Here is a 57,671-nt window from a genome sequence, read left to right on the forward strand (position 1 = left end):
CGACACAGCACCGCCACCGCTTTCCTGAAGCCTGCACTTTCCCGTCCCAATCTGCATGTTCGTACCCATGCCCATGCCACACGAATTTTGATCAAAAATGACCAAGCGGAAGGCGTAGAGTTTATCAACAAAGGAGGCGGTTTAGAATCAATTTTCGCAAAAAAGGAAGTCATCCTCAGTGCAGGGGCTTTCCAGTCTCCGCAGCTTCTGATGCTTTCAGGAATTGGAGACACTCAGGAATTAAAAAATCATGGAATTGAAGCAAAAGTGAATTTGCCCGGAGTGGGCAAAAATCTTCAGGATCATCTGTTTTTCACTTGCTCAGCTTTGAGCAAAGAGCAAAATGGGTTAAATCATTCCTTACCGCCATGGAAACAAGTATTGGGAACCATGGAATTTTTCCTCAAAGGCACAGGACCTCTCAGTGGTGGACCTTTGGAGGCTGCAGCATTTTTCCACACGGAAGGCAAGGCGGGCGTGGACTTTCAGTTTCATTTTGTGCCTATACAAATCGGTCCCGATTACACTGCAGATTTTCATGATATTGACACATTTCCTCGACTAGATGGGTTTAGTATTTTACCTAGCTTGATTCAGCCGAAAAGCGTGGGATATCTTGGTTTAAAATCCGCAAACCCTCTAGAAGCACCCCTGATTCAGCCCAATTTTCTCTCGCATGAAGAGGATTGGAAAACCATGATTAAAGGCACTAAAAAAGCACTAGAAGTATTAGGGGCAAGTTCTTTTGATCCTTTCAGAAAAGCCATCATCACTCCTCCTGTTCAAAGCGAAGAAGGAATAATTTCCCACATCAAAAAATCTGTAGAAACCATCTACCATCCGGTGGGGACCTGCAAAATGGGGTCGGATCAAATGGCTGTGGTAAATTCCCAATTACAAGTTCACGGCATCGGGAAACTTCGGGTGGCTGATGCCTCCATTATGCCTAAAATTATTTCAGGAAACACCAATGCGGCTTGTATCATGATTGGGGAAAAAGCAGCGGATTTGATTTTATCCTCAAATGAAAATAGCTAGACAAGATTTTTTAGCTTGTAAAATGAAACGACTAGCACTTTTAATTTTTATCGGGCTTTGTGCTTTCGAGAAAAGCCTCGCCCAGGAAAGACCGAATATTATCCTAATCAATATCGACGATATGGGCTGGAAGGATCTCGGGGTTTTTGGTTCGGACTATTACGAAACCCCGTTTCTGGATAGTCTAGCCAAGGAAGGCTTGATATTCAAACAGGCCTATGCTGCCGCCTCAAATTGCGCCCCAAGTCGCGCAAGTATGCTCACAGGACTTTGGAATACCCGCCATCAAATGTATACCGTTTCCTCCTCCGAGCGGGGTGATGCCAAAGACCGCAAAATCATCCCTATCAAAAACACCTTGTTCCTTGACAAGAAATTTGAAACCTTCCCTCAGATTCTACAAAAAATAGGCTACGAAACCATCCATGCAGGCAAATGGCACATCAGTCCGGACCCTAGAGATTTTGGCTTTAAGGAATCTATCGGCGGAGGGCCAGAGGGGGCACCAAGAAACTTTTATCCTCCGTACGGAATTCGAAATTGGGAAGGTCCGGAAGAAGACTACCTAACGGATGCGATTATGACCAAAACCATAGCCCGCATGAATTCCGTCCAAGCCCCATTTTTCCTGTACTATTCCCCATATGCTGTTCATACCCCTATACAAGGCAAACCAGGACTAGCAAAAAAATATGTGAATAAGTTCTCTTCATTAGGCCAAAATAATGCTGATTATGCGTCCATGATCGAGAATCTCGATCGTAATATTGCTCTCCTTTTTAAATCCTTACAAGAAAAAAATCAACTTCAAAACACACTAATCATTTTCACTACAGATCATGGCGGGCTTAAAGGAATCACCAGCCAACCTCCACTCCGATCGGGTAAGGGAAGCTATTACGAGGGAGGAATTAGGGTTCCCTTCTTTATGGTCTGGCAGGATAAAATAAAACCAGGGGTAAACGAAACCTCCGTCATTACTCAAATGGACCTTTTCCCAACACTTATGGATCTTTTAGGCGAAAAAAGTACAGCCGAGCTTGACGGTGAAAGCCTGATTCCACTCATTTTTGAAAATCAAACTCTCCCTCCACGTTCCCTCTATTGGCATTTTCCAATTTATCTTCAAGCCTACGCTGTCGAAGATGATGGGATTCGTGATCCCCTGTTCCGAACCCGGCCAGGTTCGGTGATCAGACAAGGCGATTGGAAGCTGCACTATTACTTCGAAGATCAAGACGTGGAGTTATTTAATTTAAAAGATGATATAGCTGAACAGACCGATCTGTCGAATCAGCACCCCGAAAAAGTGAAAGAACTCATGAGCCTTCTTCAAGCCTGGTGGGCGAAAACAGAGGCTCCTATTCCCAGTCAACCTAACCCAGAATTCAAATCAAACTAGACTTATCCACATTTCCCATTCATAACTAAACCCATGCGATATCTCTTCTTACTCTCAGGATTAATTTTCAGCCTTTCTGCTTATTCTCAAGAAATAATGCCTCCTCAGCTTCCCTGGGATGGAAAAAGCCAATCTTTAATTGTGGATAAGTCCAATACTTGGGTAACTCCATTCGAACTTTCGGATGGTCTCGAATCCCCCACCTACGAAGAAACCAAGGCCTGGCTGGAGAAGTTGGCGCAAAGTTGGGATAAAATGGAAATGATTTCTGCTGGTAAAAGTGAACAAGGAAGAGACATTCATTTGATCATTGTTTCAGAGGATGGAGAATTCAGTTCGGAAGAGTTATCCACATCGAAAAAACCGCTAATCTTTGTTCAAGCGGGTATTCATGCCGGAGAGATCGACGGAAAAGATGCCGGAATGATGCTGCTTCGTGACATGGCTTTTGGAAACAAAAAAGACCTACTCGATGCTGCCAATATCCTCTTTATCCCAATACTTAATGTAGACGGCCACGAAAGAAGAAGTGAATACGGAAGAGTTAATCAACGAGGCCCTAAAGAAATGGGTTGGCGTACCAATGCTCAAAACCTAAATCTAAACCGAGACTTCACCAAACTGGAAACTGCGGGAGTCCAAGCAGTAGCCGAAATCATCAACAAATACGATCCAGATCTGTATATCGATGTACATGTGACGGATGGGGCGGATTATCAATACGACATTACCTATGGTTTTGTAGAAACTGGCGGCTATTCTCCAGCTATTTCCGCATGGTTATCCACAGCCTTCAAGCCCGAGGTGGATGAGGCTTTGCAAGGCATGGGACATATTCCTGGGCCTCTCCTTTTTGCCGCAAATGGGGAGGACTTTAGTGCTGGAAATGTAGCTTTTTCCTTTAGTCCACGGTTTTCCCATACTTATAGCGATATCCGACATATGGCTTCTATTTTGATTGAAAACCATTCACTCAAGCCATTTAAGCAGCGGGTGCTGGGAACGTACGTGTTTTTAGAGCAAGCAATTCGTTCCTTGGGAACTCACTTCGAAAGCCTTCAAAAAGCCGTAGAAGAGGACCAAGATCAGCCTAAAGAATCCATTGTGGTCAAATATAAATTTCGGGATACACCAGCCGACTCCATGAAATTTTTGGGCGTAGCCTCCACCAAGGTGACTTCAGAAATTACGGGAGCCGATTATGTCAAATGGGAGGGACAACCCATTGAGCAACTCGTGCCGAGTATCTTGATGGACGAGCCTGAAAGCTCTGTTCCTGTACCAAAGGCCTATTGGATCTCAGCCGAATGGACCGAAGTCATCGCCAAAATCAAGGCGCACGGCATAGCAGTGGAGGAATTGGCTGAAGCCAAAGAGATTCGATTAGAATACTCCAAACTGACCGAATACAGTATGGGCAATCAACCTTACGAAGGAGAAATGCGTATTCGATCCTTTAAAAAGGAAGAGGAGTATCGCTCCGCAAAAATGCCTGCGGGATCTATCCGCATAGCCACCGATCAAGCTTTGGGTGAATTGGTCGTGATTCTTGGCGAGCCCGAATCTGTAGACAGTTTTTTCCAATGGGGATATTTCAATTCGGTGCTATCGCAAACCGAATATATGGAGCGATACATTATGGAGCCTTTGATTGCTAAAATGCTGACAGAAGACGCTTCGCTCAAAGCTGAATTTGAAGCAAAGAAAACTGCCGAACCCGATTTTGCTAAAAACCCCAGAGCAATTTATCAATGGTTTTATGACAAAACACCCTATTTCGATCAAAACTGGAAAGTGATCCCCGTAGGGAGAGAGTGGTAAGGAAAGGCTGAAGGATCAGGTGAGAAAGGTGAAAATGGGAAAGAACAAGACTACCAGAAACAACTTTTTTGATTTCGCCTATCTATTTCACCTATCCATGACCTTCAAAATACCCTATAAGCTGATAGGCTGTTAGTACGATACCTGCTATGACTAAATAGATATTTGCGGCTTTGTAAAAAGAGTCGTAACTCTTTTTACCCCTCCAGAGATTGATTACAAATATGATAGGAATAAGTGCTGCAATCTGTCCTAGCTCTACTCCTACATTAAAGCTGATAATCTTCGCAAGAATATCTGATTCGCCCATGGCAAAGGACTGTAAACGAGTGGAAAGTCCCAGCCCATGTATCAGACCAAAGAGAAAAACCATCCCAAGAAGATTGGGAGAAGAAGTTTTAAAAACCTTTTCAAATCCACCAAGATTTTCAAAGCCTTTATACAAGACGCTGAGGCCAATAACTGCATCAATCAGATGCTCATCCGCCTTGATTCCCAAGTAAGTCGCTCCGATCAGGGTGATACTATGCCCTATGGTAAAGACTGTGATGAATTTGACGATGTCTTTGAAATCTTTTAGAAAAAAGATTACCCCTCCCAAGAACAATAGGTGATCGTAGCCTGTCAGCATGTGCTTGGCCCCAACCCACACATAGGATAATAGGCCGCCACCATCCAGAATCTCTTGGTCAGCATCGCTCACATCATGCGCCCAAAGGAGCATTGGAAGCAAGCAGAAAAGCGGCAATAGAAAATATCGTAGCTTTTTGATTGTCTTATTTTTTACGATTAAACCAAAAGAACAGAATCCCCACCAGGATAAAACTTCCTATCCAAAAAACATAAGACGGTATACCCTCTTCTTCATGGGAATGCGCTTCATCCTCATGTTCATGTGGATGACCTTCTCCTATGGCAAAAGTGAGTGTGGCCCAATTCGACTCATGCGTTAGCCCCTCTTCCGAAATCTGCTCCATATAAATGGTCCGCAGATACCAAACACCCGTAGAGCTTAAAGGAACGGAGACGATCCCTTCAGAATCCGTGCGCAAAGACATGATTCCAGTGTGCTCATGCTCTTCCCCTCCCTCTTCATCATGAGAATGAGTGGTTCCATCGTCATGTGTATGTTCTTCTGTTTCTTCGTGAGAGTGGGTGGTCCCATCATCATGTGTATGTACTTCGGGTTCATCATGGGTATGAGTGGTTCCATCATCATGAGTATGTTCTTCGGGTTCATCGTGGGAATGAGTAGTTCCATCATCATGAGTATGCTCCCCGGCTTCCGCTTCATGGCTATGTTCTGCTCCGCTACCGTCATTCCCTACATAAACCAGTTGATTTGCCAATGGCTGACCTCCCCAAAGTAATTTCACCTGAAGCTCATGGCCCGGATGAATATCATATGGATTCTCCAATGGGACAAATTCTATAGGATAACCCAACACCGTATTCCAATCATCTGATAAACTCTCACCAACTTGAAAAATCGTCTTTACATGCTTAGAGTAACGCTCTAAAGCTGCCTTATCCATGGCATTATTTTCCTTTCTCCACTCCAGCTCATCCAAAACACCATCATGCTCCAGGTAGCTATTGAAAGCCTCTCCATCCATTTCAATATTTCGAGTAGCTGTAGAGACACCGGCCACATAAGTTCCCTCCTCACCCGTATTGAATCGAAGGTAGGTGATGCTATCCTTTTCAAACCACTGCGAAGAATCCGCCTTGCTGCGCTGTCCATTCATCACAAGGCTTACGTCCAGCATACGATTCCTGTCTATGACATTTTCACTTCTTTCGAAGGTTCCATTAAGTAATTGAATGGTAGAATCAGTGTTTGGCTGAAGAAAGAAAGTGTCCAGCTTCAAAAACATATCATGGCTGCATAGCACTATCGCCAGTAATAGCACTGGAATAACTCTTTTCATACGTCTGAGGAATTGGTTGATTAAGTGATTGGGTAAAAATAATAAAATGAATGAGTTAAGAAACAATCAAACTCCATCATTATTGATTCCGGCTAAATGTATGTTGATTCAAATAAGTATATCCACATCAAAATCTGATTAGGGGTTTTACATAGAAACTTACCAGCCCCCTCCAAGTGCCTTGTACAGCTCAGCATAACTGCTCAGAAGCTGCTGCTTGGTACCAGCTAGATTGAGTTTGGAGTCGAAAGCCTGTCTTTGTGATTCTAAATATTCTAAGTAACTGGTAACACCTTGATTGTATCGTTCTTCGGATAAAAACTGTGCACGAACCGCAGCCTTCACATGCGCCTCACGAGCTATCATTTCGGTTTGGAGTGATTGGATATTCACAAGCAAATTTTCCACTTCTCTAAAAGCATCCAAGACTGTCCGCTCATAGTTCAAAACAGCCTGTCTGGTTCTACTTTCCTCAATATCCACTTGACGCTGCAATGCTCCCCAATTGAATAGAGGGCCAAGAATTGACCCACCTAAATTCCAAGTGGCACCACCCGCTCCTAGACTACTGAATTGCGTACCTGCCACTCCCAGCAGGCCGGTCAATGATACATTCGGAAGTCGATTGGCTTTCGCAGCACCTACCAATGCATTGGATGCAATTAAATCTTGCTCCGCGAAAAGTATATCGGGCCTACGTGCCAAAAGCTGGCTTGGAAGGCCTTCGGGGATTTCTATTGCGATGGATTGATCAATGAGCTCAGTTCCAATTTCTATTTCCCTAGGCAGTTCCCCCACCAAGACGCTCAACAGATGCTCCGTCTGTGAGATCAATCGCTCCCAAACCGGAATACTTCCTGCTGCAATGGCACTCTGGATTTGTGCTTGATTTAGGTCTATTTCTGCAATGATTCCTTTCTTGAATCGCTCTTCGATAATTCGCTCCATACTGTCCCGGAGCGCCAGTGTTTCCCGAGAAATTTCTAACCGTAATCGGTACTCCAACAACTGAAAATATGAACTTGCCACCGTACTCACCAAACTCAATTTGGTCGCACGAAAACCCTCCTCACTTGCAATGATATTTGCTCTGGCAGCTTCATTGAGTCGTCGATACTTTCCCCAGAAATCCAATTCCCAATTCACCGCACCAAAGCCCGTGAATAAATTAGTAGTATTCCCTGCATTCCCTAGAATGAAATTTCCTCTCTCAGCACCGGCCGAATAGCCAATATTTGGAAGCATTTGCGAACGCTGAATCACCAAGGCGCTTTGAGCTTGTTGGATAATTTCGGCAGCGATCATTAGATCCTGATTATTGTCTATGGCCTTTTGTACCAAAGTGTCTAAAACGGGATCATTGAAAATCTCTACCCAGCGAATATTTACCAAGGAGTCAACTTTCAAGGTATCAACATTTACAATTTCAAACTCCTGTTGGTAGGTAGAATCCGTAAACCGATACTGATCCGCAATCTCCACTTCTACACCTTGATAGTTCTGACCCGATTTACAGGAAAAGAGCACTACTGCTCCAAAAATGATAAAGAATAGCTTTCTCATGATTTCTGGGCGTTTAATTGAGCATCTCTTTTTTCTTCATACTTCGCCAGCTTTCCGATCAGGATAAACAGCATGGGATAAAGGAATACACCCATCAAAGTGGCTACTCCGATTCCTCCGAGTAAGGCCATTCCCATCACTTTCCTCGCTTCGGCTCCAGAGCCAGATGCCAAAATCAAGGGAAGCACACCCAAAATAAAAGAAAACACAGTCATCAAAATGGGCCTAAAACGAAGTTTTGCGGATTCTACTGCCGCTTCAAAAAGGCTGAGCCCTTCATCAAACTTCATTTTGGCAAACTCTACGATCAGAATCGCATTTTTTGCCGCCATCGCAATCAACATAACTAGCGAGATCTGAGCGAAAATATTATTCAAATATGCTTCATCCATTAACCTCGCGAGGTACAAAAAGAGGAAGGCCCCAAAAAGCGCAAAAGGCGTCCCCAACAAAATCGCGAAAGGCATAGACCAACTTTCGTATTGGGCCGCCAGAATCAAAAACACAAAGAACAGCGAAAAGGCAAATACGACTCCGGCTTGGCCTGAGGAAGTCTTCTCTTGATAACTCATGGCATTCCAGCTATAAGTCATATCCTCAGGAAGTATTTCGTTGGCAACCTCTTCCAAGGCATCCAGAGCTTGAGCCGAGGAATATCCAGGTGCGGGAGATCCAGTCACTTCTGCTGATCTATACAGATTGAATCGATTGGTATAATCCGGACCAGCGGTCTTCTTCACATCCACAAAAGTGGAGACCGGTACCGATTCTCCCTGATTATTTTTGACGTAGAAAAGATCCAAACCATTTTCATTTTGCCTGTATTCGGGTTCGGCTTGAATATACGCCTTGTACAATCGTCCAAATCGATTAAAATCATTGACATAGGCTCCTCCCAAAAATGCTGCGAAAGTATTGTACACGTCACCGAGCCTCACACCGGTTTTTAGAATTTTATCCTGATTGATCTCCATAAATCGCTGGGGCACCACAGCCTGATAGGTAGTAAATGCCGAAGCAATCTCAGGACGCTCTTGGGCGGCTTGGATAAAGGCATATGTATTTTGAGCCAAATAAGCAGGATCCTGTCCCTTTTTATCCTGAATCATGATACTGAAGCCTGATCCATTCCCTAACCCTGGGATTGCCGGTGGCCCTAAAGCAAAGGCTCGACCTTCCTGAATTTCCTTAGCCAAAATTCCATTCAAGCGTTGCATAAATTCCTTTGCCGTCACTTCACGTTCTCCCCAATCCTTCAAAGTGATAAACATAAAGCCCGAGTTCGGAATAAAAGAACCCGCCAAAAGACTAAAACCAGAAAGTGCAGTGGCATATTCCGTCTCTGGCTGAGCCATTACAATTTCCTCTATCTTCTTCATCGTAACATCTGTCCGCTGCACGGAAGCTGCATTCGGAAGTTGTAAGTTTACATAGACATATCCTTGATCTTCCTCGGGTAAGAATCCTCCCGGAACCTGACTACCCAAAATCCCAGCCGCCACTAAGGTAATGATCACATAAAACACTCCTCGTTTTAATTTACCCGCCACCACTCTAGTAACCGAAGTATAGCTCTCTGTACTTCTGTCAAACCATGTATTAAACTTGCCAAAAAAGCGGCCAAGCCAACCTTGAGATTCACCCGAAGATGGCTTCAGAAGTATAGAGCAAAGCGCTGGACTCAATGAAAGGGCATTGACAGAAGAAAACAAAACCGATACAGCGATCGTAATCGCGAACTGCTGGTAAAGCTTCCCGGTAATCCCAGCCATCGCTGCCACTGGAACAAAGACCGCCACCATCACCAAGGTCGTAGCAATCACAGGCGCAGTCACCTCTCGCATCGCAACCGAGGTGGCTGTCTTGGGACTCATCCCTTTCTGCATATTGACCTGAACAGCCTCAACTACTACGATGGCATCATCCACAACAATACCGATAGCAAGTACCAATCCTAAAAGTGATAAGGTATTGATGGAGAAACCCAACATGGGAAAAACCATGAAGGCCGCAATCAGGGAAACCGGAATCGCCAAAGTTGGAATCAAAGTCGCCCTCCAATCTTGGATAAAGATAAATACCACAAAAATCACCAAAACCAAGGCGATAATTAGGGTCTCAATAATCTCTGAGATTCCTGCTCTAATAGGAGCAGTCGAGTCGAGTGACACTTCGTATTCGATTCCTTTCGGAAAGCTTAAGGCCAGCTCATCCATGGTAGTTCGAATCGTCTCAGCAAGCTCAACGGCGTTGGATCCAGGAGCTTGATAGAGAGCGATAATCGCGCATTCATTTTTATTCAGTCGAGTAAAAGCATTGTAAGCCTCGACACCCAGCTCCACTCGCGCTACGTCGCGAATGAGAACTTGGCTTCCATCAGATTCGGATCGGATCACCACATTACCAAACTCTTCTTCTGACACCAAGCGATCCGGAAGGCGAACGGTGTATGTAAATTCTGTTCCAGCAGGTGCGGGCTCAGCACCAAATTTCCCACCTGGGGCAATTACATTTTGCTCTCGGATTGCATCTATGATTTCCGTAATCGTAATTCCGAGTTTGGCAAGCCGATCAGGCTTTACCCAAATACGCATAGAATAATCACTGGCTCCCAACACATCCACTCGCCCGATCCCGCGGGTCCGAGCCAACTGATCTTTTACATTGATAATCCCATAATTACCCAAAAACTCCTGATCAAACGTGCCATCTGGAGAAGTTAGCGTAACCAGCATCAGGATATTCGGCATGGATTTTTGCGTTTTGACACCAATCCTTTTGACCTCCTCAGGCAACTTCGGGGTAGCTGCTGCGGCCCGAGTCTGGGTAAATACCGTATTCATATCTGGGTCCGTACCCAGATCAAAAGTGACATCCAGCGCTAGTGAGCCATCGTTGGCATTGGTCGAACGCATGTAGAGCATATTCTCTACCCCGTTGATTTCTTGTTCCAAAGGTGAAGCAACCGACTGCTCCACACTGACGGCATTTGCACCCGTGAAAGCTGTACTCACTCGGACCACGGGTGGCGTGATATCCGGATACTGCTCAATCGCCAGACCAAGGATGGAAATCCCGCCAATGATTACCATGAATAAGGCAATCACGATAGCGACAATGGGTCGCTTGACAAAGAAAATTTGCTTAGAATCGTCTATTTCGCTCATTTTCTTAGTCTTTGTATTGAGACTCAAATACTACTTCCTCTGGAGCGATCACCTGTCCAGCAGCTACTTTCTGAATGGCTTCCAAAACGACTTGATCTCCGGCACTCAACCCTTCGCCTACCAAGAAATAGTCACGATAGGCACCTGAAATTTGGATATTTTGCTGTACGATCTCATTGCCATCACCAACTTTAAAAACGAAAAAAGTGCCTTGAAATTCGCTTACGGCACGCTGAGGAACAAGCACGCCATTCTCCACCGTACTCATTGGTACACGAATCCGTGCAAACTGCCCAGGCCGAATCAATCGGTCTGGATTTGGGAAGGTAGTCTGAATTAAAATGGTACCAGACGTAGCATCTATCTGCCGGTTGATGAAATCAACGTATCCAACCTGATCAAAAGTCTGACCATCGGAAAGAACCAATTTTAAGGGTTTCTTGACTTCCTCATCATAGCTATGCTGCTCTTGGTATTCTCGAAAAAGAGTTAGATAATCATTTTCAGAAAGTGAAAACTCCACTCGAACGGAATCAATTAATGAAACTGTATTTAAAATGACTGGATTAGGATCGCGGCCGACAAACTCTCCGATTTTGGCATTGGTTTTACCAATCAATCCATTGATAGGAGATTTGATTTGTGTATAGCTCAGTTTGATGCCTTCAAAGCGAACTCTTGCTTCAGCGGCGCTGACCATTGCTAGAGCCGCGTCTCTTTTGGCCACCGCGGCATCCAAATCTTTCTGTGAAATGGCATTCATCTCTGCCAATGGCTTATATCGCGCCAAATCGTTCTCAGCCTGCGTAAGATTAACTTGTGCAGAAGCTAGTTCACTATTCGCCTGATTTACCCCTTCCTGAAAAGGATCCGAATCGACGGTATATAGAAGATCTCCTTTTTTTACCAATCGACCCTCCTGAAAATGAATCCCCTCTAAATATCCTTCTGCTCTTGCTCGGATAGGAATATCCACTTTCCCATAAATCTGGGCAACAAAATCCTTTTCCAAAGAAACCGATTGTGATGACAGCTTAACTACCTTGATCGGTATCGGGGGGGCCTCCTTCACCTCCTGCTCAGGCTTACACCCTAAAGCAAAGAATAAGAAAAGTACATAACTGAGTTTCTTCATAGCATATTCTATCAGGTACTGTTTTTTACACTAAATCCTTTATCGGGAAAGATAAAGTGCAAAATATTCAAAATATGCTTCATATCCACAGTGGAACTAGCGAAGACAATAACCCTGCGTAATAATTTCGGTAGCTCCTAGATGAAACTCAGTAGCCAATATCTACAGTTCGGTCAGTATTTTTTTCATGATAGCAGAATCCAGAGCACTTTTGATTCAAATGAACCGTGCAATGTATCTCCGAATTCTCCTTTTCTTCTGCTACTTTTTCCTGATCCAACAGGTGGCTTGGGGACAAACTACTTTGAAAGGTCGAGTGCTTGACGATAAAGGTCTTGCGCTTCCTGGAGCCAATATCCTGATCAAAGGAAGCTATGATGGTACCACAAGTGATGTAGATGGAAGATTTGAGTTTCAAACAAAAAAAGAAGGTTTTCAGATTTTAGTCTTTCAATTGATGGGCTTCAAGAAGGTAGAAACAACCATCGAATGTCTTGGAGAGGAAATCACCTTAGAAGAAATTGAACTGAAAGAGGAGATCACTCAAATGAATGCGGTCACCATTTCGGCTGGTGCTCTTGAAGCCTCTGATGAAAACAAGGCCGTTGTGTTACGTCCGCTGGATATTGTAACCACACCATCAGCTATGGGCGATATCACTGGAGCTTTGCAAACCCTACCAGGAACAGCCACTGTAGGAAATGATGGAAGGCTTTTCGTACGTGGTGGAGATGCCAGTGAAGTGGGAATCTATGTGGATGGTCTATTTGTAGGGAATGCTTACGGGTCGACCACCGGTAACGTACCTACACGGACACGTTTCAACCCTAACCTTTTCAAGGGCACCTTTTTCAGTACTGGTGGGTACACGGCAGAATTTGGTCAGGCCCTTTCCTCCACATTGGCCTTAAATACAAAAGATCTCTCGTTGCGAAACCAAGGAGACCTGAGCATCATGTCTGTGGGCGGTGGATATTCACATACCTTAGCCAACGAAAAACAAAGCATCACCGCTAGCGCCAACTATTTCGACCTGGGACCTTACCAAAAGTTGATTAACCAAAATTTCGACTTTGAGCGCCCCGCTTATGGCTGGGATTTGGAAGCTGCAGGTCAAAAGAGCCTTAAAAAAGGTGGCCTGATCAAAGCCTTGGTTCGAACTGAAGCCGGAGGACTGAGCCTGTGGCAACCACAGCCCGGTATAGATGGCAGAGGAGTCCTGCTCGACTTGAACAATTCCTATACTTACGCCCAAACCAATTGGAAGAATGCATTTGCCAAGGGATGGACACTTTTCGGTGGCGCATCCTACTCTCACAATGTGGATAACTTAGGATTTGACAGCTTAAAAATCAAAAATACAGCCAATACACTTCATGCCAAAACCTATTCAGTGAAAGATTTTTCGGATCGGGTCTCCATGAAGCTAGGTGTTGAATACTTTCAACAAAACTACAGCGAAGCACTTCCTGAGATGGACCTGACTCGCAACTTTGAGGATCAGAGAATATTCGCCTTTACAGAATGGGACTGGTATTTGAGCTCTAAATTAGTATTCAGAGCTGGTTTGAGAGCTGGGCGGAGTAGCCTAAATGAGCAGACTTGGCTCGATCCAAGATTCTCTTTTGCCTACCAACTTTCAGAGACAAGTAAGGTATCGCTAGCAGCAGGTTTCTTTAGCCAAATGCCTGTGGATAACTATCGGGTTTTGAATCCTGAATTACAGAATTCCACTTCAAATCATCTGATCGCAAACTACTTTTACCAAAAGGAGGGAATCACATTCAGAGCAGAGGCTTTCTACAAATCTTATAACCAACTGGTCACTTTAGAAGGGGATCCGATGAATCCAAGTTTTCTAGAAAATGGAGGCGAAGGCTACGCTCAAGGATTCGATATTTTCTTCCGCGATCAAAAATCATTCAAGAACACAGACTATTGGGTGACCTATAGCTTTGTGGATAGTGAGCGGCAATTCGATCAATTTGAAGCTCGAGTTCAGCCTTCTTACGCTCCAAGACATAATTTCTCTTTGGTAGTAAAACATTTCATCAAACCATTGAAGTCGCAACCTGGAATCTCTTTTTCGATGAATGATGGGTTCACCTACACCGATCCCAACCAGCCGGGACAAATGAATGCTAAAACGAAGTCTTTTCAGAGCTTGAGCCTTTCCTGGAGTTACTTACCAAAGCCAAATCTGATCATTCATTTTGCCTGCACCAATGTACTGGGCAGAGATAATGTATTTGGCTATAACTTCAGTCAAACTCCAAATGGAGATGGTGTTTTTACATCGCTCCCATCTGGCCAAGTGGCGCCAAGATTCTTGTTCGTCGGGGTTTTCCTTACCCTATCAAAAGACAAAACAGCAAATCAATTAAACAACCTCTAAATCAATACAATTATGAAAACTCACACATTAACCCTCATTTTAGCTCTTTTTAGGATTAGCTTTTCATTCGCCTCTGACTATGAGGAAGCGATGAAAACCCAACTTTCGGAAATGAAAAATATTCAATCAGACGCTGAAGCTCAGCAGGTGAAAAATGGATTTTTGAGAATAGCACAAGCGAATATGACCGAATGGCTACCCATGTATTACGCTGCGCTCGTACAGACGGAAGCAGCTCTACGCTTCGAAGTGGATAAGGACGCATACTTTGAGGAAGCGAAGGAATATTTGAAAATTATCAAAGATGCAGGTGCTGCCAACTCTGAGATTACAGCCTTAGAAGGTTATATCTTGATGGGCATCGTCGCAGTGGACCCAGGATCGAGAGGCCAAAGCTTAAGCCCACAAGTTTTACAACTTTTTGGAAAGGCCATCGGACAAGACCGCAATAATCCTCGTGCCGTATATCTCATGGCCCAAATGGAAGGTGGAATGGCCAAATTCTTTGGTCAAGGACCAGAAAAAGCATGTGGAATGGTTAAAATGAGCCTAGACTTGTTCGAAAAAGAAGCCGAAAAAATTGACGAAAACTACCTCTTACCTTCTTGGGGATGGGATAATGCGAAAAAAATGTATGCAGAATGTAACTAAACCAACTTAATTGTTTACAATTTAAAAAAGAGCCGTATTCTAAAATTAGTAGAGTATTGGCTCTTTTTTGATAAATTCAAATCCATGTCTAGTAGCTCCCGTCCACATGCCATCAATTCCGAGCACGCCCTTTGGGTAAGTGTCCCAAAATTTATCGGGATAAATTTCTTAATGGCATTGATTATAACGATTACTTTTTGCCCTTCCTGCATTACCTCTTTGGAAGGTATTGGTGAGCTTCTAGATGAATTTATTTTTGTTTTTCTATTCTCATCAGTTCTAAGTTATGGAGGAAGCCAAGTGGATTATTTCTTCGACAAGAGATTATCCTGGGTGGAAAAGCCTGTGCAGCGACTGGTATTCACCATTGTTAGCTATATGGCCTATACCTTCATTGCTTCCTATATTCTTGTTTTTGGAATTTCCTTTTTTATGGGTCAGTTCACACTTGACGATATTCCCTGGGGACCAATCGTACAGGGTACTCTCAACCCGATGAAATTTGCCTTTATCTTTATGGCCATTTTCACGACCAGATCCTGGCTAATGGAGTGGCGAAAATCAGCAATCGAAGCTGAGCAACTTCGAACAGAAAAAATCTCCAGCCAGTATCAAACCCTCAAAAATCAGCTCAACCCTCACTTTCTGTTCAATTCGCTGAATGTTCTTTCCAACCTCGTCTATGAGGATGCCGACAAGTCCGCTGCCTTTATCCAAAAGCTCTCAAAAATCTATCGCTATGTGTTAGAAGTACAGCAGGAAGAGCTCATACCTTTAACACAGGAATTGGATTTTGCGCGAAATTATCTGGAGCTTCAAAAACTGCGATTTGAAGAAAATCTGGCCTTCAATATCAAGGTGGATGAAAAGCAAGACGCATACTTGCCACCACTTTCGCTACAGCTCCTACTCGAAAATGCCATCAAACACAATGAAGCCAGTAAATCCAACCCACTATTTATCCAGATTTTTCAAGACGGAAATGACCTAGTCATAGCAAATACCTACCAGCCTAAAAGGCAGCAAGTGGAAGAGTCTGCTGGAATAGGACTCAAAAATATTGAGCTTCGCTATGAATTTTTAGGAAAGCGACTTCCTTTGATCATTCATTCCGATGACGAATTTGTTGTACGACTTCCATTAATTGAGCTGAACTGATGCAAATCCTGATCATCGAAGACGAAAATCCAGCAGCGGCCAGACTCAAAAGGCTGATTGAGCCTCATTTTCCAGGTGCACAAATTCATGGAAATCTAGATACGGTAAAGTCCTCTATGGATTGGCTGAGAACAAACCCTGCCCCTGATTTGATTTTTTGCGATATACAGCTTGCAGACGGAATAAGCTTTGAGATTTTCAAAGAAATCCCGGTTAGTTCCCCAGTTATTTTCACCACCGCCTTTGATCAATATGCCATACAGGCTTTTAAAGTCAATTCGGTGGATTATCTTCTCAAGCCCCTTGATCCTGAAGCGGTGGAGCAAGCAATCAACAAATTCAAAAGCACTCGATCTCAAACGGAGTTGGATTTGTCGCAGATCCAAGCACTTTTAGCACCACCGCCTAAAGCTTATAAAAGCCGATTTCTAGTCAAATTTGGAGAAAAGATCCAAAGCATCCCCGTAGAAGATGTGGCATTTTTCTTTAGTGAGTCCAAAGTCACCTATCTTCAAACTCATGGTGGCAAACGCTTTATTCTCGACTCCACCATGGAACAAACCGAGGGCATGGTGGATCCGAAACTTTTTTTTAGACTCAATCGGAAATTTCTCGCTACGATCACATCCATTTCAGACATTATCACCTACTCCAATAGTCGCCTAAAAGTGATCTTGACCAATTGCCAAAATCAGGATATCTTAATCAGTCGGGACAAGGTCGCAGACTTTAAGGATTGGCTTGATCAATAGATTTTAATTAACCCGAAGAATTTGCAATCTTAGCTTTCATGGAGCCGAACTCAGATGTAGATAAAAAACAAGACGAACTTACCTGGTTAGAAAATCTGCAGCGAAATAGTTGGGAGCCAGAAGTAATTATTTCAGGTATCATTCTGGCATTTCTTTTTGCTTTCCCGTCAAAGATTTACGCCTTTTCTGCAATGCTGGTTCAGGAAGTAGGCATGGCTTTTCTCGGGGCCATGTTGGTGCTTCTTTACCTTAGCGCAGTGATTAGTGTTTTCAAGATTTTCTTCGTGGTCCATTTGGTACTACGATTTATCTGGGCGGGACTTCTTGGTTTGAGCTATGCTTTTCCCAAGGGCGTGATCAAAGAGAATCTTTTTAAGATATCTAGAGACTACAATTATCGGAAACCAGCTGATATGGTTTTAGAAATGGAGCGCACTTGCAGCATGACATTTGCCTATCCCATTTCTCTGGTTTTTGTGATTTTGGTCTTCACCACCTATTTAGGAATACTCCTTTTTCTTTATGTCATCCTGGATGTAAATTTTTTCATTATTTATCTCACTTTCATGCTCAGCGTCATAGGATTTTACCTTCTCATGATTTTAGGGAAAAAATCCAGAATCAAAGAGAGATATGGAGGAAGCATCATGGCATCAGTAAGTGCTGTTTATCAAAGTAATATGGGCAAATGGTTCAGTATCTGGTATGGGTTCGGGATTTTTGTGCTCTCCACCCCCCTGATTTACAGCGATGTGCGTGATTTTTCACTCTTTTTTAATGAGACTAATTTGTTGGAGAATGAATTGAAATGGCCTAGTAAAGACCTTTCATACATGGAATATCATGATGAATCTCGCAGGTATCCTCGTGTATTTTTGGCGAGTGAATTTGTAGATGGGGATTTGTTAAGATTAAGTATCGCCAGATACCAAGGCGATGAAAAATTTATTGAGGATCTGAAAAGTAATTTCAAAACTGAACTGGACTCCCTAAACTGGCATAAGCTGGAAGATACACCAGATATCTATAGATTTATTGTCAATGATGAAGTTCTAGAAGCTGGCCCTTGGCGTCGGAATAGAATTAACGTGACTGATCAGAAAGTATTTGAAACAGTCATTCCGATCGGACACTTACCCGCAGGTACCTTTACCTTGAAGGTAGAAAAACTAATGGTAAACTATAATTTATTCTCTAATAAGCCTGAAGAGATTCGCCTTCGGAAACAATGGGATGAAATTGATTTTATCAAAAAGTAGATTTCTCACCTTTTTATAAAAATCATGAGAAAAACTTTAGTCTTATCCCTGATTTTGATTCTCGCATTTTTTTCTTGTGAAAATTCGTCACAAAAAGAAATGCCTGTTTTGGAGCTTAGCGATCTAGTAAGCGATACGCTCTACCTTGAAAAAAGCCCCTTGACCAAAGAGCTAGGCTATGACTTCAGTTATTTCGAAGGTGATAAAGAGGCCCAAGTACTTAAAACTTTTATTGCAGAGACCTTGTATGAATATAGCTTTCCGGAAGGAAGGCTACTCCGTACCCAAAAGTATGAAAGCGAAGGGCCAGATGGAATCGGAGCCTTTGTCCAAGCCTTTTTCATCGAAGAAGATGTCATTTGGTTTATTTCAAATCTAGAGCTGATTAAAGCTGATCTCTTTGGAAAGGTCTTGCAAAGACGTGAACTTCCTGAGGCAGAGGAGTCGCGCCAATCTGCAAACTATAGCACACGAATGGGAGCGAACATGTATAGAGATGGAGCCACACTTTTGATTCCTGATGTCCCTTTTGTGCTCAACGAAACAGTCATTCAGTATGAAGATTGGATTCTAAAATATGATACAGATTTTTCAACCTACTCCTATCTTTCATTTACTTGGCCTAAAGAATACCAAGGACTGCTGAATGATGCGAATTTTAGTAGATACAGGAATAGCTATTCCCCAGATACAAAAGAAATGCTGATCTCCTTACCGGCTAGTGATTCACTACTTGTAATCGGAAAAGGGGGAAATTTCAAGGTATTTGCTGGAGTGAGTGAACCCATGAATTTTCTAAAGGGGGAGGTCACTCAAGAGGGTGAATGGATTGTTTTCAACTCAAACAACAATACTAGCCAATACGGTGGGATTTTTTGGGCAGAACAAGAGGAGGTATACCTGCGGATGGTGGAAGTGATTCGTGATACCGAGCAAAACCGAGATGATGGTTTATTTCCCCTCACCAAAATGGTGGTTTTGGACAAATCACTAGTAAAAATTGGCGAGGTAATCATGCCATTTGCTACTGGAGGATTTAATACACCCAGTGGCTTTTACTTATGGGTAGGCTACCCAAAGTCAGAGGATCAAGTGGGATATGTAAGGCTTGATTTCTCAAAGTTCAGGGATTGAGAGATTCCTCGAAGCATAAAAAAAAGCGAGACTATTCAGTCTCGCTTTTTACTTTAAGTTCTATTTCGTCGCCAGATTCATCCAAGAATCTGTATTCCGTCACTGGCAGTGAAGAATCTTTGATCAGGTTTACCCATTTGAAATATTTGAAAAACCACTTCACTCGCTGACTAATCAAGCCATTGGTGAAGTATGCATGTAAGTAGGGATGCAGCCCTATGTGAATTTTGCTCACATTTTGGATAGTAGCCATGTGCTCTAGATCACTTTCCAGCTTATCCGCCACAAGAATGGAGGCTTGGATTTTGCCGGTACCGTTGCAAGAAGGGCATGTCTCACGAGTCACAATGTTGACTTCTGGACGTACCCTTTGTCGGGTAATCTGCATCAGCCCAAATTTACTGAGGGGCAGTACAGTGTGTTTGGATCTATCACTACTCATTTCTTCTTTCATCGCCTCGTAAACCGCTTTCTTATTTTCGGCTTTTTTCATATCGATAAAATCGATAACGATGATGCCTCCCATATCACGGAGACGAAGCTGTCGAGCCATTTCTTTAGCGGCAACCAAATTGGTCTTTAGCGCTGTTGACTCTTGATCATTTTCTTGGTTGGACTTATTTCCACTATTGACGTCTACGACGTGAAGTGCTTCGGTATGCTCAATAATGAGATAGCCACCCGCGGGGAGGCTTACCGTCTGTCCAAACAGGCTTTTGATCTGCTTTTCTATTCCAAAACTTTCAAATAGTTTAGCCTTACCGTTGTAAAGCTTGACAATTTTTTCTTTTTCAGGAGCTATGCTTCTGATGTAGGATTTAATCTGATCATACGTTGATTCTTCTTCTACGGTGATTCCATCGAATGATTCGTTGAGCAGGTCTCTCACTAGTGAGGAAGCCATACTCATCTCTCCTATTATCTTGTCGCGACTTTTCGCCTTGTTCAACTTTCTCATTCCTTCCTCCCATGTTTCGGTGAGGTTGCGAAGGTCCCGATCCAACTCAGTGACCGATTGTCCATCGGCTACAGTTCGGATGATTACTCCGAAGTTGGCTGGTTTGATTGAGTTGATAAGTCTCAGTAGTCTTTTGCGCTCGTCGCTGCTCCGGATTTTTTTGGATACGTTGACCGAATCCGAAAATGGAACTAGCACGAGATAGCGACCAGGAAGAGAGAGCTCGCATGAGAGTCGAGGACCTTTCGAAGAGATAGGCTCTTTGACGACCTGAACCAGAATTTGGTTGTTTTTAGACAGGATGTTGGAAATCTTCCCCACCTTGTCTATTTCAGGTTCGTTTTGGAAACCCTTCAGATTGACTCCTTGGTAGTTGTTGTTGCGCACCATTTTGGTGAACTTTCCAAGGCTATTGAAATTTGATCCTAGATCCTGATAGTGGAGAAAGGCGTCTTTCTCATATCCTACGTCAATGAATGCGGCATTAAGCCCATTGACGATCTTGCGGACTGTTCCTAGGTAAATATCTCCAACCTTGAATTGATTGTCCATTCCTTCGGAATGCAACTCAACCAACCTCTTGTCTCGAAGAAGGGCTATACGACTCCCGTTTTGAGCAGAATCAATTAATAATTCCGTACTCAAATCGTGTATAGTTTACTATGTAAATGAACGTTTGGCCCGGTTCAGGGCATTTTACAGCAAAGAATTACTTCTTCTTGTGTCTGTTTTTTCTAAGTCTCTTCTTACGCTTGTGCGTAGCGATCTTATGTCTTTTTCTTTTCTTACCGCAAGGCATAGTCTTTGAATTTATGTGTTACAAATTTATTTACAATTGATCGAGATAGCCTTGAATACTGCCTAAGATCATCTCGTCTTGGGTCATTTTCTTTACTTCCTCAAACTGAGCTTTCGCTTTGTTTTTTTGACCTGCTTCAAAATAGCTCACCCCAAGATAAAACTGCCCCTGCAGATTATTCGGGTGATATTTGACCAGTTCTTCAAACCGCTCACTAGCCCGCTTGTATTGACCAGACTGCATGGAGAGAATCCCCATATTAAATAGCCCATCTTCATTTTGTGGATCTTCTTCCAAGATTTCCCGAAGCATGGTAATACCCTGCATAGGATTGGAAGAGGACACATATGTCATGGCCACTTTGGTCTTCAAGTCAAGTCGGGCAGGATCGTTATCCAAAACTTGATTCAAATAGTCCCGTGCTTGCTCTGCAGTACTGGAAACTTTCTCCGGATCTAAAGCGAAGGTGAAGGCTTCATAATACGATTCGCCTGCTTGCTCCACATCACTGAGATTTTCGGTCTCTTTGGCAATGAAGCCATAATAGTATGCTGCACTGTCAAATTTTCCTAGCTCCTTATACATCAACGCAAGATCTCTGGCCGAGGCCACTTTTTCTTCAGAAGAAGTGGATTCATTCAGTTTTTGTTGATTTTGTGCTCTGCTAGCCGCTTGCTCGGGGGTAAGCTCGGCCTCATGCATCTCCACCATGCCATCGGCGGAAGTGGGTGTAGTCTCATCCGTCAATCCGCTAATTTCTTCTTCATTATCCACAACCATTTTGGGGAGTGAATAGAGTCCGACGATAGCGACTACGCCAATGACTACTACGATGAGTTGAGACCTCTTCATGTCAAATTACGCTCAGGCTTAATCCTGTGGCGCTAATTCTTTAATCTTCTTGCTTGTTTTGATCTTCTCAACGAATACTTTAGAAGGCTTAAAAGCAGGAATGTAATGCTCATCAATCACGATGGCAGTATTTTTTGAAATGTTTCGAGCAATTTTCTTCGCTCTTTTCTTGTTGATGAAGCTTCCGAAGCCTCTAACGTAAATGTTTTCACCTTCTGCCATGGATTCTTTTACCACTTTGAAGAATGCTTCAACTGTCTGAGTTACATCGTCCTTTTGGATACCTGTCTTGTCAGAAATCTTAGTGATTACCTCTGCTTTTGTCACTGTAATGTATATTTAGAATTTATAAAATAAGCTTAACAACCTATTAACCAAGTGTTTTTGGGACTGCAAATGTACGAGAACGATTGCAATTAAAAAACATATTGAGAAAAATTACCTTGTTTTGTATTCCTGAGTTTGGAACAGAATGAAGCACAAATACCTTGACAATCAAGCCTTTTCACAGCACATCATTCGCTGGTATCGTGACAATCCAAGAGATTTACCTTGGAGAGAAACCCAAAATCCATATCATATTTGGCTCTCTGAGATCATTCTTCAGCAGACCCGAGTGGCCCAAGGCATGCCTTATTATTATAAGTTTGTGGAGGCTTATCCAGAACTTAAAAATTTGGCTCTGGCCCCAGAAGAAGAAGTTCTCCGCCTATGGCAAGGACTAGGTTACTACAGCCGAGCACGAAACCTCCACTTTTGTGCTAAACAAATCTGGTTTGAGTTGGATGGTAAATTTCCAGAAAGCTATGCCGAGCTGTTGAAATTGAAAGGTGTGGGAAGCTATACCGCCTCTGCGATCTCCAGTTTTGCATTTGGAGAGGCACAGGCCGTAGTGGACGGAAATGTATTCCGGGTTTTAGCCCGAATTTTTGGGATTGAATCAGACATTGCCACAGGCAAAGCAAAAAAGGAATTTGAAGCCTTGGCAAACGAGCTGATCCCAAAAGATAACCCTGCCGAATTCAACCAAGCCATGATGGATTTTGGCTCTCGCCAATGTGTACCCAAAAATCCCGATTGTGAAAACTGTCCTTTGAAAAGAAATTGCTTCGCTTTTAATAATGACTTGGTACAAAAGCTTCCAGTCAAGATCAACAAAACCAAAGTAAAAGAACGTCAGATCCACTATCATGTATTAACCTGCGGAAATGACTGGGTGTGGAAAAAGAGAAAATCCGGTGATATCTGGGAAGGCCTTTTTGATTTTCCCTCCAGAGAAGGGGCTGATGAGAGCCTAGACGATGCATTGGCTCAACTTAACCCTGAGAAGATCAATTCTGAAGGCAAGGAATACAGACATTTGCTGTCGCATCAAAAATTAAATGTCAGGTTTTCTGAATGGAAATTACCAACTTCCTCCTACGCAAAACTCCAAAAAATCTGCGAAGAGCAGGATTTTGCACTAGTGGCGGAAGAAGAAATTGAGCGACTTGCCAAGCCTAAGTTGATCGTGAATTATTTGAAGGATCAAGGGATTTGATTAAATTTAAACTAATCTTCGTAACTCAGCCAGCATCCATTTTTGCTTGCTTGACTGGACGTAGGAAGGTATGAAATACCGATTTAAAAGACTAGTCTTTTTTCAGCCTAATAATAAAAGAGCATACTTATCATAGATTGACAGGTATTCGGCTAAAACATTTGAAAGCATAACAAACCAAAGTATCAATGGCAGGAGTAAATAAAGTAATCCTTCTCGGAAATCTCGGGGCAGACCCGGAAGTCAAGTATCTCGAAGGAGACAACGTGGTGGCAAACCTTCGACTCGCAACCACAGAATCGTATAAAGACAGAAATGGCAACAAGGTCGAGCAGACCGAATGGCATGATCTGGAACTATGGGGTGGACAGGCCAAAGTAGCTGAGCAATACCTCAAAAAAGGCATGCAAATCTACGTAGAGGGGAAAATCAAAACCGATAGCTGGCAAGATGATCAAGGTCAAAATCGGAAGAGAGTGAGAATCCGGGTACTGAGCTTTACCATGCTTGGAGGAAGGCAAGACAGCGGAAGTGCTCCACCAGCAATGGATCAAGGAGCCCCACAAGCAGCTGCCTCCAAACCTCAACCAGCATCTACTCCAGCTCCAGACCTTTCTGGAGATGATGATGATTTACCCTTCTAATACTTTACCATTCCCCCAGGAACTTATCTTGGGGGAATTTTCATTAATTTTGTAATTCTTTCTGAGAATTATTTATGGACGACCCCTACCCGAGTTACCACCTGATCGCACAAATCGCCGAGCTCACGCCGAGCTACTTGATCTTTAATGGCCTGCTTTTCGTCCTTTTACTCCTGGGATCCGCACTAGTTTCGGGTTCCGAAGTGGCATTTTTTTCCCTGACCAACGACGACCTTTTCCAGCTCAATGAGGAGGATTCTAAAGAATCTCAAAAAGTACTCAAGCTGGTTGAAAGCCCCAAGAGCTTACTTAGTACTATTCTCATTCTCAATAATCTGATCAACATTGCCATAGTCACACTGACGACCTTTGTGTCTTGGACCATTTTTGGGCTCGACGCAAAAGGAATTGTGATTATCTTGGTTCAAACGGTGGGGATCACCTTTGCCATTGTCTTTTTTGGAGAAATAGTACCAAAGGTGTACGCAAACAAGGCTCGAGTCAGCTTTAGCAAAACTATGGCTCCGAGTATCGCATTTTTCAATAGCCTCTTAAAGCCTGTCTCTTTTCTCTTGATGTCTATTGGAAATCTGATCGAAAGCAAAATTGAGAAAAGGTCTTATTCTCTTTCAGTGAATGAGCTGAACCAAGCGCTAGAAATCACCACAGAAGATGCGGGAGAGGACGAAAAGGATATCCTGAGGGGAATAGTAAACTTCGGGACACTGACCGTAAAGCAGGTGATGAAAAGCCGAATGGATCTCACTGCAGTGGATGTGGAAATGGACTTCCATGAATTAATGGATCGAATCAATAAAAGTGGCTTCTCACGAATCCCTGTTTACGAAGAAACAATAGACAATATTCAAGGGATACTCTATATCAAAGATCTCCTTCCCTATATCGAGCGAGATGAGGATTTCGCATGGAAAGAGCTGATACGTAAAAGCTTTTTTGTACCAGAAAACAAAAAAGTGGACACGCTTCTCAAAGATTTTCAATCCAAGCGCGTACACATGGCTATCGTCGTTGACGAATATGGCGGGACATCAGGATTAGTCACATTGGAAGATCTGATTGAGGAAATCATCGGTGAAATCAATGATGAATTTGACGATACTGAAGACGTCTATTTCAAAGAAATCGACCCAAACACCTTTATTTTTGAGGGTAAGGTCTCTTTGAATGATTTTTGCAAAAAACTTGACCTTGACGGGCAAATTTTTGATGAGGTCAAGGGAGAAAGTGAGTCCTTGGGTGGTTTGTTGCTTGAGATCAACTCCAAACTACCTAGACATGGAACCAAGATCAAATTCCAAGATATGATCTTCACCGTGCTCGCAGTGGATTCTAGAAAAATCAAAAAGGTTAAAGTCCAATTAATCGGGAGTAATCTCAAGGATCATCATCCTTTTTCAGATTAATCCAGCTTTTGGCTAAACCCAACAATCAATTTTTCCAAAAAAAATTTACTGAAGCCTATTTCTGGTTTTATTTCAGATTATTTCAAGAATCTGGGCTTTTTTTAAACCACTTTTTTGAGAAAATCAGAATTATCCTCAAAATGAGCTAACTATTAAAACCAAACAGCAATTAACAAATTCATAATTTTTTTAGAATCTGTAAATATTATTTTAGAAATCAGCCCTGTTTGTTGCCGTAATTTTAAAGAAAGGAAATTTTTCCGTATTTTTTGAAAAATTTCAACCTATTAAATTTATTAAATAATGCAGAAAGGATTATACAGATCCGCTTTTGAGCACGACTCCTGTGGCATCGGGGCTGTGGTCGATTTGAACGCCGAGGCGACGCATGAGACCATCCATGATGCACTCTTCATGCTGAGCAATATGGAGCACCGAGGCGGTCGAGGCAGTGATCCTAAAACAGGGGATGGAGCAGGAATTCTAATCCAGATACCCCACCATTTTTTCAAAAAAGTAACTGCCCGATCAGAAATCGAACTCCCTGAAGAAGGTACTTATGGTGTGGGAATGACTTTTTTCCCAAAGAACAAGCAGCTTTTCAAAAGCTCAAAGAAATTACTAAACAAAATCCTCAAAGAACTGGATTTTGAGCTTATCGGCTACCGTACTGTGCCCGTGGATGTGACTGTACCGGGATCAGGGGCTTTGGACGTAATGCCAAATATTGAGCAACTATTCGTTCGTCACAAAGACGGCCTTACCGGCATCGCTCTCGAAAGAAAGCTTTACGTCCTGAGAAACTATGCCACTGCCGAGATCAATTCAAAAATTCCTGGAGTCAATCACTCCTTCTACTTTGCCAGCTTAAGTAGCAAGACGATCATTTATAAGGGTCAATTGCGAACAGATCAGGTTTTGGATTTCTACAAAGACCTTCAAAACCCACAGATCGAATCTGCCTTTGCCATCGTGCACTCTAGGTTTTCTACCAATACATTTCCAAACTGGCGATTGGCACAGCCTTTCAGATTCCTATCACACAATGGTGAAATCAACACCATTAGAGGTAATCTGAATAAAATGAAGTCAAAGGAAACACTCATGAGCTCCAAGTACTTTTCAGAAGATGAGTTATCGAAGCTTTTGCCAATTACCAATAAGCTGAACTCTGACTCCGCTAATCTCGATGCCATGGTGGAATTATTGACTCTAAGCGGACGGACGCTGCCCCACGCCATGATGATGCTCGTGCCAGAAGCCTGGCAGGACAATAGTGTGATGGATCGCAAGCGAAAAGCTTTTTATAAGTACCACGCCTCACTTGTCGAGCCCTGGGATGGACCAGCAGCACTACTTTTCACAGACGGCAAATCTGTGGGTGCGACGCTCGACAGAAATGGTCTCCGACCGCTTCGATATTTCATCACAAAGGACAAGAGATTGGTACTTTCGTCAGAAGCTGGTGCATTACCCATTCGCGAAGCTACGATTGTAGAAAAAGGAAGAATCAGTCCAGGTAAAATGCTTTGGGCGGATCTTGAAAAAGGAGTGGTGCGTTTTGATGACGAAATCAAAGAAGAAGTCTGCAGCAAATCACCTTATGAGGAGTGGGTACGTGATCAGCGAATCAAGCTGAGACTCGAGCCTTCACCAAAAACACTGAAGCATCCCTACTCCACGGAAAATATTACCAAATGCCAAACGGTATTTGGATATACCAGTGAAGAAGTCAAACTGATTCTTGAACCCATGGGATCCACCGGTTACGAACCGATTGGCTCAATGGGTGCGGATACTCCTTTAGCCGTACTTTCGAAGCAAAGCCAACATATTTCGAATTACTTCAAACAGCTCTTTGCACAGGTGAGTAATCCGCCGATTGATCCCATCCGGGAGCGCTTAGTGATGTCCTTGTTTACTAGGTTGGGTGAAGGTCATAATATCCTAGACGAAACGCCAAAGCATACCAAGCAGATCCATATTTCTCAGCCCGTGTTCTTGAATGAAGACTTGGAAAAAGTAGAGCAAATGGAGCATCTTGGCTATCGCTCCAAAAAACTTCTTGCACATTTCGCGGCTGACCATCAGCCGGGAAGATTGCTGGAAGCTCTTGATCGTCTCTGCAAAGAAGCTACAGATGCCATTCATGAAGGAAAAAATATCCTCATCATTTCGGATAGATACAGTGATCTATCCAATGCACCCATTCCATCCTTGTTAGCAATTGGAGCCGTGCATCATCATCTTGTAAAGCATAAACTTAGAACTCGCGCTGGACTAGTCTTGGAATCAGGAGATATCCGAGAGACACACCATTTTGCCACGGCCATTGGTTATGGAGCTTCTGCTATCAATCCTTATTTAGCCCTAGAATCTCTCCTCAAGGCATTTGAAGAAGGTCGATTCCCGAAGGTGAAAAGTCAAGAAGAACTTTTCGAAAACTATCAAACTGCTATTGGAAAAGGGCTTTTGAAGGTTCTTTCGAAAATGGGAATTAGTACCCTTCAGTCCTATCAAGGCGCCCAGATTTTTGAGGCGCTGGGATTAGGCCCAGAGGTAATCGACCGTTGTTTCAAAGGGACCATTTCAAGAATTAGTGGAATATCCTTTGACGATCTTGCTGAGGAAGTCTTGGTAAGACATAGAGCTGCTTACCATGCGGAGTCACCGGTCCTTGAGACAGGAGGCGTTTACCAATGGAAGCGTAGGGGTGAAAAGCATCTTTTCAACCCTGAGACGATCCATTTACTACAAAAATCCACCCGATTGGGAGACTTTGAGTTATACAAGAAATTTGCTCATCGGGTCAATAAGCAGACAAAAGATGCTTTGACATTGAGGGGTCTTTTTGAATTCAAAAAACGAATTAGCATCCCCTTGGATGAGGTAGAACCTGCAAGCCAAATCATGAAACGTTTTGCTACAGGAGCCATGTCTTTTGGGTCTATTTCTCACGAAGCACATTCCACTTTGGCCATCGCCATGAACCGAATTGGCGCTAAAAGTAATTCAGGAGAGGGGGGAGAAGATGAAATCAGATTTGCCAGAAAAGAAAATGGAGACTGGGAGCGCTCAGCGATCAAGCAAGTGGCATCCGGTAGATTTGGTGTCACGAGCAATTACCTCACGAATGCCGCGGAATTACAAATTAAAATGGCACAAGGCGCAAAACCTGGAGAAGGAGGGCAATTGCCAGGTCATAAAGTAGACGACTGGATCGGAAGGGTAAGGCATTCTACTCCCGGAGTAGGATTGATTTCTCCACCGCCGCACCATGATATTTACTCGATCGAGGATCTTGCACAGCTCATTTATGATCTGAAAAATGCCAACCGCGAAGCAAGAGTTAATGTAAAGTTGGTTTCTCAAGCAGGCGTTGGTACTGTGGCAGCCGGAGTGGCAAAGGCCATGGCCGATGTGATTCTTATCTCTGGCGCTGATGGAGGGACTGGAGCATCTCCGCTGAGCTCGATTCGCCATGCCGGACTACCCTGGGAGCTCGGACTCTCAGAAGCACATCAGACTTTGGTAAAAAATAACCTCAGAAGTCGTGTGGTCCTTCAAACCGATGGACAGCTTCGAACAGGTCGTGATCTGGCTATCGCCACACTTCTTGGTGCTGAGGAATGGGGTATCTCTACCGCTGCTTTGGTGGTTGAAGGATGTATTATGATGAGAAAGTGTCATCTAAACACTTGCCCTGTAGGTATCGCTACACAGAACCCTGAGCTCAGAAAACTCTTTACCGGAGACCCAGACCATGTGGTGAATTATTTCAATTTCCTTGTTGAGGACCTACGGCAAATCATGGCATCACTCGGTTTCCGTACCGTTGACGAAATGGTCGGACAAAGCGATATTCTTCAATCCACTGGACATTTGAATCACTGGAAATGGAATAAAGTGGACCTGAGTCCAATTTTCCACAAAGTGGAAGTACCAGATCATGTGGGTATTCACAAGCAAATTGATCAGGAGTTTGAGCTGAAAAAAGTCCTTGATAGAAAGTTGATTGAAGCGGCACTTCCAGCTTTGGAACAAGCTACGTTTGTAGAAGCAACCTTCCCGATTAAAAATACAGATCGAACGGTTGGCGCCATGCTTTCCAACGAAATATCCAAGGTCTATGGTAGCCCAGGGCTCCCTGAGGACACTTTACACTTTACATTTCATGGTTCGGCCGGACAGACGTTTGGTGGCTTCCTGACCAAAGGAGTCAAGTTTGAGCTTGAAGGTGAGGCCAATGACTATTTTGGCAAAGGCCTTTCCGGAGGAAAACTGATCGTTTATCCCAGCAGGAATGCTCGATTTGTCCATGAGGACAATATCATCATCGGAAACGTAGCCTTCTATGGAGGCACTTCGGGTGAGGCTTTTATAAACGGCAAAGGAGGAGAACGTTTTTGCGTACGAAACTCTGGTGTGAATGCGGTAATCGAAGGAATTGGTGATCATGGATGCGAGTACATGACTGGAGGACTTATCGTGAATTTGGGTGAAATAGGCAGAAATTTCGCCGCAGGTATGAGTGGAGGCATCGCCTATGTTCTCAAGGATTATGTCGCAGAAATCAACCCAGAATTGGTTGACATCGATCTGTTGGAAGATGAGGATTACATCACTATCAAGTCCTACCTTAAAAAGCACGTAGCTTATACCAGCTCTGAATTAGGAGCCAAATTCCTTTCTAATTGGGAGGAAGCCAAAGAATCATTTATCAAGGTAATTCCTCGAGACTATAAGGCTGTTTTGAAAAAAAGAGCTCAAGAGGAATCAAAAACATTAGTGTAAGATGGGAGCAAAAGAAGGATTTTTACAATTCAAAAGAGAAACCCCAATCACCCGAGATCCAAGGGAGCGGGTGGGGGACTATAAGGAAATATATGAACCAATGAGTCCAGAAGGACTCAATCATCAGGCAGCGAGATGCATGGATTGCGGCGTTCCGTTTTGTCATTCGGGTTGTCCATTAGGGAATGTCATCCCTGAATTCAATGATGCGGTCTATGAGCAGGACTGGAAAAGTGCAATTGAAATTTTGAGGAGCACCAACAATTTTCCTGAGTTTACCGGTAGAATTTGTCCTGCACCCTGCGAGGCCAGCTGCGTTCTGGGAATCAACAAAGATCCAGTGGCCATAGAACTGATCGAAAAAAGCATTGCAGAAAAAGCCTACGAGCTGGATCTAATCAAAGCAAAAATTCCGACCAAGAGAACTGGCAAGCGTGTGGCCGTCATCGGATCAGGGCCTGCGGGACTTGCGGCAGCTGATCAGTTAAATCAAGCAGGGCACGAAGTCACCGTTTTTGAAAAAGACAGCAAGCCGGGCGGACTGCTTCGATACGGCATTCCAGATTTTAAGCTTGAAAAATGGGTGATTGATCGGCGGTTAGAATTGATGGTAGAGGAAGGAGTGATCTTCTCTTGTGATACAGACGTGGGCTTTAATATCAAAGCTGAAAACATCCTTTCCAATTTCCACGCGGTGGTTTTGGCAACAGGCGCGGCTCAACCCAGAGCACTAAACATTCCAGGCCACGATCTTAAAGGAGTTCATTTTGCTATGGATTTCCTCGGCAAACAAAACCAAGTGATCTCTGGCGAAATAGCATCAAATCCTATCTCTGCCAAGGATAAGCATGTTATTGTAATCGGGGGAGGTGACACAGGAAGCGACTGCATTGGCACTTCCAATCGACATGGGGCTGCGAGCATCACTCAACTGGAGCTTTTGCCTAAACCTCCTCAGCAGCGAAAAACAACCAATCCATGGCCGGAATGGCCTATGACCCTAAAAACCTCCAGCTCACATGAAGAAGGTGCCGAGCGTATGTTCTCTATTTTGACCAAGGAGTTTGTAGGAAATGAAGCGGGAGAGGTCACTGGCTTGAAACTGACCGATATCGAGTGGGTTTCGAAGGATGGAAAGATGATTTTTGAAGAAATTGAAGGCACCGAGCGGGTAATCCCTTGCGACTTGGCCTTTCTAGCTATTGGTTATACTGGCCCGGCAGAAAATGGTCTTTTGGAAGCTTTTGGTGTAAAAATCCTAGAAAACAAACTCCCCAAATCAAAGAATTACAAAAGTAGTGCGGAAGGGGTATTTCTTGCTGGTGATATGCGAAGAGGACAATCTTTAGTCGTTTGGGCGATTTCAGAAGGTCGAGAAGCCGCCGTTCACGTGGATGAGTATCTCATGGGTAGCTCAAATTTGCCCCAAAAAGATGAGTCCTTCTTTCACGTTTTAGACGAGAAAGAGTCCGTCGATTAAATGTTTTAAAACAAAAAACCTCGCTGTCAGCAGCGAGGTTTTTTTACTATTTGCTATTCTGTCCGGAGTGTTCCCCTCTTCCGCCACGCTGGCCTCGGCCTCTTCTTCTATCACCTTCTCGGCGTTCCTTTTTGGCTGCTTCCCACTTTTCCGCTTGCTCAGGAGTGAGTATAGCCTTGATCTTTTCTTCTTGAGCTTGCATTGCTTCTTTTCTAGCCTCACCCTGCTGGCGCTGTTCGGCTCTTTGCGCTTCTTGTTGTTTGGCAAACTCTAAGTTTAAATTAAGGATTTGCTCCTTTTGTGCATCGGAAAGTCCTAAATGCTCTGCCATTCGTTCGGTAGATCGTTTGGCTCTATCTTCTGCAGAGGGTCTCTCCCCTCCACCTCTTTGCTGTGCAAAAACAGATAAGGCCATCATCATAGTTAGGCCTAAAGTCATCATAATTTTTTTCATCTTTTTGTGGGTTAGTTATGATTCTTAGACACAACTCAGTCAACTTGGTTTAATCCACAAGTAGCGAAAAAATGTTAAGGAAGCTTAAATACTACTTCTGCTCGATTAGCTCCTTCCGCTCAGCTTCGCGTACATACCTTGGCTTGATCAAAAGGCGAAGGCTAGGGTCAAAGCTCAGGTAATTCCAAGACCAATTAAAAAAGACAAAGAGCCGATTCTTCACTCCCAAAATGGCCATCAAATGGACAAACAACCAGGTAAGCCAAGCCAATAGTCCTTGGAACTTTATAAAAGGCAGGTCCACGACTGCAAGTTTTTTACCCACCGTAGCCATAGAGCCAAGATCCTTGTAGTGGAAGGGCTGCATTGGGCGTCCTTTCAGAATATGTTCAAAGTTTTTGGCTAGATTTTCTGCTTGCTGCAAAGCGACTTGAGCTACTTGGGGATGCCCTTTAGGATAATTTTCCTCCGTAAGCAAGCTGATATCACCAAGGGCAAAAATATCCTTGCAGTCAATTATTTGCGAAAACTCATCCACCAAGATCCGGCCATTTCGAGAATATTGAGCATCAGAAAGTCCCTCAATTCGGTTCGGTTTGATTCCTGCGGCCCAGAGCAAGGTTTGTGTTTCTAAGAAAACATCTCCATCCAAAGTGACGATCTGCCCGTCGTAATCTTTCACTCGAGCATTGAGCATGACTTCCACGCCTAAGTCCTGAAGATATTTAAGCGCGTGAGATTTGGCTTCCGGAGACATTGGACCTAGAAGCTCGGGGCCTCCCTCGATCAATACCACTTTCATATTATCAAAGGAAAGCTCGGGGTAGTCCTTTGGCAAAACGGTATTTCGCAGCTCCGCCATGGCGCCGGCGAGTTCTACGCCCGTGGGGCCACCACCCACGATGACCACATTCATCAGGTGTTTTCGATTTTCTACCTTTTCAATGTTAATCGCACGCTCATAGTTGGAAATAATTTTATTTCTGATATAAAGAGCCTCAGAAACGGTCTTCATGGGAGCTGCAAATTGCTCAATATTTTTCGATCCAAAATAATTAGTGTCACCGCCCATCGCCAGCACTAGGTAGTCATAGTCCACATAGCCTATATCTGTGAAAAGTCGCTTGGCCTTCGTGTCTACGGAACTTACCTCTGCCATCCGAAAGATCACGTTTTTTGAATGGTGAAAAATTTTGCGAAGCGGGAAAGAAATGGCACTTGGTTCCAAACCAGCGGTGGCCACCTGATAAAAAAGTGGCTGAAATTGATGAAAGTTATTTTTGTCCAAAAGGATCACTTGAAAGGGCTTCCCTTTGAGTTTTCTTGCTAGTTTGAGTCCGGCAAAACCCGCACCTATGATGACTACTTTGGGATGCGAGCTTTCAGGAAGGTTTGGAATCGGGGTTAAGGAGGAGCTACTCATATTTTTATAGGTTAAAAAGTATACGATTGGACAAAATGAATGGCTGTATAATGTGAAATTATATTTCCTTTGAGCTATTGATTGGTAGAGAGGCACTCAGATTTGTGGCGTTTTGCTATTTTTACAGCCTAAAGAAAAATTACTATGGGAAGAGCATTTGAATTCAGAAAAGAGCGAAAATTCAAGCGTTGGGATAAAATGTCCAAAGTCTTTACTCGTCTGGGTAAGGAGATCGTAATGGCAGTCAAAACCGGAGGTCCGGACCCAACTTCAAATCCAAGGCTCAGAACGATCATTCAAAATGCCAAAGGTGCGCAGATGCCCAAAGATCGAATCGAAGCGGCAATCAAAAGAGCCTCAGACAAGGACGAAAAGGATTATGAAGAAATCGTGTACGAAGGTTACGGCCCATTTGGCATCGCTGTAATTGTGGAAACCTCCACCGATAATATCAACCGGACCGTAGCAAATGTACGAAGCTACTTCTCTAAGGCTGGAGGATCATTGGGTACTTCTGGATCTGTAAGCTTTATGTTTGATCACAAGGCTGTTTTCAGATTTAATGGTGAGGGTCATGATCTAGAGGAGCTAGAGCTGGAATTGATCGACTTTGGGCTTACAGACATTGATGAAAACGAAGGAGAAATTTTTGTCTACACCGAGTTTGGAGACTTTGGATCCATGCAAAAAGCCCTTGAGGATAAAGGAATCGAAGTAATCAGTGCAGATTTTCAGCGATTCCCTACAACACTTACAGAGCTTACCGAAGAGCAAGAAGAGGTGATAAATAAGATGATCGAGAAGATGGAAGAAGATGACGACGTCAATCAAGTTTACACCAATATGGCCTAATGTATAGATGACATTTCCAAAAAGAGAAAATTTCCAAAAGCCCACGAATCACGAACTCATAGTTGTGGGGAGTAAAAACCCCGTAAAAATCTCTTGTACCCAGGAAGGGTTTATGCAGGCCTTCGACCGAACCTTTAGTATATCTGGTGTACAGGCTGCCTCTGAGGTTTCAGATCAACCAATGGGGCTTGAGGAAACCCTACTTGGAGCTAAAAACAGAGTAAAAAATGCTAAAAGACTATTTCCAGAAGCGGATTTTTGGGTAGGTGTTGAAGGAGGGGTCGCAAAAGACTCGACAGGCATGTACGCATTTGCTTGGGTATATATTCTTGCGAAAAATGGAAAAACTGGACAGGCTATGACTGGTACATTTTATTTGCCTCGGCAAGTAATGGAGTTGGTTGAGTCTGGAATGGAACTGGGTCATGCGGATGACGAGATTTTTGGAGATAAAAACTCAAAACAAAAAGGTGGATCTGTCGGTCTATTGACCAAACAAAAGATTAACCGTGAGAGCTACTACACTTCTGCAATAATTTTGGCTTTGATTCCGTTCTTAAACAAAGAGCTTTATTAGAATTAAAATAAATTGGGGAAATAAATATCCTTAAGAATTGGAATTCAGAATATATCTGTGAAATTGAAATAGTAATGTAAAATTCATCTTTTTCTGATGAATTCAAGACAAAAGTTGCTTCAATCACCCTATCGAATCAGCTTACTGATAGACCTCCTTCGGGAGGTTTATTTATTTAAATTCTTTAGAAAATTTTCTAAGGCCTTGCGCCAATCTGAATCAGCATCCCATGTGGTACCTATATAAAGTTCATCACGTACGAGCAACTTGATATAATACTTCACTACCACCCTTCGCTCCGAACCGGGAGTTGGTTCCAGACCCATACTAGCCATCATATCGGATTCTCGCCCCTCCACTTTTGAGAGGACAAATTGGATACGATCTGCAATCAGTTCCTGATTAGTTTTGGCTTCAGTCAGCCATACGTAGTCATATTGATAATTTGACTCCAATATGGATTCAAGGGTTGCTTTTTGGGCAGATTGCTCTCGAAGTACATCCTCAGGTGATTTCCCAAAAAGATCAAATCGGAAATAACTAATGAGACTCTCTGTCGCAGAAGAACCGGAAATGGGTACTCCAGTTTTGAATACCTCCAAATTCAAAGGATATTCTTGTAAATATTTCAGACTAACCGAAGCAGCTGCATCCAGCACTTCACCAAATTCCGGCACGTCAATGACTAAGAGATTTTTGGTTCGAACACTTTCTCCGATAGCACTCAGGCGACTCCTCAATTCATCTATATTGTCAGATTCTAAGCCATATAAAGCTGCCGTAGGGATGATTTTGCCGTCTCCGCTAAAAGGGCTCATATGTACAGCATAGCCTGCTTTGGAACGAGTAATAAAGAGGATATTCTTCACTTGCCTTTGTTCAAAGGCTTTGGCATAAGTGGCCTGTCGATCTTCGGAAAGGGCAATAGTCTCCAATTCGTAATAAGCAACCGGGTCAGCTCCCGCCTCCACAAAAGAAGAATGCAAACTATCTGCCACTTGTCTCCAAGTGAGTGCCGGTTCGGCAGCGGGATCTACGGAAACGAGTACCACCGCTTTTCCATCAAAAAAGCTTTCAGGCAAAGCGCCTTGGGCATTAGCCTCAAAGGAAATTAGGATAGAAAGAAGGAGTGGTAAATAATATTTCATTGCCAGAAAAAGGTAATTTTACTTTCCGCGGTAATTTTACAATTAATCTAACGAAAACCTCGCCAGCTTATGCAACTTTCACCCAAAGGGGTCATAACCTTTTTTGCATTTTTTATTTCTTGGAGTATCTCTGCACAGGAAATCGATCAAAAAAACCTGATCAAACACATTTCATATTTAGCCTCTGATGAATTGAAGGGTAGAAAGACTCTGACTGAAGGAAACGTCAAAGCACAGGGGTATATTATTTCCGAATTTACCTCTTATGGTCTATACACCCATTATAAAGATTACCAACAGTCCTTTTCCTTTCAAAACCGAAGAGAGAACAAGGAGTATGAAAACGCCAAAAATATTGTGGGGTTTGTACCCGGTACTGAATCACGAAAAATAATCGTCATTTCAGGACACTATGATCATCTGGGAATTGGAAAAGCAAACGCTGCCGGCGATAGTATTTTCAATGGTGCGGATGACAATGCCTCAGGAACCTCGGCTATGTTGGCCCTAGCAGAGTATTTTTCCAAAAACCCTCCAAAGCATTCTATGATGTTTGTTGCCTTCGATGCGGAGGAAATGGGACTCCAGGGTGCCAAAGCATTGCTGGAAGACTTCCCGTTTGAATTGGAAGAAATACTACTAAATATAAATATGGATATGGTGGGGAGAAACGACAAAAACGAACTCTATGCTTCTGGTACATTCCATAATCCATATCTAAAGCCCATCCTAGAGCGTGCAGCAGCGGGGTCCAGCCCCACCTTACTCTTTGGGCATGACGAGCCCTCGTCAAAACAGCAAGATTGGACCCAATCCTCGGATCATGGCCCTTTCTTTAGTAAAGGCATTCCACATATTTATTTCGGGGTGGAAGATCACCCAGATTACCATAAACAAAGCGATGAGTTTTTGGGAATCCAGCCAGATTTCTTTGTTGCGACGACTAACCTGATTTTAAATTGTATCTTAGAACTGGACCAATCCCTTCTGGAAGACTAGTTTTTTCCCTATGACTATCAATGAACTAACTGCGAGATTTTTAAAATGGAGGCTTAGAAACCTGAGTAACCAGGCCTTTATTCTCATACTTAGTGGCATTATAGGGGTTTTTTCAGGCTTGGCTGCAGTGATTCTCAAAGAGGCTGTTCATAGCATACAGCATTTTCTTACAGAAGACTTTTATACGGAGTATGCCAACTTCATGTATATTCTATATCCGCTTATAGGTATAACTTTGGCTTATGTTTTAGGTCGCTACGTGTTTAAAGACGTGGGAGGTCATGGCATCCCAGATATACTTTTTATAATCTCCAAGAAAAGTAGCATTATCGCTCGGGTGAAAACCTTCAGTCGGGTGGTCACCTCTGCTTTGACGGTGGGTTTTGGTGGATCTGTAGGACTGGAAGCGCCCATGGTCGTCACCGGTTCGGCCATTGGATCGAATGTAGGTTCTTTGATGCACTTGAATGCCAAAAAGCGAACCTTACTGATCGGATGTGGAGCTGCTGGAGCTATCTCTGCAATTTTCGGTGCGCCAATCGGAGCTGTGATTTTTGCGATTGAGGTAATCCTTCTGGAAATCTCTACCACAAGTTTCATCCCATTGCTCATTGCCTCAGTCATGGGTTCCTTGACATCTTTGATTTTGATCGGGAATGACTCGCTCTTCAACTTCAACCTACAAGGATCATTTCTGGCCTCTCATATGCCATATTATTTACTCTTGGGCATTTTGTGTGGGCTTGTGTCCTTGTATTTTTCTCGAATAGTACGAAGAACTGAACGCTTTCTAGATATTTTCGAAAACCAAACTATGAAAATGCTCTATGGAGGAGCTTTTCTAGGATTTATGGTCTTCTTTTTCCCTCCAATTTATGGTGAAGGGTATGATACTTTGAATACTCTTATCGAAGGAGATCCCGCTAGTATTCTCGAAACCAGTCCATTCTTCTCGGCTTTCGAGAGTCCTTGGCTCTTCATTGTTTTCCTCGCCTTAATCGTTATTTTGAAACCAATTGCATCGGCCATTACCTTGGGTAGCGGAGGTAGTGGGGGTATTTTTGCACCTTCCCTTTTTGTCGGGGGAATCTTAGGTTTTGCTTTTGCCTATGCCAACAATCAGTTCGGATTGCATATCAGCTTGCCTCTTGCGCACTTTACTTTAGTGGCTATGTGTGGACTGATGAGTGGTGTACAACATTCTCCGCTATCAGCCATATTCTTAATCGCAGAAATCACGGGTGGTTATGAGCTTTTTATTCCGCTCATGTTTGTATCGGCTATTTCGTTTATCACCACATCATACTATCAAAAGGACAGCCTCTACACCCTCCAATTAAAGGATCAGGGCAAGTCAATCGATCATTCTAAGGACAATGAACTATTGAATTTGATTAGTATTTCTAATGTCATCGAAAGAGACCTTCACCCCATCAGTCCAGAAGCTTTACTTTCTGAATTGATAGGGCTAGTGAAGATTTCGAAACGAAATATTTTTCCAGTCGTGGATGAAGAAGGCCTCCTACGCGGCATAATCACACTGGACGACATTCGTGAGATCATGTTTGATGAAGAAAAACAGGAAACCGTACTCGTGAGAGAGCTAATGCACAGTCCTCCAGAAATACTATTGGCTAATGAAAATATGCAATCAGTAATGGAGAAATTTGAAAAGTCTGGATCATGGAACCTTCCGGTAATATTGGATGATCAGTACGTTGGGTTCATTTCAAAGTCTAGAATCTTTAATGCCTATCGTAAAAAGCTCATTCACCAGCGCCTTGATAAATAGGAGAAAAGAAGAAAATTTGGTCTACCCTGACAAAAAGTTTTTACACAGTGCAGAAATATAAAAAATGCAAGTTAGCTTCTCTTATCCACAAAACTTCGAAAAAAAATTACCCACAAAATGCTGATTATCAATTTTTTAACTATCCATTGTGGGTAAGTGTGGATAAATTAATGAAAATGTGGATAAAAATTTCTTGCTTTTTTTGATAGCTTAAATTTGGCTTTTTGAACCGTTTTTTCGCTACTGAACATCATGTGATTTTATTCCTTCCTCCCGAGTCAGATACCCAATGGCTTTTCTAAAAAAAGAATAATATTTGGAGATGCTTTAATTTCTACTCTTGAAAAACAAAAATCTCGATCATCCACCAATCACCTAACTTAGTCGTTTTAGTAATATTGTTTATTTACTATTTTAACTAGTATAATACAATTACTTCTCGAGCCATGGTAGTGGTCCCAAATTGCGCATTTGACCCATGATCCAAGCTTGTCTTCCCACGATATATGGCGTGGGTCTAGTAGGATTCCAGCGTCGCGGACTAGGTAAAATGGCTGCAATCATGGCTGACTGCCGCTGGCCAAGTTTGGCTGGCTCGGTTTGGTAAAAATCCCTTGCGGCTATTGCTACGCCGTATTTTCCTTTGCCCACTTCCACCACGTTTAGGTAGACTTCCAAAATCCGTTCTTTGGTCCAAATCAACTCAACTAAAACTGTGAAGTAAGCCTCAAGGCCCTTACGGAGATACGTTCTACTTGGCCAAAGAAATACATTCTTTACGGTCTGTTGCGTGATTGTACTGGCGCCTTTGACGTTTTTACCCTTTTTGTTCCCTTCCCATGCCTTTTGCATGGCCTCCAAATCAAATCCATTGTGCTCTAGAAATTTTTGGTCTTCACTCGCAATGACCGCTCGCTGCATGGAAGCAGAAATGTCATCTATTGATACCCAGTTGTATCTGATTTGGGCCTCTTCTTTTTCATCTGCCACATATTCCACCCAACGAATAATCATCAGTGGGGTAAATAAAACGGGCATCCAGCGGAAGAGCACCACACTCCCGATGCTGAGAATAAAGAACCACATCACTAGTTTGCCAACCAAGCGAACCAGTCGTCCCAGAAAGCTTTTCATTTATTGAATAGTTGCATAAGCTTGAACGAATCGATAGTAAAAAACGGAATTTTCATTTGCATAAATATTGTCTACATCCCGCTCCATCAGCTCTATGTCCCTTTGGGTAATCAATCCGGCCTCGAGCATTCCTTGACTCCCACTTTTCATTAAAGTTTTCCAAAATTGAAGGAAATCAAAAAGATATTTTGACTCCCGCCGATCTAGATGAAAGCCACCTGGGAAAAGTTGGATATTATCAAATTCGGCCTGAAAGAGCAGATTTCCAATATTGGCGCCTATGTCTGGATTGCCGCCACAGGCCAGCTGGTACTTATTGTATTTCTCATAATAGGCATCCATATGGATTCCATTGGGATAATAGTAAAAAGTGGAATTGAAAACCTCGGTAATCCAGATTTTCACTCCGGACTTCAAGTATGGTTTAAGCGATCTAAAAACCTTTAAAGGCTCAGAAATATGCTCCAAAACCCAACAAATATAGACTCCGTCGTATTGCTCAGGCAAGTCGAAATTCATCGCATCTTGAAGAATAAAGCTCACTCTATCTCCCGCAAAACTTAGATTTTCCTTGGCTTTTGCGAGTTGTGTTTCTGAATTGTCCACACAGGTAATATGGGCCTCTGGAAACAATTCAAGTAGCTTTGCTGTCTGCGCACCTACTCCACAGCCTATTTCTAGAATTTTTTTGCATCCCACAAAATCGATCCTTGGGTAAATCAATGGCGTTAAAAAACCGGCTTGATCAATCAAACGCTGCTGTTCCTCTGGAATAAAGCCATGTAGGTAATTTGTCATTCTAAGGGATTTTAAGGTAAATCTTAACAAATTAAACCTAAAAATTCAGAGTTCCCTTTTCTCGAAACCACAACCTTTGCGCAAATCATAGAAATGCTTTCTATAATAAATCGAAGATGGAGGGATTACATGCAATATTAGCTAAGACATAGAGAGCTAGAGTAAGCTTTTTATTCATGTAAATCACTGGATAAATTGTGCAATGATAGCTGAAAAAAGAATCAAAAACCTAAAGGGATAGGCAAATAATTTTGGGCACTTTAATCCTCTTTTTTGAGAAACAGAATTTTGGATGGATCCACAAAATTTCTTCTTGTAAATTCCAAATAAACTGCGCTACTTTAACCCTTTACCAAAATTAAAATCATGCCTGCTTTAGTCATTGGAAGCTTTGAAGAATTTGAAAAATACATCGGTCAAAGTCTAGGAACCTCAGAATATTTTACCATTACCCAGAAGCAGATCAATCTATTTGCCGATGCTACCCACGACCATCAGTGGATCCATATTGATCCTGAAAAAGCGAAAAGTCAAGGAGCCTTTGGCAATACCATTGCCCATGGATACCTCACCCTGAGTATCGTCCCACATCTTTGGGATCAGATCGTGGACGTTCGCAATCTGAAAATGATGATCAATTATGGGATCGAATCCCTTCGATTTGCCAATCCAGTATTGGTGGATAGTGAAGTGAGACTAGTAGCGAAGCTTAAATCTGTGGTCAATCTTCGCGGGACTGTCAAAGCGGAAGTCGAAGTTAAGCTGGAGATCAAAGATCAGCGCAAACCCGCTTTTTCGGGGGTCTTGATCTTTTTATATCACTTCAACGATTAAGAAAATACCCTTAAGAAAAAAGCCAGACTCTCATCTGGCTTTTTTGGGTGATTACTGATTCAATCGATCCCTTTCTTCATCACTTCCTGAGCTTTTGTTCACCCGGAAGCTATCTCCTTTTGCGAAGCTCCACCGAAGTGTAAATCTAATTCCCTGGTTACTGCGATACTGTCTGAAACTAGTATCAATGTCAGCAAAATCTACCTTAGCTCGAATTACTTGAGTACGGAAAATATCCGTAGCGTTTACAGAAATGCTAAGTTTATCCTTCATGATAGATTTGTTGATTCCGGCATCAACCCATCCAAATCCTGCGATCTCTCCTTGGCCCCAAATCTGCGGACCTAAGTACATTCCCATGATTTCAAATTTAAATCCTTTGGGCAAAGTCAAATTATGTTGTGACCTCACCATAAAGGAGGTCTGCGAATTGTCCAAGTAATCGTCTCCAATTTGTGATTTGAACCTATTGTAATTCACTTGTAGCATATTGGAAGTCCCCCACCATTCTCGAAGTTGAACTGGGACGATTGCTCTAAAATTCGCATTTCGTGTCTTGTCAAAATTATCAGTGAAGGTCGTCGTCGATCGGCTTTCATCATCTTGGATAAACACCTGCATAAAAGCATCCTCTGTTTCGCTGTAGCCAAGGGTAAATTGGTACATGCCGTTCACCACGTGATTCATCTCAAAGTTATTTGAGTATTGCGGTTTCAAATTAGGATTTCCTCGTTCAGAAGTTAAGGGATCAATGTAATACACAAATGGGTTCAAGAGTCGATAATTGGGCCGTGTAATTCTACGGTTGGCCGTGTAAACGATCTGATACTTTTCGCTGATCTGATGCTGGACAAATACACTTGGAAAAAGATTAAAATATTCCTGTGTGTTCACTTGCCCAAGGGTTACAGAATTGCCTTTGATATCGGAATACTCCCCTCTTAGTCCTGCTTGAAAAGACACCTTCTCCGAAAACTTCCCTTTGTACGAACCATAGGCGGCAAGCACATTTTCATTGTAAATAAACTGATTACTATTCGGATCTGGCTCAAAAGGACCATCTGCTATCGCTCTACTCAAATCAAGATTGTTGTCCGACCTTACCCAAGATCCTTTCAACCCTGTTTCCAAAGTTGCTCCATTTTTACCTACCGGCTTCACTAAATCTACCTTAGAGGTAAAAATCGTATAGTACATATCATTGAGGGTTAGGATTTGATCCATTTGTGTGTTTTCAAAATCCTCACCTATCCAATAGCTATTCTCTAGAAGTGCCTCACTGTCTGCATTCATTCGAGTGAAATCCACGTCTGCAGAGAGTTTTGTACCCAAAGTGTCCAGCTTACCAGCATAGTGGAGATTAGCAAAGATTCGGTCACTGTGTCCGCTCGCATCATTTTCAGAGCTCAAAAAACTGTTTTCTTCCCCAGGTGTGGTGATTTCCGTGAAGGAGGTATTGTTCGCTGCGTCATTGGAGGTAGATGCCTGAAAATTAAATCCAAGATTGTGCATTTCATTCACCTCATAATTCACTGCACCATTGGCAAACCAATTCTTATCTCTTTGTTGGATTCTAGAGTCTTGCCCGAAATTTGAAATTCCCTCTGGAACCATAAAATTTCTTTGAATATCCAATTCGTTCACTATCGCGTATTGGCTGTAATTTGCGTTCAAGTTGGAAGTCCATTTTCCCTTTTTCACGTTAAGTGCGAGGCCGGTCATAGGAGCCCATTGGCCATTGTATTGTCCTCCACTTTGAACATTTCCAAAAAGACCATCGACTGTATTCTTTTTCAAAATGATATTGATTACTCCCGCTGATCCCTCTGCGTCAAAACGTGAGGATGGGTTATTTATGACTTCAAGGCTTTTGATATTCTCCGCAGGCATCGCTCTAAGGAAGTTTGCGAGGTCTGTGGCACTCATGTACGTTTGTCGATCATTGATCATCACCACGACACCTGTACGTCCGTTAAGATTGATGATACCGTCCTGATCTACATAGATACCAGGAGAGCGGCCGATCACATCCAACACATTGGAGCCTTCAGCCATCACAGTTCCTTCGACATTCACGATGGTTTTGTCAGGCTCGATAATGATTTCAGGTCGGGTGGATTGAACAGTAACTGCATCTAGGCCGGTCATTTCATCCTCAAGGAGCAGGCTTCCCATGTCCTTTTTCATTCCTGAGATCAATTCAAAAACTTCTGAAGTAAATGTGGTATACCCGATCGAAGATGCCACTAGGATTACTTCTCCCGTTTTGACCGTTTCGATCAGAAAATTTCCCTCTTCATCAGAGACTGTGCCATCCACTAAGCCGCCTCCGTCATTTGCGATCAGAGCAACATTAGCATAGGGAATGGGATTATTATTTTGGTCTAGTAAAGAGCCCGAAATTTTGCTAACCTCGGCTGCTGCCAAGTTGCTGATGCCGAGGAAATAAATCAGCATCGTAAAAAAGAAAATGCTCGTGGTTTTCATTCGTAAAGTTGGTTTTGTTTTCACCCTAAGCATGAAAAAGGAATGCCAAGACACCAAAACCAGCCTAAACAAGCCAAAAGGCTTATTTGAATTAGTCTTCTAAAAATAAGTGTATCAAAAGTGAACACTTTATTGATACGTTTTGAAACAAAAAACCCTGACTGAATAGCCAGGGTTTCTTTTGCGAGAGCTATAATTTATAGCGCTGCGTGGTATCTTTTCTCGACTTCCTCCCAGTTTACAATATTCCAAAAAGCAGAAATGTAATCTGGTCTTCTGTTCTGATAGTTTAGGTAATATGCGTGCTCCCATACATCCAATCCTAAAATTGGAGTTCCTTTAATTTCAGAAATGTCCATCAATGGATTATCCTGATTTGGGGAAGAAGTAATCTCCAAAGCACCAGTTGCGGTGACGATTAGCCACGCCCAGCCCGATCCGAATCGTGTTGCTGCTGTATTAGAAAAATGATCTTTAAACTCTTCGAAGTTGCCAAATTTGGCATTGATTGCACCCGCAATATCACCAGTAGGAGTTCCTCCACCATTAGGAGAAAGGATAGACCAGAAAAGGCTATGGTTGTAGTGCCCTCCACCGTTATTTCTTACTGCAGTGTTTGATCCTGCCACCTTTTGAAGTTCTTCAAGAGTTTTGCCAGCGAGGTCAGTGCCTTCTATCGCTGCATTCAATTTGCTCACATATCCAGCATGATGCTTTCCATGGTGAATCTCCATGGTTCTGGAATCGATATGTGGTTCTAGTGCCGCAGGGGCATAAGGTAGTGATGGTAATTCAAAAGCCATTTTGTGTTATTTTTTGGTGAAACAATAATTGATCGTCTTAGATCTATTTTAGCAACTGAGACTGGGGTGAAAAGGTTCTCCAACGATGAAAATCCGGGCTATTTTCTGAGTTTTTGAAAAAAAGTTTGGAGCAAGCTTTCGGATTCTGCTGCTAAGGTTCCTTCGGTCCATTTAGTTTTGGGGTGAAGTACGTCAGCTTGTTTGTTTCGAAAGCCTCTTTTCGGGTCTGAAGCCGCAAAATGAATTTCAGAAATTTGAGACCAAAAGAGAGCTCCTGCACACATAAGGCAAGGCTCCAAAGTGACGTAGAGTTTGCAGTCGATCAAGTACTTTGCTCCTAGCGTATTAGCTGCGGAAGTGATCGCAAGCATTTCTGCATGGGCAGTGACATCATTGAGCTTTTCGGTTTGATTATAAGCACGGGCGATAATGCGATTATTCGATACAATTACTGCACCCACAGGAATTTCTCCCTCCTCAAAGGCATATTCAGCTTGCTTCAGGGCCTCATTCATGTAGTACTCGTCACTGAATAGCTCCACGATATTACTTGAAATAGTCCAAGATCTCGTTTCTCACTCCTTCATTGATAATCACAGCCAATACAAGTGAAACCAAAAGACCTATCAAAGCTTTCACGGCATCATTTTTCCCAAGTCTGAAGGCTCGAGATACCCACTTAGATCGATCATCTGATTTTTTGGTTTCCTTACCAATGGCAATCGCCAATTCCCTTCCTGCCAAGAGACCAATGAAAACCCATGTAGTACTCATCGGTACACTGTTGTAGAGTTTGAAGTAGAAAAGTATGATGGCATAGACAAAATCCACAATAGTGGCAGCTCGCACGTCAGTGACATTTGATTTTTCATTGACAATCCCCTGAATCTTATCTCCTTTCATGTAGAATAGGAAACCAAGTCCAAAAAAGACGAAGCCAGCATAGGCGATGAATTCGTAGAGATTAAGCTGCCGAGGAAGAAATACGGCGATGTTCGCTGCATCCTGCATAATCCAGACAGCCCAAAGCGTCCCAGAAGTGATCCATTGCAAATAAATCCAGTAGGGAGCCGGTTTTCCCTTAAGGTGGTTTTTGACAAAGCGTTCAAGCAAAAACCAAACGATGATCGCTATAAAGAAAGCCAAGAAATACCCTGAAATACTCTTGGTCATCACGTCTACTATAGTCCCCGCTTTGTAAGTAAATACATTGAGCAAAAGAAAGGTGGTGGACACCGGCATTCTCAGCCTGGTCATGATCAACAAGACAATTGGCGCTGCCAGCTGTAAGAATACGAAGCTTTCGGGTGCCTTTTCAAGACCTTTGGTGGTGAGGCGCTCATAACTCACATCCCCTCCATAGGTCATCCAGCTATAGGTCACTGTACCCACAAAGATCAAACCCATAAAAAGCCAAAGCCAATACCACTTCTTTTGCTGATTGGAGGCTATAAAGGTGCCAATGGTTTGAATACTATCATTCGCAATGGCAGAGTAGGCAGCAAGGGCAAACCCAAACCACATGGCAGCGTAGGTGTACGGAGTAATGACCCCTGCGATAGAAATAAGTACACAAATGATAATCAAGAAAGTCCTCTCCCGTTTCGTGAAATCAAAAAGTGAGTACGATTTTCTGCTTAGTTTATCAGGCCTTATGTTTTGGTCGAGACTTTTCTTGGGTGACATGCTTGGGAGCTAATTCGGCCCTAAATTAAACAAGTTATGCTACTGTCTTTGTTAACAAATTGTTAAGGAAGCAATAAATCCGTACATAGCCATCTGAATCTTAAGGTTTTTAGCAAAAAAATTTCAAATTTTGATCCCTCGCTTAGATCACCTCTTGCTTAACTTTCCAAAAGGCTTTCCCAAGTCTTGTTTTGTTTTTGGTATAGGGCTGAGTAAAAAAATCAATGGTAAACCAACTAAACAGAGCAAGTAGGCTACAAAGAGTAACGAGCTATCTTCTGATGCTTGTTGCGCTTGCGTTTTTCATTTTTGCGATCGATTTATTGACCGTTTCCATGGGAAATCTCAATAATTCTGTAGCAAACAGTATTCTGCTGGCTACCAAAAATCCTTTCGTCGGTCTTTTCATTGGGATTTTGATGACTGCCTTGATTCAAAGCAGCTCCACTGTGACCTCGACAGTGGTTGCCGTGGTCGCTGCCGGAAACCTCGAACTTCAACAGGCGGTTCCTCTTGTTTTGGGGGCAAATATCGGTACCACCATCACCTCTACATTGGTGTCGCTCTCTTATTTGATGAAAAAGAAGCAATTCCGTCGCGCACTTTCTGCCGGAATCCTGCATGACTTCTTCAATATTTTCACTGTATTGATTTTACTGCCCCTGGAATTGACTTTTGGGTTTCTCACCAAACTGTCCTCTTCTGCGGCGCAGCTCTTTTCGGATGAAACCTATAGTGGCTCCTTTGTTTATAGCAAATTGTTCACAAGGCCCTTGACAGAATGGCTCGCAGGAATTATCGATATCCCATTCGTCACTCTGATTATTTCCATTTTTATGATTTTTGGAGCGATCAAGCTCCTCACCACTTCAGTCTATAGAGCATTCATCGTCGAAACCTTCCAAGACATTAGTAAGGTGATTTTCAGACAGCCTTATTTGTCTCTTTTTTATGGAATTTTCTTTACGGCAGCTGTGCAGTCAAGTACGGTAACCACCTCGCTGGTCGTTCCTTTGGTAGCCAATAAAAGAGTCCCCCTAGCTAGTTCCTTTCCTTTTATCATTGGGGCGAATATTGGAACAACAGTGACTGCGGCAATAGCTGCGATCTATAAAACTGAGGCTGCCATTGCATTGGCACTCGTTCACTTCTTTATCAATATTTTTGGGGCATTGATCTTTATGCCTTTCCCCATCATTCGGAATATACCTGTTCAACTCGCTGCGAGACTCGGTAAAAAATCATCCAATACTCGATTGATTGGCTTTGCCTATATTCTACTCACCTTCTTTATTATTCCTTTTATCCTGATTTACTTCAGTAAATAATTTCTGATCGGTAAAAGGACAGAGGAGTCGATCTATCCCAGCTTGCACGAAGTCTACGGCAAGTTGTTCATTTTTTCCTTCCCAAAAAGTCATGATTCCGACCTGAGAACTCAAATTTGCCCGAAGGGCTTTAATCCAATCTAAGTCTGACTTACTTGCTTCATTCACTCCCAAAATGATATAATCTGCTCCTCCATCTTGGATGGAACGCGCGATTTCAAATAACTCTTCAAGGGATTTTATCCAGCGCTCATCCACCATAACAGAAAGCAAACACCCTGATTCATGGCAGACTTTTGCTAATTGGGCAATTTCAATTTTGGGCCAAGTCATACCCGATCGATAAGCCGTCTGAGACCAAACCATTTGGATACCCAGCGCCCCTTGTGCAATGGCTTCCTTGGCTTCTGTCAACTTTGTCAAGCTTTGCTGAAAGCCATGTGGATAACCCACCACAGTGCTCACCATGCAGTCTGATTCGCCCAAATCCCTCACAGCTTTCTTCACCCAAAAAGGGGAAACCGTGATTCCCGTCACTTGATTATTTCTTTTCAGGGTATCAATGGACTCGCTTAAAAAGGAGCCGTTTAGCTCTGGGTCTAGAAAAGTTGGCTCGAGAAATCTTGGATTGAGTTTCATTCCAAATTGCTATTCCTGGCCATCCACATAATCTCTCAAGCCCATAAACTCTAGAGTTAAATCGCCATCTCTACAGATGGTGGCTCGCTCCAATACCGGAGCGTTTTCTTCCAGTAAGGCTGGAATGACCCATTCTCTGAGTTGGACTCCAAAGCCATGGCTTGCATCACGAGGCAATTCACAGGGCAAATTATCCACGGCCATAACCGAAATACTTGTCTGTTTTGAAAAGGCCGGAATCTCTTGTAAAGTCTCTCGATCCACGTCGTAAATTGGATCTGCGATCGTACTCGGTCTTTGGGTCGTGGGAATGGAACCATCGATATCGCAGGTGATATCAGCAATGACTGAAATGGCGAAATCTTCACTCTGAATATCCTTTAATTGGAATAATCGTGGTGCTCTAGGGTCCCAATAGGATGCCCCTATTAAAATATCCGCTACCTCTGTATATTTCTCAAAATCACTCTCGTACAATTCAGGTCGAGAATAAAACTCCTGAAGGTCAAATCCCCCATCGGTCTTTCGTCTGTTGATTTCTTCCGAGTCCAAATTGGTAAATACCGGTTCTTCGAAATAATCATTGCGAAAGGAAGATTCAGATACCTCTTTGATGGGTATGGCCTCCAAAATCTCCCGAGCACCTAACCCAACTTTTCCACTTCCGGTCAGGATAATCTTAATCGGCGGCAATTGGATTTTTTTCAATTCCTCGTGAAGTTCATTCAGGTCAAAGCAGGCATTTGCCTCCTTGAGGTCATATAGTCCCGACTTTTTGCCATAGGTAAGAAAAGCATTATATGCCCCAACTATTCCAGCCCAGCGACCAAAAGCAACAACTCGAACCCCTGCATCATTTTTCAAGGCTTCATAGTCAATCATCCGGATATTTTTATCCAGCATAGCCTGCAAAAGCGGTCTATTATAAGGTTGCTTTTTGATCGTATGCGAAAAGAAAAAATAAGTCTTTCCGGGAATCAGGGAAGGAATAGGCACCTCTTTGACCCCAAAAAGTACATCACAATCTGAAATATCTTCCACCACTGCTACACCAGCTTCACGATACTCTTCATCCGTAAATGATCGGATATCACTAGATTGCACCGCTATACTCAACTGATCTCCAAAAGTCTCTTGGATTTCGGCCAATTGAGCAGGGGTAAAGGCCACCCGCATATCTGGTGGATTTTTCCCCTCATGAATAATTCCAATTTTCATACGCTTATCTTGGGCTAAATTAGAAATGAAGATATGATTTATTATCTCTCGCTTGTCTTACTTTGGGCTGGATTTTATGCCAGCCACAGTATTCTCGCTTCGGTAAAGGTAAAAAGAAAATTAGAGGGAGTGTGGGGAGATGGAATGAAATGGTATAGACTTTTATATTCCTTGATCTCTCTTTTATTTTTAGGAATTATTCTCTGGTTTTCTACCCAAGTTCCTTATCGTCAATTGATGCCTAACTCACCCTTCGGCACCTATGTGGGCTACATGCTGGCGACCTTCGGTACAATCATTCTAGTTAAATCAGGCAAATCTATTTCTATCAAATCCTTCTTGGGTATTGTTCCTGAAAAAGAAAAATCTCAAAAGTTAATTACCGAAGGACTTTATAAATACACTAGACATCCCTTGTATGCAGGGCTTTTGCTCATTTTTTTAGGGTACTTCTTTGTGTCACCTACCCTTTCGGTGACAATCCATTGTATCTGCCTAATCGTCTATCTGCCCTTTGGAATTTATTTTGAGGAAAAAAACCTAGTATCAATTTTCGGAAGTGACTACCAAGACTATCAAGACCAGGTACCTCAATTTTTCCCAAGAATTGGTAAAAAAAAAGAGGCCTGAAGCCTCTTTAAATTTTAATCCAGTCCTCGGAAATCAAACTCGAAAAGTAAAATCGAATTCGCTGGAATTCTCGAGTTACTGGTTTGATCCCTATATCCCCATGGGGATGGGATAATCATAATCCCTTTGGTTTTGGGACGAACTCTTCTAAACCCAATATCCCAACCGGAAATCACATTTCCTGATCCCATTACAAAATTGAACACGGTATACCTACGACCCTCAACATAAAGATCATTGTCTCGAGCGACTTGCTCCAAATTGGTGTCGAAAATCGAGCCGTCCTCCATAAGGGAACCTATATAATCGGAATAAACCACATTACCAGTTCGAGGTCTACTGCCTTCTCCTTCTTCCTGGACGATAATCACCACCCCACTTGGATCATGAATTCGGTACAAGCTATCAATACGAGCTGTATCCAAAAAAGCCACAATCTTCACACTATCGATGGCCAGATTGGCATCACGATCATAAGTCGGACCAGCAGCGAATGGATTATTTGGCTCACAACCCATCGCGGTGATTAATCCGATCACAAATAAGAAGGGTATTAGTTTTTTCATAATCAATTATTATCTGGGCCTTTGACTACTTGGAGTAAGTCTAGTTCAAATATAAGTGGAGCATCAATCGGGATACCGGCAGGTGGATTGCTTCCATATCCGAAAATCGATGGCATAATCACCGTGGCCTTGTCACCAGATTCCATTTGATTGACTGCAAATTCAAAACCATCAATCAGTGATCTACGCCCCAAGACAAATCTAATTGGAACATAGTTTCTGTTTGCATCAAAGACATTGTTGGCTCTAGCTACTGAATCAATACTAGTATCAAATACCTGATTAGTCAGTAGACGACCAATGTAATCCACTCTTAAAGTATCCCCAATTTCTGCAGCTACACCTGAGCCGGAAAGCTCCTGCCAAAAGATCTGTATTCCAGTAACTTCGTCGTTAAATTCCTGAACACTAGAAATTGGGTTTGATTCCAGATATTCGGCAATAGCCTTTTTATCCTCGTTCAGAATCGCATCCTCTGTTTGATCAGGATCGATACAAGAAAGCATCCCTAAAGCAAAAAGGGGAGCTATGAATAAGGAAAATTTTCTTACTCTCATCATTTAGTTTTATTTCAAATTGGTTGATTGTGGTGCCCAATTATTTTTGGACATCCATCACCTCTACGTCAAAAACCAAGATAGAGTTTGGACCAATTAGTCCTCCAGCACCATTTTCACCGTAACCCAGAGGAGAAGGAATCAAAAATTTAGCCTTAGCTCCTTTGGTCAATAACAGGAGACCTTCATCCCATCCTGGGATAACTTGGCCCATGCCTACATTCACAGGTAGAGGAGAATAATCTCTATTCGGATTAAACACCTCATTAGCCTGAGCCAACTCTGGATTAGACGTATCGAATAATCGACCATCTAGGAGGTAGCCAGCATAGTCCACATACATAGTGGTTCCTGGAGTGACTTCTTCCCCGTTTCCTTTTCTTTCGATAATGTAATAGAGACCATTTTCAGTTTTTTGAAGCTCAAGGCCATTATCAGCAGCATACTGTTCGATGACAGCAGCTTCTTCCACCATCAGTTCTTTAGCACGCTCAGCAACTTTAGCATTTTCAGCAGCCATCGCCTCTTGAAAAAGGGCCTCAATTCCTTGTTGATCTACCACATCAAATGCACCCAAAGCTACCTTCACCAATTCATCTGCCTGTAGGAAAGGAGGCTGATTATTTCCAAAGATCACAGAGGCTGGAGCTTGAAAAGAAATACTATCACCTTTTCTTAGGCTAAGAAAAATCTCATCCATTCCATTGTTTGCTGGAAGAGAATCATTTGCCTGCAGATAGCCAGGGAAAGGCTGATCTAGGGTAGAGTAAATGACCGAATCAGACTCAGTCTGAATGACCAAATTGTACATCACGTACATGCCATTTTCTGGCTTTTCTGAACCTTCAGAGTGATACCTATATTCAATCCCGTCCTGCTCAGTCACCTCAGTTCGCTGGCAAGATGAAAGGGTACTTACTCCAAAAATCAAGGCAGCAATTGCCCAAAGGCTCTTCGTGTTTTTCATAAAGTTTTTAAATTATTCAGTTTTTTGTGGGGTATTAAACAGTTTGTTCTGCTAAGTCCTTGGTGGGGAACAGGGTGTCTTTATTTTCCTCAACCAAGTCTTCAAATCGTTGGATAGTAGCTCGCATGCTCAAATGAGATTTTCCGCCAGCTGCATTTTTATGTCCGCCGCCATTCCAGAAAGATGCTGCAAATTTATTGACTGCAACATCTGCGGATGATCGAAAGGAGATTTTAATTCCATCTTCTCGTTCAGAAAATAGGGCTGCCATGTGGATACCGTCCAAAGATAAGGCATAATTGACCAATCCTTCGGTGTCACCGGTACGGCTTTCGTATTTTTTAAGATCTTTTTTGCCGATTATGAAATACGCCAAATGCAAGTCTTCCCGAACCACCAATCTTCTACTGATCGCAAATCCTATAAATTTCAATCGATTCACAGAATTTGAATCATAGATCCAATTTGCGATTTGGGAGTTATCCGCACCCATTTCGATCAGGTCTGCCACCACGTGATGTACATTTTTTGTGGTATTTGGGTGTCTAAATCCTCCGGTATCTGTCATAATCCCGGCATAAAGACACTCGGCAATATCCTTGTCGATAAGTTTTTTGTCTCCCAGTTTTACGATCAGTTCATATACCAGCTCACAGGTAGCAGCCGCCTCAGTACTCCAAACACGGAAGTCAGCAAAGTCTTCAGGATCCTGGTGATGGTCTATATTCACTACGAAGGCATCAGACCTTCGAATTAGATCACCTAGTTCGTTGACACGATTCAGGACAGAGAAGTCTAGACAGAAAATCACGTCTGCTTCTTTTAATTTCCTTTTGGCCTTGGCTGTTTGTTTCGGAGCGCTAAAATCTAGCACGTCCTCGTTGCCTTTCATCCAATTCAAAAAAGACGGATAGTCCGTAGGGGTGACCACGGTGACCTCGTGACCTTTTTTGATTAAATAGTTGGCTAAGCCCAAAGAAGACCCCAGCGCATCAGCATCCGGCTTGACGTGGGTGGTGATAAATATCTTTTTGGGTGTTGAGATTTCTTTTTGAAATGAGGCGAAAGCTTTCATTCGATAGGTTTAGAGTCCCGCGGGACGCAATTAGCTTGCAAAGGTCTATAATTTTTATCCAAATCCCAATAGCTGCATTTTCCTGAAAATGAGTGGACTTGGGGAGAAATAACGGATATGACTCGGAGAATGATGTGAAATCCTATATTTTTGCGCCCAAATTAAACCCTGGAAACAGACACACAATGGCAACAAACAGAACATTCACCATGATTAAGCCTGATGCTTTCGAAGCAGGCAACTCTGGAGCGATCTTGAAAATGATCGAGGAAGCTGGATTCAAAATCGTAGCGATGAAGGCTACTCAACTGAGCAAAGAGCTTGCTGGCAAGTTTTATGCAGTACACAGCGAAAGACCATTCTACGCTGATCTTTGCGCATACATGTCATCAGGACCTATTATCGCCGCTATCCTTGAAAAGGACAACGCTGTGGAAGACTTCAGAAAATTAATCGGTGCTACTAACCCTGCAGATGCTGCGGAAGGTACTATCAGAAAGATTTTTGCAAAGTCTATCGAAGCAAATGCAGTTCACGGTTCTGACTCTGACGAGAATGCTGCCATCGAAGGCGCGTTTTATTTCTCTCAGTTTGAGCGAGTAGGATAATTCATCTAGTATCATCTCATAAAAAAAGAGCGCAAATGCGCTCTTTTTTTGATTTTAGTCAAGATTAATTCCCTGGCTATCAATTCCTTTACCAGCTGCCTCCAGCTCCTCCGCCTCCGAAAGAGCCTCCACCAAAACCTCCAAAACCGCCGCCACCACCGAAGCCACCGCCTCCAAAAGAACCACCGCCGGATTTGAAATCACCGAATTTCCCTCCATTACCACCACGTAGCAAATTGGCTAGCATGATCGTGGTCCAAAGATCTACACCGCCTCCGCGACCACCCATGTGATTATTGTTATCATTCCTATTTCTCAAGAGGGGCAAAATGATAAAGATGAAAATGAACAGCAGAACAAGGAAAAACCCTCCTCCACTGTTGCCATCAGATTGTACATCTTCAGCCTTGTACTCGCCAGAAGCCAATTTGAAAATCATATCTGTGGCCTGGTCCATACCAGTATAATATGCTTCCTGTTTGAAATTTGGGATGATTAGGTTCTCGACAATTCGCTTCGCAAGCGCATCCGGAATAGCTCCCTCTAACCCATAGCCAGTAGCAATAAATACTTTCCTATCCTTCATTGCGGCTAGGATGAGAACCCCATTGTCATTGGCTGATCCGCCTATTCCCCAAAGGTCCCCCAGCTTGAAGGCATAGTCAGAGATATCATTTTGTCCCACAGACTGGATCATTACGATAGAGACCTGATTGGAGGTACTATCGTCGTAGGCTACAAGCTTTTGTTCCAGACTTGCGAGTTCAGATGAGCTTAATGTATTGGTGAAATCATTAACCAGCCGAGGAGGATTTGGTGCAGGAGGAAACTCCTGCGCAAAACTGCTCACAGCAATACAGGTCAAGAAGAAAATGGTAAATACTCTAATCCCCAAAGGAAATCTCATCTGGTAGTTCGTTTATATCTGTATCCCCATCGTATGGGAAATGGCTTTGGAGTTTGTGGCCAGCAAGCTTAATCCCAAGGGAAAGCCCTTCGGTAAAGCTGCCCTTACGGAATAACTCTTGCATTTGATTTTTGATGGTTTCCCAAAAGTCTTCTTCTACGACTCGATTGATCCCCGCATCACCTAAAATCGCAAACTTGTGATCTTCAACGGCCAGATAGAAAAGCACGCCATTTCTATCCTTGGTTTGGTACATTTTGAGCATTTCAAAAACTTCCGCAGCCCGATCCATCAAATCACCTTTACAGTGATTTTCGATATGCACCTGAATTTCTCCAGAGGTACGTAACTCTGCCGCTTTGATAGCAGCGATGATCTGCTCTCGATCCGATTCTGAAAATAATTTCTGAGGCATGCTTAAAATTCTACGCTTGGAGCGTTTTCCGACCCTGCAGATGCTTTGAATGTACCCTTGGTCTCAAAGTCAAACCAGCCCGCAAAGATGTTATTAGGGAATTGTCTCATATACTGATTGTACCCCACAACAGATTCGTTGAAGTTTCGGCGTGCCACGGCGATTCTATTTTCTGTTCCTTCCAACTGTGCCTGAAGTTCAAGAAAGTTTTGATTTGCCTTCAGATCTGGATAGCGCTCCACAGAAACCAAAAGTCTGCTCAATGCTCCAGAAAGCTGATCTTGAGCTTCTTGAAACTGTGCAAGATTTCCTTCATTCAGATTGGTTGGATCAATGGTAACTGAGGTAGCCTTGGCTCGCGCCTCAATCACTCCAGTCAAGGTTTCTTGCTCAAAATCTGCATACCCTTTCACTGTATTCACAAGATTTGGGATCAGATCTGCTCGTCGCTGATATTGTGTTTCTACTTCTGCCCACTGACCTGCCACAGCTTCATCCATGGTGACAAGCTGATTGTAGGTGCTGACCGATTTGGTGTACATGTAGATCCCGATTACTGCTAGGATTAAAAGTGGGATTAAGAACTTCTTCATAGTAAAGTGTTGGTTAAATTTTTTTCGGTTTTAAATGTCATACATCCTGACTCATGCAAAAATACTTTTTTATTTGATACGACTCCGAGACTAGATTTGCTTTCGTAGCCTCAGCTTGACCACGTAATCTTCGTAATCGTTGAGGTCATTATTACGATATCTTCGAAGAGCAAGTTCTATTTCTTTGCCTTCCTCCGAGCGAAAGAGCTTAATCAATTCGGGCAATTCCCAGATGAAAGTGGGAATTTTATTGATGGCCATGATTTCATCATTTTGTTTAATCCCAAGCTCCTCCGCCGGTGATCCCTCCCTCACTTGCCCCACATAGAAGCGATTGTCGTCAGTATTGATCTTTTTCAAAAAGATCCCACTCATATCAAATTCGAATGGGGCATAAAAATCTCTGCCCTTTCTAGTAAACATCCTTCCTCGAGGATAATCGATAATCAGTCGCATCCGACCAAGTACTTCCGCACCCAAACTGCCTTGCCTCCCAGATTCTTTGATCACGAAGCTGTAGTCATTTTCCTCGGGATAGGAGGTGAGGACATTATCCAATTTCAATCCGCCTACGATAAGACGATCGACACGGCCGATGGAGCCATAAAGTACGCCGCCAAGGGATTGACCCAACTCGGATTCGATGGTTTCTTCAGGCAATTGAATCTCTTCACTCGTCTCCAGATTCAACAGCAATCCATGATTGGCGCCAGTATCGATCAATAATTTGGGATTCAGAATTCCTGCATTCTTTTGCTTGACTTTGGCTTCTATGTAGGGCTTATTGTTTTCTATTGATAGTTCCAGCTTATGATAAAATGGAGGTCTCCATTTCATGGCATCGGTACGGAAAAAGTCAATTTTACTATCATCATAATTTATTCTGATGGGATTGTATTTGAAAAATTCATAGCCCAAAATCCCATAAACGGGAGTTCCGATGACCGCTTCGATTTCCAAGAAATCCTCTTCTAAAACCAGTAAACTTTGAAGCCTTCCTTCGACAGGCCCCAGATCAATATGATTCACTGGCGAGATAAATGCTCCTAGTGTTGTTGACCCATCTGCACCCACTAAATTGATTTTTCGGCTGTATTCCAAAGACATGGCATCGCCAAGATTTTTACTGAACAAAATATTAGCCCTGACCCCAGTATCCACCAAAAAATTAATCGGGACATTTCCGTTGATGCTCACAGGGACAATCACCAGGCTATTGGAGGAAATAAAGGGAATAGTCGCTTTTCTCTCCTTTCCCTTAATAAAAAAGCCAGGCACCTGAGC

49 protein-coding genes (2 of these 49 only partly in view) are annotated in these 57,671 nt (G+C 42.9%); 22 read left to right on the forward strand and 27 right to left on the reverse strand.

All coding sequences use genetic code 11. The annotated features are described in order from the left end of the window. The 3 genes in view from ACFOSV_RS06810 to ACFOSV_RS06820 are tightly spaced (at most 33 nt apart) and all read left to right on the forward strand, a layout consistent with a single transcriptional unit that may run on beyond the window. Nucleotides 1-1,038, forward strand: partial view of a GMC family oxidoreductase gene (locus ACFOSV_RS06810; RefSeq protein ID WP_377904716.1) — the 3' portion only. Its footprint begins 576 nt before the window's first position; 1,038 of the gene's 1,614 nt are visible here — the last part of the coding sequence; its start codon lies off the left edge, out of view; its stop codon occupies nt 1,036-1,038. A gap of 22 nt (nt 1,039-1,060) precedes the next feature. Continuing rightward, nucleotides 1,061-2,440 (forward strand): sulfatase, encoded by a 1,380-nt coding sequence (locus ACFOSV_RS06815; RefSeq protein WP_377904718.1) that lies wholly within the window; start codon nt 1,061-1,063, stop codon nt 2,438-2,440. Nucleotides 2,441-2,473: 33 nt separating this feature from the next. Then, on the forward strand, nt 2,474-4,261 hold the full coding sequence (locus ACFOSV_RS06820; RefSeq protein ID WP_377904720.1) for a M14 family metallopeptidase: 1,788 nt from the start codon (nt 2,474-2,476) through the stop codon (nt 4,259-4,261). 91 nt (nt 4,262-4,352) lie between these two features. On the opposite strand, the gene ACFOSV_RS06825 is transcribed toward ACFOSV_RS06820, so the two are convergent. The 5 genes from ACFOSV_RS06825 to ACFOSV_RS06845 form a co-directional block, all read right to left on the reverse strand. Then, nucleotides 4,353-5,009, reverse strand: coding sequence for a HupE/UreJ family protein (locus tag ACFOSV_RS06825; protein ID WP_377904722.1), 657 nt, complete (start codon nt 5,007-5,009; stop codon nt 4,353-4,355). A 28-nt stretch (nt 5,010-5,037) separates the two neighbouring features. Then, entirely contained in the window at nt 5,038-6,192 is a 1,155-nt protein-coding gene (locus ACFOSV_RS06830; RefSeq protein WP_377904724.1) for a DUF4198 domain-containing protein, read from the reverse strand. 159 nt (nt 6,193-6,351) lie between these two features. Beyond that, on the reverse strand, nt 6,352-7,755 hold the full coding sequence (locus ACFOSV_RS06835) for an efflux transporter outer membrane subunit (protein ID WP_377904726.1): 1,404 nt from the start codon (nt 7,753-7,755) through the stop codon (nt 6,352-6,354). Further along, nucleotides 7,752-10,922 (reverse strand): efflux RND transporter permease subunit, encoded by a 3,171-nt coding sequence (locus ACFOSV_RS06840; protein ID WP_377904728.1) that lies wholly within the window; start codon nt 10,920-10,922, stop codon nt 7,752-7,754. Before ACFOSV_RS06840 ends, ACFOSV_RS06835 begins: the two co-directional genes overlap by 4 nt. 4 nt (nt 10,923-10,926) lie before the next feature. Next, the gene (locus tag ACFOSV_RS06845) at nt 10,927-12,057 is read right to left on the reverse strand and encodes an efflux RND transporter periplasmic adaptor subunit (protein ID WP_377904730.1); all 1,131 of its coding nucleotides are present in this window, start codon (nt 12,055-12,057) and stop codon (nt 10,927-10,929) included. A 187-nt stretch (nt 12,058-12,244) separates the two neighbouring features. Here ACFOSV_RS06845 and ACFOSV_RS06850 point away from each other — a divergent pair, with 187 nt between their 5' ends. The 6 genes from ACFOSV_RS06850 to ACFOSV_RS06875 all read left to right on the forward strand — a co-directional run bounded on the left by ACFOSV_RS06850 (nt 12,245) and on the right by ACFOSV_RS06875 (nt 19,406). Beyond that, on the forward strand, nt 12,245-14,452 hold the full coding sequence (locus tag ACFOSV_RS06850; protein WP_377904732.1) for a TonB-dependent receptor: 2,208 nt from the start codon (nt 12,245-12,247) through the stop codon (nt 14,450-14,452). 12 nt (nt 14,453-14,464) lie between these two features. Further along, nucleotides 14,465-15,103 (forward strand): hypothetical protein, encoded by a 639-nt coding sequence (locus ACFOSV_RS06855; protein ID WP_377904734.1) that lies wholly within the window; start codon nt 14,465-14,467, stop codon nt 15,101-15,103. Between the two features lie 84 nt (nt 15,104-15,187). Next, nucleotides 15,188-16,261, forward strand: a complete 1,074-nt coding sequence (locus ACFOSV_RS06860; protein WP_377904736.1) for a sensor histidine kinase — start codon at nt 15,188-15,190, stop codon at nt 16,259-16,261. Beyond that, nucleotides 16,261-17,013 carry a LytR/AlgR family response regulator transcription factor gene (locus tag ACFOSV_RS06865; protein ID WP_377904738.1) on the forward strand — a complete coding sequence of 251 codons (753 nt, stop codon included), beginning with the start codon at nt 16,261-16,263 and terminating at the stop codon, nt 17,011-17,013. The genes ACFOSV_RS06860 and ACFOSV_RS06865 overlap by 1 nt, the downstream gene beginning before the upstream one ends. A gap of 38 nt (nt 17,014-17,051) precedes the next feature. Continuing rightward, a complete protein-coding gene (locus ACFOSV_RS06870) occupies nt 17,052-18,272 on the forward strand; it encodes a hypothetical protein (protein WP_377904740.1) in 1,221 nt (406 codons plus the stop codon). Between the two features lie 24 nt (nt 18,273-18,296). Next, entirely contained in the window at nt 18,297-19,406 is a 1,110-nt protein-coding gene (locus ACFOSV_RS06875) for a DUF4221 family protein (RefSeq protein WP_377904742.1), read from the forward strand. A gap of 31 nt (nt 19,407-19,437) precedes the next feature. Here ACFOSV_RS06875 and ACFOSV_RS06880 read toward each other — a convergent pair whose 3' ends face one another. The 3 genes from ACFOSV_RS06880 to ACFOSV_RS06890 all read right to left on the reverse strand — a co-directional run bounded on the left by ACFOSV_RS06880 (nt 19,438) and on the right by ACFOSV_RS06890 (nt 22,342). After that, nucleotides 19,438-21,009 (reverse strand): Rne/Rng family ribonuclease, encoded by a 1,572-nt coding sequence (locus tag ACFOSV_RS06880; protein WP_377904744.1) that lies wholly within the window; start codon nt 21,007-21,009, stop codon nt 19,438-19,440. A gap of 184 nt (nt 21,010-21,193) precedes the next feature. After that, nucleotides 21,194-22,015 (reverse strand): tetratricopeptide repeat protein, encoded by an 822-nt coding sequence (locus tag ACFOSV_RS06885; protein ID WP_377904746.1) that lies wholly within the window; start codon nt 22,013-22,015, stop codon nt 21,194-21,196. An 18-nt stretch (nt 22,016-22,033) separates the two neighbouring features. Beyond that, the gene (locus ACFOSV_RS06890) at nt 22,034-22,342 is read right to left on the reverse strand and encodes an HU family DNA-binding protein (RefSeq protein WP_377904748.1); all 309 of its coding nucleotides are present in this window, start codon (nt 22,340-22,342) and stop codon (nt 22,034-22,036) included. A 145-nt stretch (nt 22,343-22,487) separates the two neighbouring features. On the opposite strand from ACFOSV_RS06890, the gene mutY reads away from it, so the two are divergent. From mutY to ACFOSV_RS06915, 5 genes are all read left to right on the forward strand, one after another. Continuing rightward, nucleotides 22,488-23,555 (forward strand): A/G-specific adenine glycosylase, encoded by a 1,068-nt coding sequence (gene mutY, locus ACFOSV_RS06895; RefSeq protein WP_377904750.1) that lies wholly within the window; start codon nt 22,488-22,490, stop codon nt 23,553-23,555. Between the two features lie 188 nt (nt 23,556-23,743). Continuing rightward, nucleotides 23,744-24,199, forward strand: a complete 456-nt coding sequence (locus tag ACFOSV_RS06900; RefSeq protein ID WP_377904752.1) for a single-stranded DNA-binding protein — start codon at nt 23,744-23,746, stop codon at nt 24,197-24,199. Nucleotides 24,200-24,273: 74 nt separating this feature from the next. Next, nucleotides 24,274-25,623, forward strand: coding sequence for a gliding motility-associated protein GldE (gldE, locus tag ACFOSV_RS06905; protein WP_377904754.1), 1,350 nt, complete (start codon nt 24,274-24,276; stop codon nt 25,621-25,623). A 303-nt stretch (nt 25,624-25,926) separates the two neighbouring features. Continuing rightward, entirely contained in the window at nt 25,927-30,417 is a 4,491-nt protein-coding gene (gene gltB, locus ACFOSV_RS06910) for a glutamate synthase large subunit (protein ID WP_377904756.1), read from the forward strand. Nucleotide 30,418: 1 nt separating this feature from the next. Further along, nucleotides 30,419-31,897, forward strand: a complete 1,479-nt coding sequence (locus tag ACFOSV_RS06915; protein ID WP_377904758.1) for a glutamate synthase subunit beta — start codon at nt 30,419-30,421, stop codon at nt 31,895-31,897. Between the two features lie 46 nt (nt 31,898-31,943). Here ACFOSV_RS06915 and ACFOSV_RS06920 read toward each other — a convergent pair whose 3' ends face one another. Both ACFOSV_RS06920 and ACFOSV_RS06925 read right to left on the reverse strand, forming a co-directional pair. Further along, entirely contained in the window at nt 31,944-32,351 is a 408-nt protein-coding gene (locus ACFOSV_RS06920) for a DUF4890 domain-containing protein (RefSeq protein WP_377904760.1), read from the reverse strand. Between the two features lie 91 nt (nt 32,352-32,442). Then, a complete protein-coding gene (locus ACFOSV_RS06925; RefSeq protein ID WP_377904762.1) occupies nt 32,443-33,774 on the reverse strand; it encodes an NAD(P)/FAD-dependent oxidoreductase in 1,332 nt (443 codons plus the stop codon). 144 nt (nt 33,775-33,918) lie between these two features. On the opposite strand from ACFOSV_RS06925, the gene ACFOSV_RS06930 reads away from it, so the two are divergent. Further along, a complete protein-coding gene (locus ACFOSV_RS06930) occupies nt 33,919-34,626 on the forward strand; it encodes a YebC/PmpR family DNA-binding transcriptional regulator (protein ID WP_377904764.1) in 708 nt (235 codons plus the stop codon). Nucleotides 34,627-34,633: 7 nt separating this feature from the next. After that, a complete protein-coding gene (yjjX, locus tag ACFOSV_RS06935; protein ID WP_377904766.1) occupies nt 34,634-35,203 on the forward strand; it encodes an inosine/xanthosine triphosphatase in 570 nt (189 codons plus the stop codon). A gap of 167 nt (nt 35,204-35,370) precedes the next feature. Here yjjX and ACFOSV_RS06940 read toward each other — a convergent pair whose 3' ends face one another. Continuing rightward, nucleotides 35,371-36,351 (reverse strand): NTPase, encoded by a 981-nt coding sequence (locus ACFOSV_RS06940; RefSeq protein WP_377904768.1) that lies wholly within the window; start codon nt 36,349-36,351, stop codon nt 35,371-35,373. A 69-nt stretch (nt 36,352-36,420) separates the two neighbouring features. Between ACFOSV_RS06940 and ACFOSV_RS06945 the strand changes: the two genes are divergently transcribed. Next, on the forward strand, nt 36,421-37,350 hold the full coding sequence (locus ACFOSV_RS06945; RefSeq protein ID WP_377904770.1) for a M28 family peptidase: 930 nt from the start codon (nt 36,421-36,423) through the stop codon (nt 37,348-37,350). 10 nt (nt 37,351-37,360) lie between these two features. Beyond that, nucleotides 37,361-39,142, forward strand: coding sequence for a chloride channel protein (locus ACFOSV_RS06950; protein WP_377904772.1), 1,782 nt, complete (start codon nt 37,361-37,363; stop codon nt 39,140-39,142). Nucleotides 39,143-39,574: 432 nt separating this feature from the next. Here the strand turns inward: ACFOSV_RS06950 and mtgA are convergent, their stop codons facing one another. Together mtgA and ACFOSV_RS06960 are read right to left on the reverse strand one after the other, a co-directional pair. Then, nucleotides 39,575-40,276: a monofunctional biosynthetic peptidoglycan transglycosylase gene (gene mtgA / locus ACFOSV_RS06955; protein ID WP_377904775.1), complete on the reverse strand. Its 702-nt coding sequence runs from the start codon at nt 40,274-40,276 to the stop codon at nt 39,575-39,577. Beyond that, a complete protein-coding gene (locus ACFOSV_RS06960; protein ID WP_377904777.1) occupies nt 40,277-41,074 on the reverse strand; it encodes a class I SAM-dependent methyltransferase in 798 nt (265 codons plus the stop codon). 366 nt (nt 41,075-41,440) lie between these two features. Between ACFOSV_RS06960 and ACFOSV_RS06965 the strand changes: the two genes are divergently transcribed. Then, on the forward strand, nt 41,441-41,908 hold the full coding sequence (locus ACFOSV_RS06965) for a MaoC family dehydratase (protein WP_377904779.1): 468 nt from the start codon (nt 41,441-41,443) through the stop codon (nt 41,906-41,908). A gap of 51 nt (nt 41,909-41,959) precedes the next feature. Here the strand turns inward: ACFOSV_RS06965 and ACFOSV_RS06970 are convergent, their stop codons facing one another. From ACFOSV_RS06970 to ACFOSV_RS06985, 4 genes are all read right to left on the reverse strand, one after another. After that, entirely contained in the window at nt 41,960-44,395 is a 2,436-nt protein-coding gene (locus tag ACFOSV_RS06970) for a TonB-dependent receptor domain-containing protein (protein WP_377904781.1), read from the reverse strand. Nucleotides 44,396-44,592: 197 nt separating this feature from the next. After that, nucleotides 44,593-45,198 (reverse strand): superoxide dismutase, encoded by a 606-nt coding sequence (locus ACFOSV_RS06975; protein WP_377904783.1) that lies wholly within the window; start codon nt 45,196-45,198, stop codon nt 44,593-44,595. A 98-nt stretch (nt 45,199-45,296) separates the two neighbouring features. Then, entirely contained in the window at nt 45,297-45,740 is a 444-nt protein-coding gene (locus tag ACFOSV_RS06980) for a nucleoside deaminase (protein WP_377904785.1), read from the reverse strand. Between the two features lie 4 nt (nt 45,741-45,744). Next, nucleotides 45,745-46,884: a hypothetical protein gene (locus ACFOSV_RS06985; protein WP_377904787.1), complete on the reverse strand. Its 1,140-nt coding sequence runs from the start codon at nt 46,882-46,884 to the stop codon at nt 45,745-45,747. 224 nt (nt 46,885-47,108) lie between these two features. Between ACFOSV_RS06985 and ACFOSV_RS06990 the strand changes: the two genes are divergently transcribed. After that, nucleotides 47,109-48,212 (forward strand): Na/Pi symporter, encoded by a 1,104-nt coding sequence (locus tag ACFOSV_RS06990; RefSeq protein WP_377904789.1) that lies wholly within the window; start codon nt 47,109-47,111, stop codon nt 48,210-48,212. Here ACFOSV_RS06990 and ACFOSV_RS06995 read toward each other — a convergent pair. Together ACFOSV_RS06995 and ACFOSV_RS07000 are read right to left on the reverse strand one after the other, a co-directional pair. Continuing rightward, entirely contained in the window at nt 48,162-48,851 is a 690-nt protein-coding gene (locus ACFOSV_RS06995) for a 2-deoxyribose-5-phosphate aldolase (RefSeq protein ID WP_377904791.1), read from the reverse strand. The genes ACFOSV_RS06990 and ACFOSV_RS06995 overlap by 51 nt on opposite strands. A 9-nt stretch (nt 48,852-48,860) precedes the next feature. Next, nucleotides 48,861-50,069, reverse strand: a complete 1,209-nt coding sequence (locus ACFOSV_RS07000) for an NAD(P)-dependent oxidoreductase (protein ID WP_377904793.1) — start codon at nt 50,067-50,069, stop codon at nt 48,861-48,863. A gap of 33 nt (nt 50,070-50,102) precedes the next feature. Here ACFOSV_RS07000 and ACFOSV_RS07005 point away from each other — a divergent pair, with 33 nt between their 5' ends. Then, a complete protein-coding gene (locus ACFOSV_RS07005) occupies nt 50,103-50,699 on the forward strand; it encodes a methyltransferase family protein (RefSeq protein ID WP_377904795.1) in 597 nt (198 codons plus the stop codon). Nucleotides 50,700-50,713: 14 nt separating this feature from the next. Here ACFOSV_RS07005 and ACFOSV_RS07010 read toward each other — a convergent pair whose 3' ends face one another. The 4 genes from ACFOSV_RS07010 to ACFOSV_RS07025 are packed head-to-tail and all read right to left on the reverse strand — an operon-like array spanning nt 50,714 to nt 53,864. Beyond that, nucleotides 50,714-51,265: an FKBP-type peptidyl-prolyl cis-trans isomerase gene (locus tag ACFOSV_RS07010; RefSeq protein WP_377904797.1), complete on the reverse strand. Its 552-nt coding sequence runs from the start codon at nt 51,263-51,265 to the stop codon at nt 50,714-50,716. A gap of 2 nt (nt 51,266-51,267) precedes the next feature. Beyond that, on the reverse strand, nt 51,268-51,825 hold the full coding sequence (locus ACFOSV_RS07015) for an FKBP-type peptidyl-prolyl cis-trans isomerase (protein ID WP_377904799.1): 558 nt from the start codon (nt 51,823-51,825) through the stop codon (nt 51,268-51,270). Between the two features lie 37 nt (nt 51,826-51,862). Further along, a complete protein-coding gene (locus tag ACFOSV_RS07020; protein WP_377904801.1) occupies nt 51,863-52,789 on the reverse strand; it encodes an FKBP-type peptidyl-prolyl cis-trans isomerase in 927 nt (308 codons plus the stop codon). A gap of 34 nt (nt 52,790-52,823) precedes the next feature. Then, nucleotides 52,824-53,864: a DHH family phosphoesterase gene (locus ACFOSV_RS07025; RefSeq protein ID WP_377904803.1), complete on the reverse strand. Its 1,041-nt coding sequence runs from the start codon at nt 53,862-53,864 to the stop codon at nt 52,824-52,826. Nucleotides 53,865-54,049: 185 nt separating this feature from the next. Between ACFOSV_RS07025 and ACFOSV_RS07030 the strand changes: the two genes are divergently transcribed. After that, nucleotides 54,050-54,472 (forward strand): nucleoside-diphosphate kinase, encoded by a 423-nt coding sequence (locus tag ACFOSV_RS07030; protein WP_377904805.1) that lies wholly within the window; start codon nt 54,050-54,052, stop codon nt 54,470-54,472. 88 nt (nt 54,473-54,560) lie between these two features. Here ACFOSV_RS07030 and ACFOSV_RS07035 read toward each other — a convergent pair whose 3' ends face one another. From ACFOSV_RS07035 to ACFOSV_RS07050, 4 genes are all read right to left on the reverse strand, one after another. Continuing rightward, nucleotides 54,561-55,379 (reverse strand): TPM domain-containing protein, encoded by an 819-nt coding sequence (locus tag ACFOSV_RS07035; RefSeq protein WP_377904807.1) that lies wholly within the window; start codon nt 55,377-55,379, stop codon nt 54,561-54,563. Continuing rightward, nucleotides 55,357-55,794, reverse strand: a complete 438-nt coding sequence (locus tag ACFOSV_RS07040; RefSeq protein ID WP_377904809.1) for a TPM domain-containing protein — start codon at nt 55,792-55,794, stop codon at nt 55,357-55,359. The genes ACFOSV_RS07035 and ACFOSV_RS07040 overlap by 23 nt, the downstream gene beginning before the upstream one ends. Nucleotides 55,795-55,796: 2 nt before the next feature. Then, nucleotides 55,797-56,387, reverse strand: coding sequence for a LemA family protein (locus ACFOSV_RS07045; RefSeq protein ID WP_377904811.1), 591 nt, complete (start codon nt 56,385-56,387; stop codon nt 55,797-55,799). 90 nt (nt 56,388-56,477) lie between these two features. Then, nucleotides 56,478-57,671, reverse strand: partial view of an aspartyl protease family protein gene (locus ACFOSV_RS07050; RefSeq protein WP_377904813.1) — the 3' portion only. The gene runs 162 nt beyond the window's last position; the window shows 1,194 of its 1,356 coding nt (coding positions 163-1,356); the start codon falls outside the window, past its right edge; the stop codon is at nt 56,478-56,480.

Source organism: Algoriphagus namhaensis (assembly GCF_042649705.1).
In the GTDB taxonomy this organism is placed as follows: Bacteria; Bacteroidota; Bacteroidia; order Cytophagales; family Cyclobacteriaceae; genus Algoriphagus; species Algoriphagus namhaensis.

What these genes read in the sequence shown, in the direction of transcription:
- ACFOSV_RS06815 (WP_377904718.1), top strand. Translation starts at nt 1,061, where the DNA reads ATGAAACGACTAGCACTTTTAATTTTTATCGGGCTTTGTGCTTTCGAG.
- ACFOSV_RS06820 (WP_377904720.1), top strand. Translation starts at nt 2,474, where the DNA reads ATGCGATATCTCTTCTTACTCTCAGGATTAATTTTCAGCCTTTCTGCT.
- ACFOSV_RS06830 (WP_377904724.1), bottom strand. Translation starts at nt 6,192, where the DNA reads ATGAAAAGAGTTATTCCAGTGCTATTACTGGCGATAGTGCTATGCAGC.
- ACFOSV_RS06835 (WP_377904726.1), bottom strand. Translation starts at nt 7,755, where the DNA reads ATGAGAAAGCTATTCTTTATCATTTTTGGAGCAGTAGTGCTCTTTTCC.
- ACFOSV_RS06840 (WP_377904728.1), bottom strand. Translation starts at nt 10,922, where the DNA reads ATGAGCGAAATAGACGATTCTAAGCAAATTTTCTTTGTCAAGCGACCC.
- ACFOSV_RS06845 (WP_377904730.1), bottom strand. Translation starts at nt 12,057, where the DNA reads ATGAAGAAACTCAGTTATGTACTTTTCTTATTCTTTGCTTTAGGGTGT.
- ACFOSV_RS06850 (WP_377904732.1), top strand. Translation starts at nt 12,245, where the DNA reads ATGATAGCAGAATCCAGAGCACTTTTGATTCAAATGAACCGTGCAATG.
- ACFOSV_RS06855 (WP_377904734.1), top strand. Translation starts at nt 14,465, where the DNA reads ATGAAAACTCACACATTAACCCTCATTTTAGCTCTTTTTAGGATTAGC.
- ACFOSV_RS06860 (WP_377904736.1), top strand. Translation starts at nt 15,188, where the DNA reads ATGTCTAGTAGCTCCCGTCCACATGCCATCAATTCCGAGCACGCCCTT.
- ACFOSV_RS06865 (WP_377904738.1), top strand. Translation starts at nt 16,261, where the DNA reads ATGCAAATCCTGATCATCGAAGACGAAAATCCAGCAGCGGCCAGACTC.
- ACFOSV_RS06870 (WP_377904740.1), top strand. Translation starts at nt 17,052, where the DNA reads ATGGAGCCGAACTCAGATGTAGATAAAAAACAAGACGAACTTACCTGG.
- ACFOSV_RS06875 (WP_377904742.1), top strand. Translation starts at nt 18,297, where the DNA reads ATGAGAAAAACTTTAGTCTTATCCCTGATTTTGATTCTCGCATTTTTT.
- ACFOSV_RS06885 (WP_377904746.1), bottom strand. Translation starts at nt 22,015, where the DNA reads ATGAAGAGGTCTCAACTCATCGTAGTAGTCATTGGCGTAGTCGCTATC.
- mutY (WP_377904750.1), top strand. Translation starts at nt 22,488, where the DNA reads ATGAAGCACAAATACCTTGACAATCAAGCCTTTTCACAGCACATCATT.
- ACFOSV_RS06900 (WP_377904752.1), top strand. Translation starts at nt 23,744, where the DNA reads ATGGCAGGAGTAAATAAAGTAATCCTTCTCGGAAATCTCGGGGCAGAC.
- gldE (WP_377904754.1), top strand. Translation starts at nt 24,274, where the DNA reads ATGGACGACCCCTACCCGAGTTACCACCTGATCGCACAAATCGCCGAG.
- gltB (WP_377904756.1), top strand. Translation starts at nt 25,927, where the DNA reads ATGCAGAAAGGATTATACAGATCCGCTTTTGAGCACGACTCCTGTGGC.
- ACFOSV_RS06915 (WP_377904758.1), top strand. Translation starts at nt 30,419, where the DNA reads ATGGGAGCAAAAGAAGGATTTTTACAATTCAAAAGAGAAACCCCAATC.
- ACFOSV_RS06920 (WP_377904760.1), bottom strand. Translation starts at nt 32,351, where the DNA reads ATGAAAAAAATTATGATGACTTTAGGCCTAACTATGATGATGGCCTTA.
- ACFOSV_RS06925 (WP_377904762.1), bottom strand. Translation starts at nt 33,774, where the DNA reads ATGAGTAGCTCCTCCTTAACCCCGATTCCAAACCTTCCTGAAAGCTCG.
- ACFOSV_RS06930 (WP_377904764.1), top strand. Translation starts at nt 33,919, where the DNA reads ATGGGAAGAGCATTTGAATTCAGAAAAGAGCGAAAATTCAAGCGTTGG.
- yjjX (WP_377904766.1), top strand. Translation starts at nt 34,634, where the DNA reads ATGACATTTCCAAAAAGAGAAAATTTCCAAAAGCCCACGAATCACGAA.
- ACFOSV_RS06940 (WP_377904768.1), bottom strand. Translation starts at nt 36,351, where the DNA reads ATGAAATATTATTTACCACTCCTTCTTTCTATCCTAATTTCCTTTGAG.
- ACFOSV_RS06945 (WP_377904770.1), top strand. Translation starts at nt 36,421, where the DNA reads ATGCAACTTTCACCCAAAGGGGTCATAACCTTTTTTGCATTTTTTATT.
- ACFOSV_RS06950 (WP_377904772.1), top strand. Translation starts at nt 37,361, where the DNA reads ATGACTATCAATGAACTAACTGCGAGATTTTTAAAATGGAGGCTTAGA.
- mtgA (WP_377904775.1), bottom strand. Translation starts at nt 40,276, where the DNA reads ATGAAAAGCTTTCTGGGACGACTGGTTCGCTTGGTTGGCAAACTAGTG.
- ACFOSV_RS06960 (WP_377904777.1), bottom strand. Translation starts at nt 41,074, where the DNA reads ATGACAAATTACCTACATGGCTTTATTCCAGAGGAACAGCAGCGTTTG.
- ACFOSV_RS06965 (WP_377904779.1), top strand. Translation starts at nt 41,441, where the DNA reads ATGCCTGCTTTAGTCATTGGAAGCTTTGAAGAATTTGAAAAATACATC.
- ACFOSV_RS06970 (WP_377904781.1), bottom strand. Translation starts at nt 44,395, where the DNA reads ATGAAAACCACGAGCATTTTCTTTTTTACGATGCTGATTTATTTCCTC.
- ACFOSV_RS06975 (WP_377904783.1), bottom strand. Translation starts at nt 45,198, where the DNA reads ATGGCTTTTGAATTACCATCACTACCTTATGCCCCTGCGGCACTAGAA.
- ACFOSV_RS06985 (WP_377904787.1), bottom strand. Translation starts at nt 46,884, where the DNA reads ATGTCACCCAAGAAAAGTCTCGACCAAAACATAAGGCCTGATAAACTA.
- ACFOSV_RS06990 (WP_377904789.1), top strand. Translation starts at nt 47,109, where the DNA reads ATGGTAAACCAACTAAACAGAGCAAGTAGGCTACAAAGAGTAACGAGC.
- ACFOSV_RS06995 (WP_377904791.1), bottom strand. Translation starts at nt 48,851, where the DNA reads ATGAAACTCAATCCAAGATTTCTCGAGCCAACTTTTCTAGACCCAGAG.
- ACFOSV_RS07000 (WP_377904793.1), bottom strand. Translation starts at nt 50,069, where the DNA reads ATGAAAATTGGAATTATTCATGAGGGGAAAAATCCACCAGATATGCGG.
- ACFOSV_RS07005 (WP_377904795.1), top strand. Translation starts at nt 50,103, where the DNA reads ATGATTTATTATCTCTCGCTTGTCTTACTTTGGGCTGGATTTTATGCC.
- ACFOSV_RS07010 (WP_377904797.1), bottom strand. Translation starts at nt 51,265, where the DNA reads ATGAAAAAACTAATACCCTTCTTATTTGTGATCGGATTAATCACCGCG.
- ACFOSV_RS07015 (WP_377904799.1), bottom strand. Translation starts at nt 51,825, where the DNA reads ATGATGAGAGTAAGAAAATTTTCCTTATTCATAGCTCCCCTTTTTGCT.
- ACFOSV_RS07020 (WP_377904801.1), bottom strand. Translation starts at nt 52,789, where the DNA reads ATGAAAAACACGAAGAGCCTTTGGGCAATTGCTGCCTTGATTTTTGGA.
- ACFOSV_RS07025 (WP_377904803.1), bottom strand. Translation starts at nt 53,864, where the DNA reads ATGAAAGCTTTCGCCTCATTTCAAAAAGAAATCTCAACACCCAAAAAG.
- ACFOSV_RS07030 (WP_377904805.1), top strand. Translation starts at nt 54,050, where the DNA reads ATGGCAACAAACAGAACATTCACCATGATTAAGCCTGATGCTTTCGAA.
- ACFOSV_RS07035 (WP_377904807.1), bottom strand. Translation starts at nt 55,379, where the DNA reads ATGAGATTTCCTTTGGGGATTAGAGTATTTACCATTTTCTTCTTGACC.
- ACFOSV_RS07040 (WP_377904809.1), bottom strand. Translation starts at nt 55,794, where the DNA reads ATGCCTCAGAAATTATTTTCAGAATCGGATCGAGAGCAGATCATCGCT.
- ACFOSV_RS07045 (WP_377904811.1), bottom strand. Translation starts at nt 56,387, where the DNA reads ATGAAGAAGTTCTTAATCCCACTTTTAATCCTAGCAGTAATCGGGATC.